We start from the raw sequence: 54,850 nt of genomic DNA, 5'->3' as shown, positions 1-54,850 counted from the left end.
GTCGCCGCCCACTCGTCGGCCGCCTCCCGCGCGGCCTGGGCCGCCTTACCGACCTCGTCGGCCGTTGCGATGGGTGCCGAGGTGACCGGTTCCCCGTCCGCCGGATCGTGCACGACCAGCTCGCCGCCGGCCCCGCCCGCGCCCCACACCCCGCCCACCAGCTGCGCAACCGTGTACATGCGGCGCTGGATGCCCGAGCGCCGGCGAGACAAACGCGTTTCGCCCGGTTCCGCGCCGGGTAGGCGGATCGGGTGACTACCACCGGCGCGCAGAGCGCGGACGCCGTCGTCGTCGGCGCCGGACACAACGGCCTGGTCGCGGCGAACCTCCTGGCCGACGCCGGGTGGGACGTGGTCGTGTTGGAGGCGACCGCCGTGCCCGGCGGCGCGGTCCAGTCGGCCGAGGTGACCGCGCCGGGCTATCTGAGCGACCTCTACAGCTCGTTCTACCCCCTCGGGTACGCCTCGCCGGTGCTCGACGGTCTCGACCTGGGCCGCTACGGACTGTCCTGGCGGCACGCGCCGGACGTGCTGGCACACCTGTTGCCCGACGGCCGGGCCGCGGTGATCAACCGGGACCCGGACGCCACGGCCGCCTCGTTGGAGCAGTTCGCCCCCGGCGACGGGAAGCGCTGGCTGAACGCGTACACCGACTGGCTCGACGTGGCCGAGCCGATGCTGACCACGATCACCACTCCGTTCCCGCCGGTACGCGGCGGGCTGGGCCTGCTACGCCGGCTGCGGGTCGCCGGAGCGCTGCGGCTCGCCCGCCGACTCGTGGTGCCCGTACGCAAGCTGGGCGACGAGCTGTTCGACGGCGCGGGTGGGCCGGCGCTGCTCGCCGGGTGCGCCCTGCACACCGACCTGTCCCCCGAGGAGGCCGGCTCCGGCGTGTACGGCTGGCTGCTGGCCATGCTCGGCCAACAGGTCGGCTGGCCGGTGCCCGACGGCGGCGCACGGCGGATCACCGACGCGCTGGTGGACCGTCTCGCCGAACGCGGTGGTCGCATCCTGTACGGCGCGCGGGTCGACCGGGTGCTCACCGCGCGCGGCCGGGCGGTGGGCGTACGCACCGAGGGCGGCACGCTGTGGCGGGCCCGGCGGGCCGTCCTCGCCGACGTGCCGGCGCCGGCGCTCTACCTCGACCTCGTCGGTGCGGCGGCCCTGCCGTCGCGGCTGGTCGAGGACCTGGCGCACTTCCGGTGGGACGGCTCGACGCTGAAGGTCGACTGGGCGCTCTCCGCTCCGGTCCCGTGGACCAACCGGGCCGTCGCCGGTGCGGGGACGGTGCATCTCGGCGCGGACCTCGACGGGCTGACCCGCTACGCCGGCGAGCTGGCCCGCAGCGAACTGCCCCGCGACCCGTTCCTGCTGGTCGGGCAGATGTCCGTGGCAGACCCCAGCCACTCGCCGCCGGGCACCGAGTCGCTCTGGTCGTACACCCACCTGCCGTTCCGGCAGAACTGGCGAACCGAGGACATCGCCGGGCACGTGCAGCGCATGGAGGACGTGCTCGAAGCGGCGGCCCCGGGCTTCCGGCAGCTCATCGTGGGTCGGCACGTGGCCGGGCCCGCCGACCTGGAGAAGGGTGACCCGAGCCTGGTCGGTGGCGCGTTGGGTGGAGGCACCGCCGCCGCGTACCAACAGTTGTTCCTGCGCCCGATTCCCGGCCTGGGCCGGGCGGACACCCCGGTGGACCGGCTCTTTCTGGCCAGTTCCTCAGCGCACCCGGGCGGTGGGGTGCACGGTGCACCGGGCGCGAACGCGGCCCGCGCGGCCCTGGCCCGCGACCGCGCCCTGACCGGGCGCGCCTACGCGGCGGCGATCTCCACCGCCCATCGAGCGGTCTACCCCCCGACCTGACGCGGTGATCAAGAGGTTCGCGTCACCGGCGAGCCGGAATCTGGCGCGAACCTCTTGATCAATGGTGGGAAGAGCCGTCAGGACGTGATGTTGCGGTGCTTGCTGCGCAGGCGGAACGGCATCAGCGCGCTCTCGACCTTGGTCGCGGTGGTCATCTTGGAGACGCCGTCACGCCGCTCCTCGAAGCGGATCGGGACCTCCAGGATCGTGTGCCCGAGCTTGGTGGCCAGATAGTGCATCTCCACCTGGAAGCTGTAGCCGTTGGACTGCACCCGGTCCAGGCCGATGTCCCTCAGCGCGTCGGCCCGCCAGATCTTGAAGCCGGCGGTCAGGTCACGGATGCGCACCCGCAGCAGCGTGTGCACGTAGAGGTTCGCCCAGCCGCTGAGCGCCCGGCGGTACAGCGGCCAGTTCTCGTCCAGCTCGCCACCCGGCACGTACCGGGAACCGATCACCACGCCGGCCTGGGTGGAGAGCAGCGCGCCCAGCATCCCCGGCAGCGCCTCCGGCGGGTGCGACAGGTCGGCGTCCATCTGGGCCACGAACTCGGCCCCGCCCTCGATCGCCCGGGTCATGCCGTCGACGTACGCCCGGCCCAGGCCCTCCTTGCCGGCCCGGTGCATCACCTCGATCCGCTCCGGGTACTCGATGGCCAGCTTGTCGGCCACCTCCCCGGTGCCGTCGGGGGAGTTGTCGTCGGCGACGAGGATGCGCAGTCCCGGCAGCGGCAGCGCGAGCAGCCGCTCGACCAGCGCCGGCAGGTTGCCCGCCTCGTTGTAGGTGGGTACGACGACTGTCAGGTGTGCGTCTCGCCACGGCGACGGCAGCTGGACGGGCTCGATCATGTCGGACATCCTCGGTTTGCGGACACGGCTACCCCAGAGGGTAGCCAGTTGCCCGACCCGGATTGAAAAGGCTCCCCGTCCGTCGGGCCGACCGCTGGTGGCGACACCCTCAGCGCAGCGCGCCGGTCACCACCACCGTCCGCGTCACCGGGAGATCTTCCGTCGGACGGCGATGTCGGAGAGTCGGTCCAGCGTCTCCCGGTTCCGCAGGTGCAGCACGAGGTCGTTGGCCTTGTTCTGGACCCAGCGCAGCGGGCCGGCCGCGAAGTCCTCACCGATACGGACGCGGGTAGCGCCCTCGTCGACGGGCTCCAGGGTGAACGCCACGATCGCCTCGCCGGCCGGCCACAGACCGGCGCGCAGCACCAGCCGGTGCGGCGGCTCGCAGACCAGCACGGTCGAGGCGTCCTGCAACGAGAACGGCCACGGCCCGGCCCGGTGGTGCAGCTGGCTGCCCACGCGCGGCCAGGCGTCGTCCACGTCGCGCACGTGCGCCGTCCCGACCACCCAGTCGCTGTACGTCCACCCGTCGGCCAGGACGTCGAACACCTGCTGCGGGGGAGCGTCGATCACTTTCTCCACTATCGCCACTGGACTCCCATACCCGCGCCCCGACGGCGGCTAACGGGCCGACGGGTTAGCTTCTCGGAGGCGGTGGGTAAGGCCGACCTGGGGCACCGCCGGCGGCGTGGCCCACGGCGCTGACGACGACGTTTACTCCTTCGGGCGCCGGGAACCCGCCGGCTGTGCGACAGGACCAGGAGGATCCGTATCAGCGCAGGTCAGCCCGGGTGTACGCCGGTGCTGGCCAGGTTGGTCGCGGATCCGACGCAGGCGTCCTGTACGACGCGGTCCTGCTCGACCGTGACGGCACCCTGATCGAGGACGTGCCGTACAACGCCGACCCGGAGAAGGTACGCCCGCTGCCGGGGGCGCGGGCGGCGCTGGACCGGTTGCGGGCTGCCGGCCTGCGCCTGGCGGTGGTGACCAACCAGTCGGGCCTGGCCCGGGGCTACTTCGACGAGGAGCAGATGCGGGCGGTGCACGCCCGCGTCGAGGAGCTGCTCGGTGGCTTCGACGCCTGGCTGGTCTGCCCGCACGACGACGCCGACGGCTGCGACTGCCGTAAGCCGGCGCCCGGTCTGGTGCACGCCGCCGCCCGGGAGCTGGGCACGAGTGCGTCGCGCTGCGTGCTGGTGGGTGACATCGGCCGTGACGTGGGCGCGGCGCTGGCCGCCGGCGCGGCCGGGGTGCTGGTGCCCACCCCCGTGACGCGGCCGGAGGAGATCGCCGCCGCCGGCTGGGTGGCGACCGACCTCCCGTCCGCGGTGGACGAGATCCTGCGCCGTCAGCGGGCCGTGCGACCCGCGCGGACCGCCGACAAGGTGGGTACGGCGCTGGTGGTGCGCTCCGACTCGGCCGGGGACGTGCTCGTCACCGGGCCCGCGATCCGCGCGGTCGCGGCCGGCGCGCAGCGGGTGGTGCTGCTCTGCGGCCCCCGTGGACGTGCCGCCGCCGAGCTGTTGCCCGGCATCGACGAGATCATCGAACACCCGCTGCCGTGGATCGATCCCGCACCCGCACCGGTCGACCCTGACGCCATGCGCCGCCTGACCGCCCGCCTCGGGGCCGTCGGCGCGGACGAGGCGGTGGTGTTCACCTCGTTCCACCAGTCCGCCCTGCCGCTGGCGCTGCTGCTGCGCATGGCCGGGATCACCCGGATCGCCGCGATCAGCGACGACTACCCGGGCGCGCTTGTGGACATCCGCCACCGGGTGCCGGTGGGCGTTCCCGAACCCGAGCGCGCGCTCTCCCTCGCCGCCGCGGCCGGCTACCGGTTGCCCGCCGGCGACGAACCCGTGCTGCGGCTCCGCGACGACGCCGTGGCGCCCCGCCCGGCCGCCGTCGGTGACCCCGGCTACGTGGTGCTGCATCCCGGCTCGGCCGCGTCGAGTCGGGCCTGTCCGACCGAGCTGGCGGCGCGGATCGCCGCCGCGCTGACGGCGGCCGGGCACCGGGTGCTGGTCACCGGCGGACCCGACGAGCGCACGGTCACCGCCCGGGTCGCGGCGGCGGGCGGCACCGACCTGGGCGGTACGACCGACCTGGCCGGACTGGCCGCGCTCGTCGCCGACGCCGCCGCCGTGGTGGTCGGGAACACCGGACCCGCGCACCTGGCCGCCGCGGCCGGTGTGCCGGTCGTGAGCTTGTTCGCGCCGACCGTCCCCTTCGGGCAGTGGGGGCCCTACCGGGTGCCCACGGTCCGGCTCGGCGACGCGAACGCGCCCTGCCGCGACACCCGGGCGGCGGCCTGTCCGGTCCCGGGGCACCCGTGCCTCAGCGGCGTCGACCCGGCCGAGGTGGTCGAGGCGGTACGGACGCTGACAGCCAGCGGCGGTGGCATCCGATGAACATCCTGCTCTGGCACGTGCACGGCTCCTGGACCACGTCCTTCGTGCACGGCAGTCACCGCTACCTGATTCCCACCACACCCGACCGGGGTCCGTACGGCCTCGGCCGCGCCCGCACCTATCCGTGGCCGGACAGCGCCGTCGAGGTGGCCCCCGACGACCTGCCCGGCACCGACGTCGATCTGGTCGTGCTGCAACGCCCGGAGGAGATCGACCTGGCCGAGCAGTGGCTGGGACGGCGTCCCGGGCGCGACGTGCCCGCCATCTACGTCGAGCACAACACCCCCAAGGGCGACGTCCCCAACACCCGACACCCGATGGCCGACCGCGGTGACCTGCTCGTCGCCCACGTCACCGGGTTCAACCAGATCTTCTGGGACACCGGCGCGACCCGTACCAGGGTCATCGACCACGGCATCGTCGCGCCGGCCGTGTCGTACACGGGTGAACTGGACCGGCTCGCCGTCGTGATCAACGAGCCGGTGCGGCGGGGACGGGTCACCGGCACGGACCTGCTGCCCGAGTTCGCCGAGATCGCGCCCCTGGACGTGTTCGGCATGGGCGTCGCGGGCCTCGCCGACCACCTCGGACTGCCCGCCGACCGGCTCACCAGCCACGACGACGTGCCCCAGGACCGGATGCACGCCGAACTGGCCCGCCGGCGGGCGTACCTGCACCTGTGCCGCTGGACCAGCCTCGGGCTCAGCCTCATCGAGGCGATGGCGATCGGCATGCCGGTCGTCGCGCTCGCCACCACCGAGGCGGTCACCGCCGTGCCTCCGGAGGCGGGCGCCCTCGCCACCCGGATGGACGTCCTGCTCGACGCCGCCCGCCGGTTCATCGCCGAGCCGGCGGCCGCGCGTCAGGCCGGCGTGGCGGCCCAGGCCGCCGCGCGCGACAGATACGGCCTCGACCGTTTCCTCGCTGACTGGGACCGGCTGCTGGAGGAGGAAGTATGCGGATCGCGATGATCTCGGAGCACGCCAGCCCGCTCGCCATCCTCGGAGGCGAGGACGCCGGCGGCCAGAACACCCACGTGGCCGAGCTGTCCGCCGCGCTCGTCGCCGCCGGGCACGAGGTACGGGTGTACACCCGCCGGGACGCCCTCGACCTGCCGGTGACCGTTCGGGCCCCGGACGGGTACGACGTGGTGCACGTGCCGGCCGGACCGGCCGAGCCGGTGGCGAAGGACGCGCTGCTGCCGCACATGCGCGAGTTCAGTCGGTGGCTCGTCGAGCGGTGGCGGGGTGGGGACTGGACGCCCGAGGTGATCCACGCGCACTTCTGGATGAGCGGCCTGGCCGCGTTGACCGCCGGACGACAGACCGGCGTGCCGGTGGTCCAGACGTACCACGCGCTGGGTACGGTGAAACGCCGCTACCAGGGCGTGCAGGACACCAGCCCGGCCCGGCGCATCGCCTACGAACGGGAGCTGGGCCGCTCGGTGGACCGGGTGGTCGCCCAGTGCCGCGACGAGGTCGGCGAGCTGGTCCGGATGGGGGTGCCCCGGTCCCGGATGACTGTCGTGCCCTCCGGCGTCAACCTCTCCTCGTTCGCCCCGCTCGGGCCGGTCGCCGACCGGGAGCCGGGTCGCGCCCGCATCCTCACCGTGGGCCGGCTGGTCGAGCGCAAGGGCTTCCAGACGGTCGTCCGCGCGATGGCGCTGGTGCCCGACGCCGAGTGCGTCGTGGTGGGCGGGCCACCCGAAGGGCTGCTGGAGACCGACCCGTACGCCCGGCGGCTGCGGGCCCTCGCCGAGTCGTGCGGGGTCGCCGACCGGGTGCACCTGGTCGGCGCGGTACCCCGCGAGGAGATGGGCCGCTGGTACCGCTCGGCCGACCTGCTGGTCGCCGCCCCCTGGTACGAGCCGTTCGGGTTGACCCCGCTGGAGGCGATGGCGTGCGGCGTGCCGGTCGTCGGCACCGCCGTGGGCGGTATCCGCGACACCGTCGTCGACGGTACGACCGGTGACCTCGTGCCGGCCCGCGACCCCAACGCCCTCGCCGCCGCGATCCGAGGGCTGCTCGACGACCGCATCCGCCGCTTCCGGTACGCCACGGCGGCCCGCGAGCGGGCCCGGTCGCGCTACTCGTGGCAGGTCACCGCCGAACGCCTCACCGAGGTCTACAACGAGGTCGCCGCCGTACGCCGGCCGACCCGGGTGGTGGCCTGATGCCGGCGGTCAGCCCGCTCGAGGAGCACCTGACCAACCTCGCCGCGGCACTGGGCCCGTACCGCCGGTGTGAGCCGCAGTTGGCGCGCTGGGGCGCTCTCCTGGCGCACCGGCTGGCCGGCGGCGGACGGCTGCTCGTCGCCGGCAACGGCGGCAGCGCCGCCGAGGCCCAGCACCTCACGGCCGAGCTGGTGGGCAAGCTGCACGACGACCGCCAACCGCTGTCGGCGATCGCCCTGCACGCCGAGACCAGCGCCGTGACGGCCATCGCCAACGACTACGGCTACGCCGACGTCTACGCCCGTCAGGTGCGGGCCCACGGTCGACCCGGCGACGTGCTGCTGCTGCTCAGCACCAGCGGCGCCAGCGACAACCTGCTCACCGCCGCGCACGCCGCGCGCGACGCCGGCCTGACCACCTGGGCGCTCACCGGACCCGCACCCAACCCCCTCGCGGACGCCTGCGACGAGGCGCTCACCGTGTCGTCGGCCGACACGCAGGTCGTCCAGGAGCTGCATCTCGTCACCAGTCATCTGATCTGCGAGTACCTCGAGAAGGAACTGCCCGTGGCGCTGGCCGCCACCGAGCCCGCGACGGCCGGTCGGCTCGCGTCCGAGCCGGTACGCAGCGGGGTCGAGGTGGTGCTCGACGGCCCGGCCGCACAGCAGATCGACGCGTGAGGATGAGGAGGAAAGCGTGAGGGGACCCGTGGTGGTCGTCGGGGACACTCTGCTCGACCGGGACGTGGAGGGGCTGGTGAACCGCCTCTGCCCGGACTCCCCGGTGCCGGTGCTCGACGAGACCTCGGCCGTCGACCGGCCCGGTGGCGCCGGCCTGGCGGCGGTCTTCGCGGCGTCGCAGGGGGCCGACGTGGTGCTGGTCACCGCGCTCGCCGACGACGCCGGGGGCGCGCGGCTCAGCGCGCTGCTCGCCGCCGCCGGCGTGCGGGTGTACCCGCTGGCTCTCTCCGGCGCGACGCCGGAGAAGATCCGACTGCGGGCCCGGGGTCGGGTGCTGCTGCGCCACGACCGGGGCGGCGCCTCCGGTGAACCGGGCCAGCCCTCCGACGAGGTGCTGCGGGTGCTCGCCGCCGCGTCGGCGGTGCTGGTCAGCGACTACGGCCGGGGGGTGGCCCGGCAGCCCGCGCTGCGCGCCGCGCTGGCCGCCACCCGTGCGCCGGTCGTCTGGGATCCGCACCCGCGCGGGCCGGCGGCGGTGCCCGGCGTGCACCTCGTCACCCCGAACGAGTCCGAGGTACGCGAGCTGGTCCCGACGGTGCCCGGCGCGTCCCGCCTCGCCACCGCATCCCAGGGCGCGCAGGGGCTGCGTCGACGGTGGCGGGCGGGTGCGGTTGCGGTGACGCTGGGCGGGGACGGCGCGTTGCTCTGCCACGCCGGATCGACGCCGCTGGTGGTGCCCACCGCAGGCAGCGCCGAGGGCGACACCTGTGGGGCGGGTGACCGGTTCGCCGCGGCCGCCGGTCTCGCACTGGCACAGGGCGCGCTCGTCTCCGAGGCGGTGCAGGCGGCGGTCGCCGAGGCGTCCGCGTACGTGGCGGGCGGGGGAGTGGCCACGGCCCTGCCGGCCCCCGAACGGGCGGTCGGCGTGCGCGCCGAGGCGGGCCCGCGCGGCTCGCGCTGGGGCACGAGCCAGCCCGGCGGCGAGCGGGTGGGTGTGGCGGCGGTCGCCGCGCTCCTCGCCGAGGTACGGGGCGACGGCGGCACGGTGGTGGCCACCGGAGGTTGCTTCGACCTGCTGCACGCCGGGCACGTGGCGACGTTGCAGGCCGCCCGGCAGCTCGGCGACTGCCTGATCGTCTGCGTGAACTCCGACGACAGCGTCGCCGGGTTGAAGGGGCCGCAGCGGCCGGTGCTGCCCGAGGGCGACCGCGCCCGGCTGCTGGCGGCCCTGAGCTGCGTCGACGCCGTCGTCGTCTTCGACGAGCCGACGCCCGAGGCGGTGCTGTCCTGGGTACGCCCCGACGTCTGGGTCAAGGGCGGCGACTACGCGAGCGGTGTCGGCGACGCGGCCACGCTGCCCGAGGCGGAGGTGCTGCGCCGGTGGGGCGGGAACACGGTGGTGGTGCCGTACCTGGACGGTTGCTCCACCAGCGACCTCATCGCGCGTTCCGCCGCCGGGCAGGCCGTCGGCGCGGGCGGTGAGCCGCCGCCGGTCGGCGTCACCACCGAGGTCACGTCGATGCCGGAGCGGACCCGATGACCGCCACGCGACCCGACGCCGGACCAGCCGTCCTGGTCACCGGCGGCTCCAGCGGACTCGGCGCGGCGGTGGTCGCGGCGGTGGCCGCCTCCGGTGGCCGCCCGCTCGTGCTGGACCGGCAGCCGCCGGCCGACGGCGTGGACTGGACCGAGTGCGACCTCGCCGACACCCGCGCCGCCGAGGCGGCCACCCGGCACCTCGCCGAGCAGGCCGGTGGCCTGGACGCGGTGGTCACGGCCGCCGGCATGGACGTGCCGGGTCGCCTCGCCGACGTGCCGGGGGAGACCTGGGACCGGATCGTCACCGTGGACCTGCTGGCCACGGCCGCGGTGATCCGGGCCGCGTTGCCGTTCCTGCAGACCTCCGCAGGGCGCATCGTCACGGTCGCCTCCACTCTGGGCGTCAAGGCGGTCGGCGACGCCACCGCGTACTGCGCGGCGAAGTTCGGCGTCGTCGGGTTCACCCGTGCGCTGGCCGCCGAGCTCGCCGGTCAGGTCGGGGTCACCCTGCTCATCCCGGGCGGGATGCGCACCGCGTTCTTCGACGAACGCGACCCGCAGTACAAGCCGGGACCGGACGCCATCCTCAACGACCCCGTCGACACGGCCGCTGCGGTCATGTTCGCGCTCCAGCAGCCGCCCGGCTGCGCCGTACGCGAGATGGTCGTGTGCGCCGATCAGGAGACGTCGTACCCGTGATCCTCGTGCTGCGCGCCCTCGGCGTCGGCGACCTGGTCACCGCGGTGCCCGCGCTGCGGGCGCTGCGGGCGGCGTACCCCGGTCGGGAGCTGGCGCTCGCCGCGCCGGCCGGCCTGGCTCCGCTCGTCGACCTGGTCGGTGGGGTCGACCGGCTGGTGGACACCGCCGGGCTGGACGCGCCGGTCCGGCCGGGCCGCGCCCCGGAGGTCGCGGTGAACCTGCACGGGCGCGGGCCGGAGTCACACCGGCTGCTGACCGCCGCCCGTCCCGGGCGGCTCCTCGCCTTCGCCAACGCCGTCGCCGGGTTCGACGACGGCCCGCGCTGGGCCGACGACGAACACGAGGTGGACCGCTGGTGCCGGCTGCTGTCCTGGTACGACATCCCCACCGACCGCCGCGACCTGGGCCTGCGCCGGCCCGAGCCGGTCGGCCTGCCGGTCGGCGCGACCCTGCTGCATCCGGGTAGCAACGTTCCCGCCAAGCGGTGGCCCGCCGACCGGTTCGCGGCGCTGGCCCGGGCGCTGCGCGAGCGGGGGCACCGGGTGCTGGTCACCGGCTCGGCCGACGAACGCGCGCTGGCCGGACGGGTGGCCGAGGCGGCCGGTCTGCCGCCGGCAGCCGTGCTGGCGGGCCGGACCGACCTCGGCGCGTTGGCCGCGCTGGTCGCCGACGCCCGGCTGGTGGTCAGCGGTGACACCGGTGTGGCGCACCTGGCCACCGCGTACGGGACCGCGTCGGTGGTGCTCTTCGGGCCGGTGCCCCCGGCGGCGTGGGGTCCTCCACCGGACCGGCCCCGACACCGGGCCCTCTGGGTCGGCGAGGGGGATTGGCCCAGGTGGGACGGGGTAGGAAGCCACCCGACATTGACGGCTCTGCCTCTCGACGAGGTGCTGGCCGCCGTGGACGAGGTGGAGAGGGTGGTGCGGGTCTCCGGTGCGGTTGCGGCGTAGCGATCCGGGTCGGCCCGGTTACGGGCGACGCCGGCGCGGTAAGGGCTGGACCTTCGTCGACCCGAGTGGTGCCGTCGTGCGTGATCCGGCCACCCGGGCGCGGTTGAACGACCTCGTGATCCCTCCTGCCTGGCAGGACGTGTGGATCGCGCCGCATCCGAACGGCCACATCCAGGCGATCGGTATCGACGCGGCCGGGCGCAAGCAGTACCTGTACCACCCGGTGTGGCGGGAGAAGCAGGACGCGGCGAAGTTCGACCACATGCTGGAGGTGGCCCGACGGCTGCCGGTGCTGCGTGAGCGGGTGGGGCAGGACCTGGGCAGCCGGGGGCTGACTCGTGACCGGGTGCTGGCCACCGTGGCCCGCCTGCTCGACATGGGGATGTTCCGGGTCGGCAGCGACCAGTACGCGGCCGGCGACGACCCGACGTTCGGGGTGTCCACCCTGCGCCCGGAGCACGTGCGGACCCGGGGCGGCTGTGTGGTCTTCGAGTTCCCCGCGAAGGGCGGCATCGAGCAGGTACGCCGGATCGAGGACCCGCAGCTGTGTGAGGTGCTGGTCAACCTGCGCCGTCGTCGCCGCACGGCGGACCGGCTGTTCGGCTACTGGGACGGCCTCCAGTGGCGGGACGTGCGCAGCGACGAGGTCAACGGCTACCTGCGCGACGCCAGTGGCGGCGAGATGACCGCCAAGGACTTCCGCACCTGGCACGCCACCGTGCTCGCGGCGGCCGAGCTGGCCGCCGCCGACCCGGCCCGCTCGGTCACCGCTCGGCGCAGGGCGGTGGCGGGGGTGATGCGCGCGGTGGCGGAGCTGCTGGGCAACACACCGACGGTGGCGCGCACGTCCTACGTGGACCCGCGGGTCGTCGATCTCTACCAGGACGGGGTGGTGGTGCCGATCGACGCGGACGCCCCCCGCGAGGAGGTCGAGCGGGTCGTGTTGGAGCTGCTCGAGTAGGCCTGACCGGCCCCGCCGACGATCCTGGGGGGGAAGCGACGGGGCCGGAGCCTGGGCCGGGGGCGGCACCGGGCGGCCGCCCGCCGCGTGCTGCGGCGGGCGCCTCGCCACGGCCCCCGTTCGCGACCGAAGCGGGCCCGGGTGCGCGGGCGCCGCCTCTGCCGCGTCGATCGTCAGTCTGCCGAAGAGGAGTTGACTCTGGATGCCAGGCGGTTGACGTCCCGCGCCGCACCTGGCTCGCCGTCGCGAAACGCCTGCGGGCTCACCCCGTACGCGGCCTTGAACACCCGGCTGAAGTGGGCCTTGTCGCCGAACCCCCAACGTGCGGCGATGACCTGCACGGGCTGGGTGCGCAGTGTCGGATCGGTGAGGTCCCGCCGGCACCGGGCCAGCCGAAGGTCGCGGATGTACGTCGCGACCGTGCTGTTCTCGGCTTCGAACAGGCGGTGCAGCGTCCGCAGCGAGATGTGGTGGGCGTCCGCGACGATCTGCGGGCCGAGCGTGGCGTCGCCCAGGTGGCGGTGGACGTACGCGTGCACCTGGGTGACCAGCGCCCGGCGGCGGACCTCGGTCGGGACGTCGTCCTCGGCGACCAGGTTCCGGCCGAGCAGGGTGGTGGCCAGGTCGAGCCCCACGGCGCCGAGCCGGCCGGCGTCGGCGGTCTGGTACTGCTCGGGGTGCCCGGTCACCTGGATCAGGAACTGCGCCAGCAGCGCCCCGAGCCCTTCGCTGCCGGACATCCGGCCGCCGTAGAGCGCGGCCATCCGCTTCGGCGGCAACGGAAGCGCGGAGTGCGGGATCAGCGTGGTGATCGAGGTGGCCTGGGTTCGTCCCGGCTCGCTCGCGTGGTGACAGACGTCGTGCGGGCGCGACGCGTCGTAGAAGGTGAACTCGCCGGCCAGGATGTCGCTGCGCCGACCGTCCTGACTGGACGTGCCGACCCCGCTGGTGGTGAAGGCGAGTATGTACAGCTCCGGGTCCGACTGTCGGATCAGCTTGCGGGTGGCATCGAGTGAGGGGTACTGGTACTTGACCAGTTGGATCGCGCCGAGGTCGATGAATTCGGCCCGGGCGGCGAAGTCGTCGGCGTACGGGGACTCCATCCGCAACGGCACGGACGTGCGCGCCACCAGGTCCAGCCACATCCCGAACCGCTCAGCGGGCGGCAGGACGGTGGTGTCGATGGTGTTCGTGACCAGCATCCGCGCCCCCTCACGCCGTCCGGTGGGCGATCAGGGCCTCGACGCCGTCGAGGATCCGATCCAGGCCGAACGTGAACTCGTCGTCCGGGCCATCGTCCTGGTTGAGGACTCCGGCATCGAGCACTCGCGTCAGCGCCGGGAAGCGGCCCGGGTCGATCAGTCGCGCCACCATCGCGCCGTACGCCGGCATCAACTCGCCCGGCTCGACACCGGCGGCCCGGCTGCCCTCGGCGATCTGGTTGGTGAGCATCGCCTCGTTGCGGACGTACCCGGTGACGAGCAGCAGGATCGACATCTTCTCGCTCTCGGGCAGGGGAGTGCCGTCGAGACATCCGAGCCCGTCCTCCATCCAGCCGAGCTGCTGAGGTGTCATCGGCGGCCCGGTGATCGGTATGTGCAGCAGCCAAGGACGTCGCCGCAGCGCGTCGTGTTCGGCCCAGGCCCAGCGGGTCAGGTTGGCGCGCCAGTCGTCCTCCGGCGTCGCCGGGCCGGGTGAGGGGCCGTACCCGGCGTCCACCATGAGCGTCAGCAGGTCGTCCTTGGAGCCGACGTGCCGGTAGAGGGCCATGGTGGCCGCGCCGAGTTCCTTGGCCACCCGGCTCATCGACACGGCCGCCAGGCCGTCGGCGTCGGCGACCCGTACGGCGGCGTCGACGATGGCGGGCACGGTGAGGCCCGGCCGGGGGCCCTTGGGTGGCCGCTCCCGCAACCCCCAGGCGCTCTCAATGGCCGGCGGAAGCGCCGGGCCGCTGTCGTCTTTCGTCTTCGCCACATTTCCTCCTTGCCCCGCCATCCTAGTTCTGCGTATGGTCTACGCATTAAAGCGTACGACATACGCAGAAGGAGTCTCCATGACAGTGACGACCGCACCGGCACCCCGCGCGGGCCGGCGGGAATGGATCGGATTCGCGGTGCTGATGCTGCCGCTGCTCCTGGTGTCGATGGACGTGTCGGTGCTCTACTTCGCCGTCCCGTTCATCAGCGAGGAGCTGCGGCCCAGCGCCACCCAGCAACTCTGGATCTTCGACATCTACGGCTTCGTGCTGGCTGGACTGCTGATCACCATGGGCGCCCTGGGTGACCGGATCGGCCGCCGTCGGCTCCTGCTGCTCGGCGCGACCGCGTTTGGGGCTGCCTCCCTGCTCGCCGCGTACGCCGACAGCGCCGAGACCCTGATCGCCGCGCGTGCCGTGCTCGGCGTCGGCGGGGCCACCCTGATGCCGTCCACGCTCGCCCTGGTGCGCAACATGTTCCACGACGCCAAGCAGCGGGGCACCGCGATCGGCATCTGGACCGCCACGCTCACCGGCGGCATCGCCATCGGCCCGGTGCTCAGTGGCGTGCTGCTGGAGCACTTCTGGTGGGGCTCCATCTTCCTGATCAACGTCCCGGCGATGCTGCTGCTGCTCCTGCTCGCCCCCGTCCTGGTGCCCGAGTTCCGCAACCCGGCGCGCGGGCGGTTCGACCTGGTCAGCGCGGCGCTGTCGCTCGGCACCCTGCTGCCGGTGATCTACGGCATCAAGGAGATGGCCCGCGACGGCGTCAGCGCGACGCGGGTGCTGGCCGTCGTCGCCGGGCTGCTCGTCGGGGCGCTCTTCCTGCACCGGCAGCGGACCCGGGCGTACCCGATGATCGACCTGGCGCTGTTCCGCCGCCACGGCTTCGCGGGGTCGCTCGCGGTCAACCTGCTCGCGATGTTCGCCCTCGTCGGGTTCGCCATCTTCACCACCCAACACCTGCAGTTGGTCCTCGGGCTGAGCCCGCTGCGGGCGGCACTGTGGAGCCTCGTACCGTCGCTGGCCGTGGGCGGCGTCGCCCCGGCGGCCGCCGCGCTCGCCCAGCGCGTCGAGCGGGCGTACCTGATCGCCGCGGGCTTCGTGATCGCCGTGCTCGGCTTCGCGGTGCTGACCCGCGTCACGCCCGAGACGCCGCTCTGGCTGCTGCTGCTCGGCGCCAGCGTGTACGCGGGCGGCCTCGTGATGGTGATGTCTCTCGTCACCGAGCTGGTGCTCGGCGCGGCGCCGCCGGAGCAGGCCGGTGTCGCCTCCGCGTTGACCGAGTCCAGCAGCGAGCTGGGCGGCGCGCTGGGAATGGCCATCCTGGGCAGCGTGGGCGCCGCGATCTACCGCCGCGGGGTCCTCGACGAACTGCCGGCCGGGCTGCCGAGCGATGCCCGCGACGCGGCCGGCGAGACGCTGGGCGGCGCGCTCGCCATGACGCGGGGACTGCCGGAACAGGCGGGCGACGCCGTACTGCACGCGGCCCGGTTCGCCTTCACCGACGGGCTGCACCTCGCCGCGGTCGCCGCCATGGTGGCGATGGTCCTGGGCGCGGCGACCGCGCTGCTGACGCTGCGCGGCGTCCGACCGGCCGACCCCGCGGCACTCGCCGCCGAGCCGACCGGCACGCCGTCGCCGGACGTCGCTTCCGTCAGTCGTTGAGCACGTGGGCGAGCCGGTCGCGGAACCGCCGTTCGGAGTCGCTGATCGACTCGCCGCCGATGCCCAGCAGACCGCCGCTGGACGCCGCGCCGACCACCTGGTCCGCGATCTTCACGAGCCAGTGCTTGTACGCCCCGGCCTCGCCCTCGTCGACGCGGGCGGCCAGCAACGCGGACGCCTCACCGGCCCGCACCAGCACGTCGTCGATGTACGCCTGCGGGTCGGCGGGCGCGATGACCGGCAGCTCCTCGCCGGCCTCGGGGTCGCCGACCTGGGTCACGATCTCGCCGGCCACGGCGGCGACCAGCGGGCTGGCCGACTCCCGGCCCGCGCCGATGGTCTCCAACCCGGCCGCGTTCTCCGCCATGGTCCGGCGGGTGCCGTCGGACTCGGCGGCGCTCGCCGCGGTCAGCACCGACTGCGGCAGGCCGACCAGCAGCCCCCACTCCCCGTCGGAGAAACCGAAACCGGTGTACGCCGGCTGCTCGATCACGGCAACGCCCCTTCCGCCCTGCTCTGTGTGGTCAATCGATGCTCTGTCTGGTCGATCCACCAGGCCCCGTGCCGGTGCCCGGGTCAGGCTAGTCCAGGGTCAGCAGGCCCTGCTCGGACACCACGCGCACCGACAGCGTCTTGTAGCCGACCTCGTCGAAGAGGACCGTCATCTTGTCGTCCTCGTAGCTGAGCACGAGGCCCCGCCCCCACTCGCCGTGCCGCACCTGGCTGTGCACGGGGAACGGCCCGACGGCGCCCTGGTCGGCGACGCTGGTGCCCCGGTGGCAGTTGTCGCAGTGGGCGCAGACCTCGGTCATCTGCTCGCCGAAGTAGGCCAGCAGGGTCTGCCCCCGACAGGCGGTGGTCTCGGCGAAGGCGCGCATCATGTCGGTACGCGAACGGGTCACCGTCTGCTGGCGCTCCGCCTCCGCCAGGGCCGCCGCTGCCGCGTCGACCGGTGCGGGGGAGTAGCGGGAAGCGCCGATACGCTGGCGGGCGCGGGGTTCGGCGGCGCCCACCTGCTCCAACAGCGACAGGTACTGGCCCAGCTTGCGCGGCCCCAGGCCGGTGACCTCCCGCAGCTCGGTTTTCGTGGCCGGCTTGCGGCGCAGCAGCGCGGCCAGCTCCCGCAGCTCGTTCTCGTCCGGCAGGCCACCGCTGAAGAACCGTTGCAGGCCCACGTCCTCGGCCCGCCAGAGCAGCAGCACCCGGGCCGGTTGCCCGTCCCGTCCGGCCCGGCCGATCTCCTGGAAGTAGCTGTCCGGCGAGTCGGGCAGCGCCGTGTGCACCACCCACGCGATGTTCGGCTTGTCGATGCCCATCCCGAACGCCGAGGTGGCCACCATGATGGGCACCTCGTCGGCGAGGAACGCCTCGTGCAGTTCGTTGCGCGCGCCGTTCGGCATCCCACCGTGGTAGTACTGCGCCGGGAAGCCCGCAGTGGTCAACCGCTCGGCCAGCTCCTCGGCCGAGCGCCGGGTCGGCACGTAGATGATTCCCGGTCGTTCGTCGTCGCGCAGCAGCGCGATCAGTCGCCGCCACCGGTAGTCCTCGGTGGGGCAGTGCGCCACCTCGAGGAAGAGGTTGGGCCGGTCCAGCCCGGAGACCACCACCTCGGGGTCGCGCAGTCGCAACCGGGCGATGATGTCGTCGCGGACCGGCGGGGAGGCGGTGGCGGTCAGCGCGACCACCGGAGGTCGACCGATGCCCTCGATGAGGTGGCCCAGCGCCAGGTAGTCGGGCCGGAAGTCGTGCCCCCAGGCGGAGATGCAGTGCGCCTCGTCGATCGCCACCAGCGCCGGCTTCAACGCGGCGACCTCGGCCATCCGGTCCGGGTTGCTCAACTGCTCCGGGGTGATGAAGAGGAACTCGGCCCGGCCGGCCTCGATCTCGGCGATCGCCTCGGCCTGCTGGGCTGCCGACTCGTTCGAGCTGATCCGTACGGCCCGCAGCTCGGGGCGTTGGCGCTCGTTGAGGGCCGCGATCTGGTCCTGCTGGAGAGCCAGCAGCGGGGAGATCACCACGGTCGGGCCGGGGATGAGGCTGGCCGGGATCTGGTAGATCGCCGACTTGCCGGCACCGGTGGGCAGGACCACCAGCGCGTCGTGTCGCTTCATCACCGCCCGCATGGCGGCGAGCTGGTTGGGCCGCAGAGCTTTCCAGCCGAAGAGGCTCTTCGCTGCGCGGCGCAACGTCATCGAGTGCGTGGACAGTTTCATCGAGGGCCGGAGGTACCCGGGCCCATGACCACCGAAACACATTCGCACGATCATGGGCGCCGGGTGCTCCGTTTCACTTCAGACGGGGCAGGACCTCGCGCTGGTACAGGTCGAAGAGGCCCTGGAAGTGCGGGCCGGTGTTGGCCACGTACACCTCGTCGAAGCCGGCCTTGGCGTACTGGTCGATCATGTCGAGGTGCGCGTCGGCGCTGTTGCCGCAGACGAACGCCTTCCGCACCATGTCCTGCGTGACCAGCTCGGAGGCCTGCTCGAAGTGGCGCGGCGAGGGCAGCACCTGGGACAGCTCGCCCGGTACCCCGGCATTGGGCCAGCGCTCGTACGCGAGCCGCGCGCCCTCGGACTCGCTGGCCGCGTACGCCGCCTTGAAGCCGCCTTGGCACGGCTTGTCGCCGCCGCCGTTCTCCCGGAAGCGGCGGACCATCTCGCCGTCGGGCATGGTGCTCACGTAGCCGTCGCCGATGCGGGCGGCCAGGTCGATGGCCTTGGGCCCGAAGCCGGAGACGTAGATCGACGGCGGCGTCTCGGGCAGCGTGTAGATCCGGGCGTGCTCCACGGTGTAGTGCTTGCCGTGGTGGTTGACGAAGTCACCCCGCCACAGCTCGCGCATGACCTCGACGGCCTCTTCGAGCATCTCCAGCCGGACGTCGGCGGACGGCCAGGCGTCGCCGAAGATGTGCTCGTTGAGCGCCTCGCCGGTGCCCACGCCGAGCACGAACCGACCGCCGTGCAGCACCGAACTGGTCGCCGCCGCCTGGGCGATCACGGCCGGGTGGATCCGGACGGTCGGGCAGGTCACCGCCGTGGTCACCGGGAGGGAGCAGACCTGGCTGAGCGCGCCGATCATCGACCAGACGAAGGGGCTCTGCCCCTGCGCGTCGACCCACGGGTGGTAGTGGTCGGAGATCCACAGGGCCTCGAAGCCGGCCGCCTCGGCGCCGCGGGCCTGCGCCAGCAACTCGGCCGGCGTGTACTCCTCACTGGACAGAAAGTATCCGATCTTCATCGCTTCCCCTTCGGCGCGCGGACCTGCTGATGGAGGAAGCCGTACCCTGGTCGCGGTCGGCCACACCGATCGGCCGGGGCCTGATCGGTCAGCGTCGGCGGAACATGGCCCGGATCGCGGCGAGCAGCAACAGGGCGCCCACCACCAGGCCGAGCAGGCGTACGCCGGGGATGTCGGCCGGGCTCGTGGCGTCGGCCAGCAGGGCGGTGTCCATCCCCGCACTCTCCCCGGGAACGGTGCCAGCGGGCAACTGTAAGGTTTATTGACTATTGAATCGCTCGGTGTGACCATGGCAGCACCGCCTGCCGATGGCGGTGCGCCGAGGGCGCGCGAGAGACGGGATACGGGGGCCGCATGAGCGAGCGCAACCAGCGGGACGGCGTCGACACGCCGGCGATCGACGTCGAGCGTTGCGAGGCGGCGGCGTGACCGCGCCCGCCGAGCACCTTCCGACGCTTGCCGCCGCCGTCCTGCAACCCGGGTTCGTCGGCACCACGCCGCCGCCCTGGGTCTGCCGCTGGCTCGGCGAGGGGCTCGGCTCGGTGGTGCTGTTCGCCCGCAACGTCGTGGACACCGCCCAGGTGGCGGCGCTGACCGCGACGCTGCGCGCCGAGCGGCCGGACGTCATCGTGGCGATCGACGAGGAGGCCGGTGACGTCACCCGGATCGAGTCGGCCCGGGGCAGCTCCCGGCCGGGCAACTTCGCCCTCGGGGCGGTCGACGACCCGGAGCTGACCGAGGCGGTCGCCCTCGACCTCGGCGTCGAGCTGGCGGCGGCCGGCGTGACCCTCGACTACGCGCCGGACGTCGACGTCAACTCCAACCCGGCCAACCCGGTGATCGGCGTCCGCTCGTTCGGGGTCGACCCGGCCCTGGTCGCGCGGCACACCGCCGCCTGGATCCGGGGCCTACAGGGCGCCGGCGTGGCCGCCTGCGCCAAGCACTTCCCCGGGCACGGCGACACCCGCGTCGACTCCCACCACGACCTGCCGCGCATCACCGCCGACCGGGCCCGCCTGGACGCCTGTGAGCTGGCCCCCTTCCGCGCCGCCGTGGCGGCCGGCGCGCAGGCGGTCATGACCGGCCACCTGCTGGTGCCCGCACTCGACGCGGACCTGCCGGCCACCCTGAGCCAGCGCATCCTCGGCGGGCTGCTCCGGGACGAGTTGGGCTTCTCCGGCGTGGTGGTGACCGACGCGGTGGAGATGCGCGCGGTCGCCGACCGGTACGGCTTCGCCGGGGCGGCCGTGCGAGCGCTCGCCGCCGGCGCCGACGCGATCTGCGTCGGTGGCGAGCGGGCCGACGAGGAGTCCGCCCGGGAGTTGCGCGACGCCATCGTGGCCGCCGTCGTCTCCGGTGAGCTGCCCGAGGAACGTCTCGCCGAGGCCGCCAAGCGGGTCGGCCAGCTCGCCGCCTGGACGGTTGCCGCCCGCGCCGCCCGCGCGAGCCGCACCCACCGGGGCACCGACGTCGGGCTGGTCGCCGCCCGCCGGGCCGTACGGGTCACCACCGGACCGGACGCGCCTGTCGCGCTGCCGCTGACCCGCGCCGCGTACGTCGTCGAGTTCGAGCCGCCCCGCAACATCGCCATCGGCGCGGAAACCCCGTGGGGCCTCGGGGAACCGCTGGACGGACTGCTGCCCGGCACGACGACCGTCCGCCACGCCGAGCCCGACGTGCCCGATCCGGGCGCCGCCGCCGGGGACCGCCCACTGGTGCTGGTGGTCCGTGACCTGCACCGGCACGACTGGATGCGCGCGGCGGTGCGGCGGGCGCTCGTCACCCGGCCGGACGCGGTCGTGGTCGAGATGGGCGTGCCCGAGCTGGTCGTCGGGGCGGTGCACCTGGCCACCCACGGTGCCACCCGGGCCAGCGGGCAGGCCGCCGCCGAGGTGCTGACCGGCCGGACCCGCTGACACCGACCTCCCGGGTTACGGCTGCTCGGCGACCAGGTCGGCGTACTCGGGGTGCTTGTCGATGAAGGCCGCCACGAACGGACACTGCGGCACCACCCGGGCGCCCCGGGCCCGCACCTGGTCGAGGGTGGCGCGGATCAGCGCGCCCCCGACGCCCTTGCCCTGGAAGCCCGGGTCCACCTGGGTGTGCGTGAAGACCAGCACGTCCTTCCCCCGCGGCACGTACGCGGTGAAGCCGGCGAACGCGTCGTCGACCAGGATCTCGAAACGGTTCTTGGCGGGATTGTCCTCGACGAGGGTGCTCACCGGGCCATTGTCCCTGGTCCGGCGGCCACCACGTCGAGTTCGGCGAGCAACCGGTCCACCTCGTCCGCCGTGTTGTAGTGGTAGATGCTGGCCCGCACCGCCCCGCCGCTGTCGCGCAGACCCATCGTCTGGAAGTACTCGTAGGCGTAGTAGTCGCCGGCCGAGAGACAGAACCCGGCGTCACCCAGCGCCTGCTGGACCACCAGCGGCGTCAGCCCGGCGACCCGGAACGAGACCGTCGGGCAGCGCCGGGCCGGCGAGCCGTAGACCGTGACGGCGGGACGCTCGGCGAGACCGGCGAGCAGCCGGTCCAGCAGCGCCTCCTCGTGCGCCTGCGCCGCGGCCAGTCCGGCCCGCAGCCGCGCCCGGCGGTCACCTGTCGCGTCCGGGTCCAGAGCGGCGAGGTGATCCACCGCGGCGGTCACTCCGGCCAGCAGCGGGAAGCTCGGAGTGCCGTACTCGAAACGGTCCGGCACCGCGTCGGACGACGGCACCAGCTTCGCCGGGCGCAGCGCCTCCCACCGGGACGGGTCGGCGACCATCGCGGCCAGATGCGGCCCGGACCACTTGTAGGCGCTGGTGACCAGCACGTCGGCGCCGAGGGACGCCAGGTCGGTCGGCCCGTGCGGCACCGAGTGCACCCCGTCGACGCAGACCAGCGCCCCGACCGAGTGCGCGATCTTGGCGATCGCCGGCACGTCCGGCACGGTGCCGACGGCGTTGCTGCCGGCGGTCACCGCGACCAGCCGGGTCCGCTCGCCGACCAGGTCGGCGTACTGGCCGCTGGGCAGGTCGGCGGTGTGCCTGTCGAACTCGGCCCAGCGCACCGTCGCGCCGGCCGCCTCGGCGGCCTGCACCCACGGGCGCACGTTGGCGTCGTGGTCGAGCCGGGACACCACCACCTCGTCGCCGGGCCGCCAGGTCGCGCCGAGGGTACGGGCCAGGGTGTACGTCAACGCGGTCGCGCTCGGGCCGAGCACCACACCGTCCGGCTCGGCCCCGAGCAGGTCGGCGACCGCCTGACGGGCCGCGGCGACCATCTCCAGCGAGCGACGGCCGGGCGTGAAGGCGGCGCTGCGGTTGCCGACAGCCGCGCGCATGGCGTCGGCGACCGCGTCGATCACGCCGGCCGCGGTCTGGGTGCCCCCGGCCCCGTCGAAGTGGACGAAGCCCTCGGTCAGGGCGGGATAGGCGGCCCGGGTACGGGCGATGTCGAAGGCCATGCCCGGACCCTAGCCCGGGTGCCCGCCGCGCTCGCCCCCGCCTCGGCGTCGCAAACGTCTCGTACCCTTGGCGGGGTGACGAACCGACCCGCCACCATCCCCCTGCCCCCCGTCCATCGCACCGCCGGCCTTGTCGCCGCCGTGGCGCTCGGCCTCGCCGTGCTCGCCGGTTGCAGCTCCCAGGGCGCCTCCACCGACTGCGGGCTGGACGCCTGCACGGTCACCTTCGAGCGGGGTGTCGAGGCGAGCGCCACCGTCCTGGGCGTCGAGGCCAAGCTGATCGGCGCCGAGGGCGACCAGGTGACCGTCGAGGTCGCCGGCGAGCAGCTCACCCTCACCACCGGCCAACAGGCCACCGAGGCCGGTGGCTTCGCGGTCACCGTCGACAGCGTCACCGACCAGCAGGTCAAGATCCGCGTCTCCCGCAACCCGGGCAACTGACCAGGCGGGCGGCGGTGGCCGACGTTTGGGAATCTTCGTAATCGGAGATTGTGACGCCATGTCACTCACCCGTAGCGCCGAAGCCACCGCCTCCCGAACGGCGGACAGCCGGTGGCTGGAACTTCTCGCCCGGGCCGGCTTCATCGGCTACGGCATCGTCCACCTCCTCTTCGCCTGGTTGGCGTTGCAGATCGCGTTCGGCACGTCGTCCGACGACGGCGACCAGTCCGGCGCGCTGCGTACCCTCTCCGCACAGCCCCTCGGTAAGTTCCTCGTCATCGCCGTCGCGGTCGGCCTGCTCGCCATGGCGATCTGGCAGGGCCTCGAAGCGGCGGGCGGGCACCGTGCCGAGCGCGGCAAGGAGCGCGTCATGGAGCGGCTGGCCTCGGCCGGCCGGACCATCGTCTACCTCTACTTCGCCTGGACCGCCTTCAAGGTGTTCAAGGACGCCGGGTCGAACAGCGCCGACAAGCAGGAGGCGCTGAGCGGCAAGCTGATGACCTCCACCGGTGGCCGCTGGCTGGTCGGCCTGGCCGGCCTGGTGGTCGCGGCGATCGGCATCGGCCTGGTCATCTACGGCATCCGCAAGACGTTCGAGAAGCACCTCAAGACCGGCGAGATGAGCCCGAAGACCCGCACGCTGGCCCGCCGCCTCGGCGTCGCCGGCTACGTCGCCAAGGGCGTCGCGTACGGCATCGCCGGCCTGCTGGTCATCGTGGCCGCGGTGAAGTACGACCCGGAGAAGGCACGCGGTCTGGACGCCGCCCTGCACACGCTGCGCGAGCAGTCGTACGGCTCGTTCCTGCTGACCCTGGTCGCCCTCGGCATCGCCGCCTTCGGCGTCTACTGCTTCCTCCAGTCCCGGTACCGCAAGGTCTGAGCTGGCCGATACCGAGAACGTCGGGCACTATTGGGCTTTTGCCCGAAGTACCCGCGTCTCGGCCGAAGGGAAGCGCCACACTCGTGCAGAGCTATCTCGAAACGACCGTCGCCGCGCTCGCCGCGGCGGCGGTCGCCCTCTTCCTGGTAGAGGTCATCCACCGGCTCACCCGACGGTTCGGCCGTCGGTCCCTGTTGATGACCGAGTTGACCGACCACGCCCACCGCCCGTTCCAGGTCGCCGCCACGGTCCTCGCGGTGCAGTTCGCCGCCCGCTTCACCACCGGGTACGCCGTCGGCCAGAGCTGGCGGCGGCTACTGCTGCACCTGTTGGTGCTCTGCGTCATCGCCAGCACGGCCTGGCTGGTGGCGGCGCTGCTGATCGTCGTCGAGGACACCGCGCTCGCCCGGTTCCGGGTCGACGTGCCCAACAACCGGCACGCCCGGCGGGTGCGTACCCAGGTGGTGATGCTGCGTCGGCTGACCATCGCGGTGATCGTCATCCTGACCGTCGGCGTGATGCTGATGACGTTCCCGAGCGTGCGGGGCATCGGCGCCGGCGTGCTGACCTCCGCCGGAGTCGTCGGCGTGGTGGCCGCGCTGGCCGCCCAGAGCCTGCTCGGCAACGTCTTCGCCGGCCTGCAACTCGCCTTCAGCGACGCGGTCCGCCTGGACGACGTGGTGGTCGTCGAGGGGGAGTGGGGTCGGATCGAGGAGCTGACCCTCAGCTACGTGGTGGTCCAGATCTGGGACGACCGGCGGCTCATCCTGCCCACCTCGTACTTCACCAGCAAGCCGTTCCAGAACTGGACCCGGACCGAGGCGGCCGTGCTCGGCACCGCCGAGTTCGACGTCGACTGGGCCGTGCCGGTGCAGACCATGCGGGAGGAGCTGCGCCGGCTGGTCGAGGGCACCGAGCTGTGGGACGGCCGGGTCTGCGTCCTGCAGGTCACCGACGCCACCGGCGGAATGGTGAAACTGCGGGCGCTGGTCAGCGCCGCCGACGCGGGCAGCCTGTGGGACCTGCGGTGCCTCGTCCGCGAGCACCTGGTGGCCTGGATCCGGGACAACCGGCCCACCGCGATGCCCCGTGTACGCACCGAACTGGGTGACGCCAACAGCAACCTGGCCTGGCAGTGGGTGCAGCCGAGGCGGCCCCAGACCCGACGCCTGTCGGACACGGAGGCGCCGGACGACGCCCGTGTCTTCGGCGGCAGCGACGACGGCGACGCCCGCAGCGAAGCCTTCGTAGGCCCCGAAGAATCCCGCCCCTAACCCACCCCACCCCACCCCCCCACCCCCACCCTCACCCTCACCCTCACCCCGTTGATCATGAAGTTATTGCCTCTCGCTCCGGCGTGTCCTGGCAATAACTTCATGATCGACGGGCAGAACGGGGAGAACGGGAGGGGGAGGGGTGGCGGTCTGGGAGGTTTGGTTGGGGTTGCGCGGGGGATGTGCTGCCGGACGTCTGTGACGTGATCGGCGCGGCATCCGGACAACGACGACGGTGCGCCGCACGTCGCGTTTTAGGATTGACCGGCGGCTACTCCGGGCATACAGCGCGGTGATGAGGAAAGGAGGACAGCATGGCTGACGTGGCGAATGCCCGCACATCCCGGAACGGGAGCGAGCCCTCCACCGCCGAGCTGGTGCAGCGGGCCACCGAACAGGTCTCCCGTCTGGTGCGCGACGAACTGGCGCTGGCCCGAGCGGAGTTGACCGAGAAGGGCAAGCACGCGGGCATCGGGATCGGCCTGTTCGGCGGCGGCGGAGCGATGGCCTTCTACGGCCTGGGTGCCCTCGTCGTCACGGCGATCCTGCTACTGGACCTGGTGCTGCCCGCCTGGGCCGCCGCGCTGATCGTGGCGGTGGCGCTCTTCCTGGTGGCCGGCATCCTCGCGCTGGTCGGCAAGAAGCAGGTCAGTCGTGCGGTCCCGCCGGTGCCGGCGGCGACGGTTCGCAGCCTCCGGGCTGACGTGGACACCGTGGCCGCTGCGGTCAAGGACAGGGGACGGGCATGACGGGCAACGGGACGGGCGACACCGAGGCCCTGCGTGAGGAGATCCGCCGTACCCGGGTGGAGCTGGGCGAGACCATGGAGGCGCTGGCCGCCAAGGCGGACGTCAAGGCCCGCCTGAAGGAGTCCGCCGAGCAGGCGCGGGAGCGGATGCGCGAGCAGGCGGCACAGACCGTGGCCCGGGTCCGTGGGCAGGCCGCGCGTGGCGCCGGGATGGCACGTGCCCAGGCGTACGAGACGGGCGGCCTGGTACGCGAGAAGGGCGAGTTGGTTCGACGCAACCCGGTGCCGTGGGCGGCGATCGCCGCCGGCGCGGTGGCCGCCGTGGTGGTGCTGATGATCGTGCGGGGGAGGCGTAGGTGAGCAGGAGTATCGGCAAGGTCGCGTACCGGCCGGTCGGCGTGTTGCTGGGTATCGCCGCGGGTACGGTGGCCGGCGCGATCTTCCGGCAGGTCTGGAAGGTCACGGCGGGCGACGGCGAGGCGCCGAACGCCACCGATGAGGACCGCCGGTGGGGCGAGATCCTGGCCGCCGCGGCGTTGCAGGGGGCCATCTTCGCGGTGGTCCGTGCGGCCGTGGACCGGGGCGGAGCGGTCGGCGTCCGGCGGATGACCGGCCACTGGCCGGACTGATCGGACTGACCGACGCATAGACGTCGGGCCCCCTTCCATATCAACGGGAAGGGGGCCTTTCGCACGACTCGGAACGCCGCCCAGCGACCTGAGGCATCCGTCAGGTCACATGTCGGAGAAATTCGTCGGACAGGTCGTGCAGAGTTTTTGCGTACGTGATTTGCTGTTCCACGCTGTTGCGAGATGGCGTGGGTTGAGAGAAGTCTCCTTCGCGGGGGCCGCCTCAGACGCCGCTGCTCGAAAACGGCCAATCGGCCGCACGGCGTGCACGGCCGCCAGTTTTAGAAGGAGATACACATGGCGCAGGGAACCGTGAAGTGGTTCAACGCTGACAAGGGCTTCGGCTTCATCACCGTCGACGGCGGGGGTGCTGACGTGTTCGTCCACTTCTCGGCCATCCAGTCCAGCGGCTACCGCACGCTGGAGGAGAACCAGCGGGTGGAGTTCGAGATCGCCCAGGGTCAGAAGGGTCCGCAGGCCGAGCAGGTCCGTCCCCTCTGACGCACCGGCCGGCCCCCGCCGGTCAGGGCTCGTTGAGGTGAAGCCCCGTATCCCCACCCGGGATGCGGGGCTTTCCACGTCCGGCGGTCAGAGTCGGCGGCGCGAGCGCAGTCCCAGCCAGAGCACCACGAGCCCGGCCAGGGCGACGATCGGGCCCAGCACCACCCAGAGCGTCTGGTCGGTCATCACGCTGCCGTCGACGTAGCCGAGCCCCTGCACCGTCCACACCGCACCGACCACAACGGCCAGCAGGCCGAGGGTGAGTGTCAACCAACCCCTCATCGCGCACCCCTCTCGCCGGGTCGGGCGGCACGCCGCCCCGAGTGTCCAGCATCGTCGGTCCGACGGCGCGACGCGAGCACCCGGGGTCGGCGGCTCACCACCGGTCGTGCACCTGCGGACGGATCAGCTCGTCGTAGACCTCCCGTACACCGGCCAGTTGGGCGGCCGTGAGCGGCGGCAGGTCTGCCGCGGCGGCGTTGCGCCGGGCCTGCTCGGCGTCGCGCGCGCCGGGGATGACGACGGTGACGCCGGCCTGGTCGAGCACCCACCGCAGCGCGAACTGCGCCATGCTGCGGTCGGCGTCGACGAGCGGCGCGAGCCGGCGTACGGCCGCGAGCCCCTGCGTGTAGTCCACGCCGGAGAACGTCTCGCCCACGTCGAACGCCTCGCCGTGTCGGTTGTAGTTGCGGTGGTCGTCGGCGGGGAACTCGGTGTGCTCGTCGTAGCGGCCGGAGAGCAGACCGCTGGCCAACGGCACCCGGGCGATGATGCCGACGCCGGCCTGCGCGGCCGCCGGCAGCACCTGCTCCAGCGGCTTGTGCCGGACGGCGTTGAGGATGATCTGGACGCTGGCCACGCCGGGCCGCGCGATGGCGGTGAGCGCCTGGTCGCAGGTCTCCACGCTGACGCCGTAGCCGGCGATGGCCTTCTCGGCGACGAGGGTGTCCAGAGCGTCGAACACCGCGTCGTCGGCGAAGACGGCGCTCGGCGGGCAGTGCAACTGGACCAGGTCCAGGGTGTCCATCCCGAGGTTGGTCCGGGACCGGTCGGTCCACTGCCGGAAGTTGGCCAGGGTGTACGCCTCGGGCCGCTGCTCGACGCGCCGGCCCATCTTGGTGGCGACGGTCAGCCCGGCGTCGGGGCGGGAGCGGAGGAAGCGGCCGACCAACTGCTCACTACGGCCGTCGCCGTACACGTCGGCGGTGTCCAGGAAGGTGACCCCGGCGTCCACGGCGGCGGTGAGCACGGCCATGGCGTCGGTCTCGCTGACGGTGCCCCAGTCGGCGCCGAGCTGCCAGGCGCCCAGGCCGACGACTCCGACGGTCCGGCCGAGCCGGTTGAAGCTGCGCTGTTCCATGGCCCGAGCCTAGTGATCGGGTTGCCGGGCTGCCACGCGAGTCGTACCGTCAACAAGACGGACGTACGGTTTGGAGGCGACGATGTGGGATCCGACGACGTACCTGCGCTACGCCGACGAGCGCTCCCGGCCCTTCCACGATCTGCTCACCCGGGTTCCCGCCGTCCGGCCCCGCACGGTGGTCGACCTCGGCTGCGGCCCCGGGCAGCTCACCGCCACCCTCGCCGAGCGCTGGCCGGACGCCCGGGTCCTCGGCCTCGACTCCGCGCCCGAGATGATCGACCGTGCGCGGGCCCTGCCGACCCCCGTCGAGTTCGCCGTCGCCGACCTGTGCGACTGGCGTCCGACCGGCGACGAGGACGTGGTGGTCACGAACGCGGCCCTGCAGTGGGTGCCCGGCCACCAGGACCTGCTGCGCCGCTGGGCCGGTGAGCTGCCCGCCGGCGCGTGGCTCGCCATGCAGGTCCCCGGCAACGTCGACGCCCCGTCGCACCGGGCGCTGCGCGAGGTCGCCGGACGCCCGGCCTGGCGCGCCGAGCTGGCCCCGCTCCAGCGCGCCGACCCCGTCGACGACCCGGCCGACTACGCGGAGCTGCTGACCGCCGCCGGCTGCGCCGTGGACGCCTGGGAGACTACCTACGTGCACCTGCTGCCGGCCGACTCCGCCGCCGACCACCCGGTGCTGACCTGGATGGAGGGCACCGCGCTGCGACCCGTCCGGGCCGCGCTGGACGCCGCCGGCTGGTCGGCCTTCCGGGCCGAACTGGGGGTACGCCTCGACGCCGCGTACCCGGTGCGGCACGGTCAGGTGTCCTTCCCGTTCCGCCGCGTCTTCGTCGTCGCCCGCACCGGCGGCGCCCCTGCACAGGAGAACCAGTGACTGATCTGACCACCTTCATCGCCGGTCTGCCCAAGGTGGAGCTGCACGTGCACCACGTCGGCTCCGCGTCGCCCCGGATCGTCTCCGAGCTGGCCGCCCGGCACGAGGGGCGCACCCCCGTACCCAGCGACCCGGACGCCCTCGCCAGCTACTTCGAGTTCCGCGACTTCGCGCACTTCATCGAGGTCTACCTGAGCGTGGTCGACCTCATCCGGGACCCGGAGGACGTCTGGCTCCTCACCCACGAGGTGGCCCGGGAACTGGCCCGCCAACAGGTCCGGTACGCCGAGCTGACCATCACCCCGTACTCGCACGTCCGACGGGGCATCCCCGCGCCGGCCTTCTGCGAGGCGATCGAGGACGCCCGCAAGCGCGCCGCCGTCGACTTCGGTCTCGACCTGCGCTGGTGCTTCGACATCCCCGGGGAGGCCGGCCTCCCGGCCGCCGAGGAGACGCTGCGCATCGCGCTCGACGAGCACCCCGACGGGCTCATCAGCTTCGGTCTCGGCGGCCCGGAGATCGGCGTACCCCGGCCGCAGTTCCGGCCCTTCTTCGACCAGGCCCGCGCCGCCGGGCTGCGCTCGGTGCCGCACGCCGGTGAGACCACCGGCCCGCAGACCGTCTGGGACGCCCTGCACGAGCTGGGCGCCGAGCGGATCGGGCACGGTATCTCCGCCGCACAGGACCCGGAGCTGCTCGCGTACCTCGCCGAGCGGCAGATCGGGATGGAGATCTGCCCGACGTCCAACGTGCGGACCCGTGCCGTGGCGTCCCTCGACGAGCACCCGCTGCCCCGGCTGGTCGAGGCCGGGCTGCTCGTGACCATCAACTCCGACGACCCGCCGATGTTCGGCACCACCCTCAACGACGAGTACGCGGTGGCGGCCCGACTGCTCGGGGCGGGTCCGGGTGAGCTGGCGGCGTTGGCCCGCAACGCCGTGACGGCGTCCTTCCTCGACGCGGCCGGCAAGCAGCGGATCAGCGACGAGATCGACGCGTACGTGGCCAGCGCCGGCTGAGGTACGGGGTGAGCGGGGCGCGCGGCGGGAGCGTGGGTGTGGGGGGACCTGAGACTCCCGCCGCGCGCACGGCTCCACCGGCCGGTGGGTGCGCGGTGCGCTGGCCGGTGGAACTGGTGGGTTCGTGCACTGATCCTGTCAGCCCGCAAGCGTCTGACCGCGCTCGTTAACCTCGATCTAAGGAAGACTTGTGCCGCCGCACAGCCCCGGCGCGCCAGCCGATCGGAGCGCTCCCATCAACCGATCGGCCCGGGGGTGCTCAGTCGTCGGTGGGGCGCTGGCGGGGCCAGCGACGGCCGCTGCTCTTCGGCTCCCGGGCGTCGCGTGCCATCCGGCCCACGAGACCGAACCGGCTGACCTGCCGGGGCGTCGCGTCGGGGTCGGCGAGCAGCATCACCACGCTGGCGCCGCCCAACCGGGCGCGGTCGATGCTGACCGAGCCGTTCGCCTGCAATGACACCCGCTTGGCGATGTCCAGGCCGAGCCCGGTCGAGCCCTGGTCGCTGGTGCCCCGTCGCAGCGCCCGATCCGGGTTGGCGATACCCGGGCCGGCGTCGTCGATCCGGATCGCCACGTACCCGTCGCGGCGGGACACGGCCACCTCGAACGCCGTTCCCTGCGGTGTGTAGCGGAAGACGTTGCCGATCACCGCGTCCAGCGCAGCGGCCAGCTCGGCGCGCGGCACCGGCGCGGGGATGCGCAGCTGGGCGCCGGTGACCCGGTGCGGCCGGTTCTGGTCACCGGCGAGCGCAGCCCAGAACACCATCCGGTCCCGGACCACCTCGCTGACGTCGCACATCGCCGGGCCGGCCTCGTGCGCCACCGCCTTGCGGGTGGTCTTGATCAGCACGTCGATCTCGCCCTCGAGGGTCACGATCGCCTGCCGGATGCGCCGGATGCCCCGCAGTCGGTCCAGCTCCGCCGGGCTGAACGAGCCCACGCTCGTGTCGTCGGACTCCAGGGCCTCCGCGTCCAACCGGAGCACGGTCAACGGCGTCCGCAGCCGGTGCGACAGGTCGGCCACCAGTTCGCGCTCGTCGGTGCGGGCCGCGTCCAGCCGGTCGGCCATCCGGTTGAAGGCGTACCCGGCCTCCGCCAGCTCCCGCGGGCCGGTCGGCTCCACGCGTACGCCCAGGTCGCCGTCACCGATCGACAGGGCGGCCTTGACCAGGCCCTGGGTGGCGTCCACCGCCCGGGCGGCCACCCGGTCGACCACCAGCACCGCCGCGCCGACCATCGCCGTGCCCACCGCGAACAGCAGCAGCCAGGTGCCACCGGCGCCCTCGCCCAGCGTCGCGTCCGGCACGAACACCTCGACCACGGCCGTCCGGTCACCGAGGACCACCGGGTCGAGCCGTACCACTCCGCCGTCCACGTCGGTGACCAGGGAGCGCCGATCGGCGCGCGCCCGGTCCAGGTCGGCGCCGCCGACGCGGCCCGCGGACTCGTCCAACCCCAACCCGTACACCACCGGCCGGACCGCGGCGTCGTCGCCGCTGGCCACGACGGCCCGTTCGATCACCGCCCGGTCCGTACTCACCGCCAACGCGCCGGTCACCAGCGCGCTGCGTCGGGCCGCGTCGGCGATCGCCTCCTCCCGCGTCTGCTCCCGCAGGCTCAACCCGAGCGGGATCAGGAACGCGAGTGCGACGAGGCTGCACATGCCGGCCGTGAGCAGGGCCAGCGCCGTCCTCAGTCCGGTGCCACCAGCCGGAACCCGACCCCCCGCACGGTGCGCAGGTAGCGCGGCTTCGCCGCGGACTCGCCCATCTTTCGGCGGAGCCAGTACAGGTGTACGTCGATGGTCTGATCCTCGCCGACCGATGGCTGCCGCCATACCTCCTCCAAGAGTTCCCGGCGGGACACTACCCGCCCGGGTCGTGCGGCGAGATACGCCAGCAGGTCGAATTCCTTACGGGTCAGCGCCAGTGGTTCCCCGTCGAGGTGGGCGCTGCGCTCGCCGACGTCCACGCGCAGACCGCCGACGGTGTGCACCGCCGGCTGTACCGTCCGGCTGGCCCGCCCAGCGCGCCGCAGAACCGTGGTGATGCGGGCGTCCAGGTGCGCGCCCGTGAACGGCTTGACCATGTAGTCGTCGGCGCCGGCCCGCAGCAGCTTGACCACCGACTGCTCGTCGTCCCGGGCAGTGGCGATGATGATCGGAATGTCGGTGATGCCGCGCAGCATCCGCAGCGCGTCCGAGCCGTCCAGATCGGGCAGGCCAAGGTCCAACACGACGAGGTCGGGCGTCTCCGCGGCGACGCGTCGCAGCGCGTCCAGGGCGGTGCCCACGGCGTGCACGGCGTGCCCCCGGTCAGCGAGGGACCGCAGCATCGCGCCGCGTACGACGTGATCGTCTTCGACCAGGAGCACGGAGGCCACGACAAGACGGTACTTGGCCTGGCAAGTTGATCGCGTTGCGACGTACCTGTGAACCATGCAAGCTGGTAAGACGATGTCCTTCACCCTGTTCGCCGACGCTCGCCTGGCGCTCGCCCGGGACAGCCTCGCCGGCCTCTCGACCGGGGACGCGTTGGGCGCGCGGTACGTCCTGCCGGAGCCCCCGCAGGATTTCACCGACGCCGCGCTGCCGCCCGCGCCCTGGGAGTGGACGGACGACACCGAGATGGCCTGCTCGGTCGTCGCGGAGCTGGCCGAGTCGGGCACGATCGACCGCGACCGGCTGGCCATGGCGTTCGCGCAGCGCTGCGGCGTCCAACGCGGGTACGGTCCCGGCGCGATGCTGATCCTGCGACTGATCCGCACCGGCACCCCGTGGCCGGTGGCCGCCGCGTCCGCCTTCGACGGCCAGGGCTCCTGCGGCAACGGGGCGGCCATGCGGGTCGGCCCGTTGGGCGCGTACTTCGCCGACTCCACCGCACGTGCCGCCGCGCAGGCCCGCGCTTCGGCCGAGGTGACGCACGCGCACCCCGAGGGGATCGCCGGAGCGGTCGCCGTGGCGGTGGCCGCCGCGCTCGCCGCCCGGGCCCGCCTGGACGGCCACCGACCGGCCCCGGCCCGGCTCCTCGCCGGTGTCGCCGCGGCGGTCGACGGCGGCACCGAGGTACACCGCGGTGTGCACGCCGCCATCGGACTGCTCGGGCGGCCACTGCCCCGCGTGGTGGCGACGCTCGGTAACGGCTCCCGCGTGACCGCCCAGGACACCGTCGCGTTCACGCTCTGGGTCGCCGCCACCCACCTCGACGACTATCCGGCGGCGATCCGTACGTGCCTGAGCGCCGGCGGCGACGTGGACACCACGGCGGCCATCGCGGGGGCGGTGGCGGCGGCGTACACCGGCGTCGGCACCCCGGGCGGGGTGCCCGAGGCGTGGCTGGCCGCCCGCGAGCCGCTACCCACCTGGCTGCCCTGACCGCGTGGCTGTCCTGACCGCATGGCTGCCTTGATCGCTTGGCTGTTCTGCCTCACCGCCTGCACGCAGAGCCCGGGAGGATGTGCCACGGCCCCTTTGCTCTGCTTCAACCCGCGCAACAGTTCGGGGGCATGAGTGTTGCGCGCGTTGAAGCAGAGCAAAGGACGCGTGGAGTGTCTGTCCATTGCCGGCCCGGCGATGGACTGACACCCCGCCAGCCGGTACCGGCGGTGCGGCCCCAGCCGGTACCGGCCGTGCTGCCTCAGTCGGTGCGGGCGGGAGCGGCTGCCGAGGCAAGCACCGCGACGGGCGCCTGCTCAGTGGGCGCGTCGGTGCCGTCCGGCTGCGGTGTTGGCGTCACCATGTCGGTCTCCGTCGCGCCGGTCACCTCTGCCAGCGCTGTCCGCTCCGCCGGGTCGCGTCGCCGCCACCGGCTGACCAGCCAACCGATGGCCGCACCGCCGCCCAGGCCGGCCAGCAGACCGGCGGCGAGCATCGCGTCGGCGCTGCCGGGCCCCTCGTCGGAGGTGCCCGCCGCGTCACCGCCGGAGGCGCCGTCGGCACCCTGCGCGCCGGCAGCCGGTGCGCCGTGGCCGCCGTGCGCGGCCGGTCCGGCGGCACCTGCGGCGCCCGGGGCGGCCGGCAGCAGCGTCAGCACCGGCGCGCGGTGCGCGGGGTCGGTGTCCGTCCACTGGACCACGATGCCGTCGGCGTACGTCTGGACGACCTCGAACCTGAGCCGCTCGGCCTGCGGCATCGGGCCCATGGACAGGGCCAGCTTGGCCGGGCCCGTCGAGCCTTCGCCGACGCGCACCCACGTCACCGCCGTGGTCACGGTGCTCACGCCGGACGAGTGGATGCCTGCCACCGGCTTGTCCAGGGTCCGGGAATCGATCTTGGGCGCCCAGCCGTCGACCGACATCGGATAGACCTCGGCCACCGGCGCGTCGGCCGGCAACCGGATCTCGACCTGCTTGGTCGTCGTGCCGGCCCGCTCCTCGGGCACGGTGAACTCCAGCCGTACGGCGTCACCCTGCCGTGCCTCGGTCGGGGTGGTCGTCACGTCCGCGGCCTGCGCCGCCGCGGCCGGCCAGAGCAGCAGCCCGGCCGCGGTCAGCGCGGTCACCGCCGCGATCCGCCGCCGGCGGCCACCGCCGTGCGTGCTCGCCATCGCGTGCCCCCATCCGTCTCGCGCGGCCGGCACCGGTTTCCGGCCACACCACCTAGTTCGGATTCGAGGCACGAAAGGTTCAACGCGAGCCGTCCGGAAGGTGCCGGCGGCGCGACCGATAGCATCGGCAGGAGCCGAGGATCGGCACCGTTTCGTACCGCTTGGAGGAGTCACCGTGTCCGCACCCCGTACCCCCGCCGTGGCCGACCCCGTCGTCGTCGCCGCCGGGACGACGGCGGCCGACGCGGTGGCCGCGGCCGGACTGCCCGCGAACGGCCCCAAGGCGATCGTCGTGGTCCGCGACCCGCAGGGTCAGCTCCGCGACCTGGACTGGACCCCAGCCGAGGAGACCGTCGTCGAGCCGGTCAGCCTGGACTCGCCGGACGGGCTCAACGTGTTGCGCCACTCCACCGCGCACGTGCTCGCCCAGGCCGTGCAGGACGTCTTCCCCGAGGCCAAGCTGGGCATCGGCCCGCCCATCGAGAACGGCTTCTACTACGACTTCGACGTCGCCAAGCCGTTCCAGCCCGATGACCTCGGCAAGCTCGAGAAGCGCATGCAGGAGATCATCAAGTCCGGGCAGCGGTTCCGTCGCCGTCGCTTCGGGAGCCTCGACGAGGCGCGCGCCGAGCTGGCCGACGAGCCGTTCAAGCTGGAGTTGATCGAGGTCAAGGGCGAGGGCCTGGACACCGACGAGGTGATGGAGGTCGGCGGCGGCGAGCTGACCATCTACGACAACCTCGACGCGAAGGAGGACAAGGTCTGCTGGTCGGACCTGTGCCGGGGCCCGCACCTGCCGACCACCCGCCTGATCGGCGCGTTCAAGCTGATGCGTTCGGCCGCCGCGTACTGGCGCGGGTCGGAGAAGAACCCCCAACTACAGCGGGTGTACGGCACCGCGTGGCCGACCCGGGACGAGCTGAAGGCGTACCTCAAGCTGTTGGAGGAGGCCGCCCGGCGCGACCACCGCAAGCTCGGTGCGGACCTGGACCTGTTCAGCTTCCCCGACGAGATCGGCTCGGGCCTCGCGGTCTTCCACCCCAAGGGCGGCATCATCCGCCGGGAGATGGAGCACTACTCGCGGCGGCGGCACGAGGAGGCGGGGTACGAGTTCGTCAACACCCCGCACATCACCAAGGCGCAGCTGTTCCAGACCTCCGGTCACCTGCCGTACTACGCGGACACCATGTTCCCGCCCATGCAGTTGGAGGGCGCGGACTACTACCTCAAGGCGATGAACTGCCCGATGCACAACCTGATCTTCAGGGCGCGCGGGCGGTCGTACCGGGAGCTGCCGCTGCGCATGTTCGAGTTCGGCACGGTCTACCGGTACGAGAAGTCCGGCGTCGTGCACGGCCTCACCCGGGTCCGTGGTCTGACCCAGGACGACTCGCACATCTACTGCACCCGTGAGCAGATGGCCGGCGAGCTGACCGCGCTGCTCAGCTTCGTGTTGGATCTGCTGCGGGACTACGGCCTGGACGACTTCTACCTGGAGTTGTCGACTCGGGACGACTCGCCGAAGTTCATCGGCGCCGACGAGGACTGGGCAGAGGCGACCGAGGCGCTGCGGACCGCCGCCGAGACGTCGGGTCTGGAGCTGGTGCCCGACCCGGGCGGCGCGGCGTTCTACGGGCCGAAGATCTCCGTGCAGGCGCGGGACGCGATCGGCCGGACCTGGCAGTTGTCCACCCTCCAGGTCGACTTCAACCAGCCGGAGCGGTTCGGGTTGGAGTACCAGGCCGCCGACGGCAGTCGCCAGCGTCCCGTGATGATCCACCGGGCGTTGTTCGGGTCGATCGAGCGGTTCTTCGGGGTGCTCACCGAGCACTACGCGGGCGCGTTCCCGGCCTGGCTGGCGCCGGTGCAGGTGGTGGGCATCCCGATCCGGGAGGACCACACCGACTACCTGCACGGCTTCGTCGCGGCGCTGCGCGCCGAGGGCATCCGGGCTCAGGTGGACGCGGGCGACGACCGGATGCAGAAGAAGATCCGCACCGCCCAGCAGCAGAAGATCCCGTTCATGGTGATCGCCGGCGACGACGACGTGGCCGCCGGCACGGTCTCCTTCCGCTACCGCGACGGCTCGCAGCGCAACGGGGTGCCGATCGCCGAGGCGGTCACCCACGTCCTCGACGTGGTGACCTCCCGGACGAACGTCGGCCCGTCGGCCGCCGCAGAGTAGGCGCCGCCGCCTCCGCCTGGCGCAGCATGATCGCGCTCGATCCAGGATGTAGTGGCCTCCCCGCATCAGGGAGGCCACTACATCCATGTTCGAGCACGATCATGAGCGGCGCGGACGCTCGATGCCTCGCCCGCAGGGCGACCTGCGGCATTGGCCGTCAGGCAGAACCGTGGCGCGGTGGCTGTCAGATGCCGCAGTTCGGCGCTGACCAGCCGCCGACCGCCGCCACGTGGGTGTGGTCGTTGTGGTCGGGGTAGCCGGGGCCGAGGATCTGGGCGAAGCCGTGGTAGCGGGCCTGCTGGGCGAGTCGGCAGAACGAGGGTGAGCCGACCAGGTCCACGGCGTCGCCGTACAGGTGCCGGCTGTTCGACGCCCCGCCGACCGCGCTGTTGCAGGTGTAGCTGCGGAAGCTACTGCTGATCGTGATGGGCACGTCGCCGAGGGCGTGCCGCAGGGCCTGGAGTTTCCACATGGAGACGAGCGCGTTGGCGCGGGCGGTGCTGGCCGAGACCGCGCCGCCGGCCCAGGTGCTGTTGCAGTTGTTCAGCTCGGCGTAGCTGAAGTTGGCAGGTGTGCAGTCGTCGTCCTGGAGCGCGTAGAGCCGGTTGAACGTCTGCGGGCCGGCGATGCCGTCCGCGCCCAGCCCGTACGCCTGCTGGAAGCGGATCACCGCGGACCGGGTGGCGGGGCCGAAGGCGCCGTCGATGGTGAGCACGGCGCCGTAGCCGGGGTAGCCGGCGACGCGGATCTGGAGTTGCCGGACGTCCTCGCCGGACATCCCCTGGGACAGGCTGCGACCCCAGGTGTAACAGCCGTCCGCGTGCGCGGCGCTGGCGGTGAGCGTGACCCCGGTCACCGTGGTGACGGCGGCCAGCGCGAGCGCCGCGAGGATTCTGCCGAGCTGACGGATCATGTAACTCTCCATCCATCGATCTAATGAAATGAATGAATGGAAGTTTCACGGCTGAGTCTCGACTCCGTCAAGAAGTTGCAGCAGCGAGTTTCCGGTCACGGGTGTCGCGGCCCTCCGACCTGGCTCCGTAGGATCGGCTCGTGACAGGGGCGGAGCGACACACGGACAGCGGCGGCATGGCGGACGGCCTGGAGCGGCTCTGGACGCCGCACCGGATGACCTACATCTCGGGTGAGGACCGCCCCGCCGAGGGTTACGAGAAGCCGACCGGCTGCCCGTTCTGTCTCGCCCCCGGGCTGCCCAGCGAGGAGAGCCTCGTGGTGGCCCGCGGCGAGCGCGTCTTCGTCGTGCTCAACCTCTACCCGTACAACCCGGGGCACCTGCTGGTCTGCCCGTACCGGCACGTCGCCGACTACACCGACCTCGACGAGCCGGAGACCGTCGAGCTTGCCGCGTACACCCAGACGGCGATGCGGGTGATCCGCAAGGTGAGCAACGCGCACGGCTTCAACCTGGGCATGAACCAGGGCGGGGTGGCCGGGGCCGGCATCGCCGCCCACCTGCACCAGCACGTGGTGCCCCGCTGGGGTGGCGACGCGAACTTCATGCCGGTGATCGGCCGTACCAAGGTGTTGCCGCAGCTACTCGGTGACACCCGCGACCTGTTCGCCCGCGCCTGGCCGTCCTGACCCGCCGGGCCCGCCCCGGATCGGCGCGGCGTCCGCGCCGGTCCGGTCAGTCGGCGCGCAGCAGGGTCGTCAGCTCCGGCCAGCTCTCCACCCGGTGTACGAGCGGCAGCAGTGCGGCGTACGCGGTGACCTGCGCAGGCCGAGGTCGGAACAGGAAGCGGTGCGGCACCGAGTCCAGGTAGCCGAGCACCTCCAACTTGTCGTCCACGAAGTGGCTCAGGCCGAGCCGCCGGGCGATCGGCGCCTTGGCGGGACGGGTCCGGCAGAAGTGCACCCGCTCGACGGGGATTCCGGTGCGGGCGGTGAAGTCGTGGTGGGCGAGCCACTCCCAGGTCCGCCGCTCGGTGGACTCGCCACACTTCGAGACCAGGTGCACCTCGTCGAACGCCGGCCCGAGCGCCGCGAGCGCGTCGAACGCGCCGTCGACCATGGGCGTGCGCAGGTAGTGCGCGCCGAAGAAGGAGGTGTCGGCGTCGTCGTCGGCCGGTTCGATGAGCACCCCGCCGATGTCCACGCCCAGCCGTCGCATGGCGACGATCATGCCGTACCCCGCCGGCGTTCCCGCACCGAGTTTTCCGCCTCGGTGGTTGTTACGTCCCGCCGCCGCGAAGGTGGCACGATCGGCCGATGGCAGTCACGACACGGATGTTGGGGCGCAGCGGCATCGAGGTCAGCGCCCTCGGCATGGGGTGCTGGGCGATCGCCGGTCCCTGGGCGCAGGGCAGTCAGCCGCTGGGCTGGGGAGCGGTCGACGACGACGAGTCGGTGCGAGCCGTGCGCCGGGCGCTCGAGGAGGGCGTGACCCTGTTCGACACCGCCGACACGTACGGCGCGGGGCACGGTGAGCGGGTGCTGGGCCGTGCGCTCGCCGGCCGGCGGGACGAGGCCGTGATCGCCACCAAGTGGGGTTACACGTTCGACGAGGCGGCCCGGCAGGCGACCGGGGAGGACGCGTCACCGGCGCACCTGCGGCGGGCCGTCACCGGGTCGCTGCGTCGGCTGGGCACCGACCGGATCGACCTCTACCAGCTGCACCTGGCCGACCTGCCGGTGCACCGTGCGGAGGCGCTGTTCGCCGTCTGCGAGGAGCTGGTCGCCGAGGGCCTGATCCGCGCGTACGGGTGGAGCACCGACCGTCCCGACCGCGCCGCCGCGCTCGGGCACGCCGCTCCGGGGGCCGCCACCGTGCAGCACGCCCTGTCGGTGCTGCGCGACGCCCCCGAGATGCTCGCCGTCTGCGACAAGTACGACCTGGCCAGCATCAACCGGGGGCCCCTCGGGATGGGGCTGCTCACCGGCAAGTACACGGCCGCGTCCACCCTGCCCCGCGACGACGTACGCGGGTTGGCGCCGGGCTGGCTGGAGTGGTTCCGGGGCGGCCGACCCGCGCCGGAGTGGCTGCGCAGGGTCGGCGCTGTCCGTGCAGCGCTGACCGCCGACGGCCGTACCCTCGCCCAGGGTGCCCTGGGCTGGATCTGGGCTCGTAGCGGGCACGCCGTCCCGATTCCCGGTTGCCGCACGGTCGCCCAGGTCGAGGAGAACGCCGCGGCGCTGCATCGGGGCCCGCTGCCGGCGGACCAGTTCGTCGAGGTGGAACGCCAACTCGCCGCCCTGCGCGCCGCGGCCCTGCGCGACGCCGACCGCCCCCACTGGCCCCGCCCCACCCATCCCACGGTCCACCCGTGACCTCCGGCTGGCTGCCCTGTCGATGTCGTCTAGGGCGTCTCCCAGGGCGCGATCAGCAGCGGGTCATCCTCGGCCGAGATGGTGGCACCGGTCTCCGCGCTCGGTGACGTGGTGATCGCGCAGATGTCACCGGCCACGCAGTGCGGCACCGTGCGCAGGGTCGCTCCCAGCGGCGTGTGGATCTGCCCGACCCGCTCGTCGGCGGTGTGGTCGGGATGCCCCCGCTCGGCCGTGCCGTGCCCGCGGACGTGCACTGTCGCGTCGGGGCGCAGCGTGCCGGTGAAGACCCGGACCAGCGAGACCCGGCCGACGTGCTGGTCGACGGTGGTCTTGACGACCTCGGCGACGAGCGGGCCGTCCGGGTCGCAGCTCAGCGGCGGGCGGGGGGAGCCGTCCACGCCGGTGACCGCCGGCAGATCGCGCTCCAGCGGTGACGGGAACGCGGCGGTCAGCACCTCCAGCAGCGCGTCCAGGCCGACCCCGGTCTCGGCGCAGACGGGCACCACCGGATGGAAGTGGGCCCGGGCCACGGCCTTCTCCAGGTCGTCGACGAGCACCTTGTCGCTGATCTCCTCGCCGTCGAGGTAGCGGTCCATGAGGGTGTCGTCCTCGCTCTCGGCGATGATCCCCTCGATCAGCTCGTCCCGGGACTCGTCGATGGCCCGCTGGTGCTCCGGGTCGGGGGCGCGCACGTCGGCGGGCAGCCCGGCCGTGTAGTCGAAGACCCGGCGGGTGATCAGCCCGAGCAGCCCCTCGGTGGAGACGCCGTCGTCGCCGAGCATCGGCAGGTAGAGGGCCATCACGTTGTCGCCGAAGAGCCGCTGGCAGAGCGCCACCGTCTCGTCGACGTCGGCGCGGGGCGCATCGAGACGGGCCACCGCGACAGCGCGCGGCATGTCGAGCGCTGCGCACTCCTCCCACAGGGCGACGGTGGCCGCGTCCATGCCGCCGGAGGCCGAGACCACGAACAGCGCGGCGTCGGCGGCCCGCAGGCCAGCGCGCAACTCACCGACGAATCCGGCGTCACCGGGGGTGTCCAGCAGGTTGACCTTGATGCCGTCGTGCAGCAGGGACGCGCAGGACAGACTCACCGAGGGCTGCTGGCGTACGGCGGCGGGGTCGTGGTCGCCCACGGTCGTGCCGGTCGCGGCGAGCAGCGCCTCGACGAGCGTCGACTTGCCCGCGCCGGAGTGCCCGACGAGCACCACGTTGCGTATCCGCGCGGGGTCGGTCACCACTGGCGTGCCGCCGGTGGTGACGTTGTCCCGATGTTCCTGCGCCATGGTGGCGCACCTCCCTCAGCCGGTGGTGGCGACCGCCGCGCGAGATGGAAGCGGCCCGGGGCGAGTGCGCGGCAACATCCTCCGGCGGTCTGCCCCGAGGCGGGAAACCAACGGGCGGGCGGGTGAGCTGGGTCACCTTCCGGCTCGATCTCACACCCGTTGCCGGACACGCACAAGCTTGCCCCGGGGGGGTCGCCGGGACCGGCGTTATGGCCGGAGCTGGGCGGACCGTTATCGTGGGGACCGCCATGGCGAAGATCTTCCAAGTGTCGGCCCGCGCGGGGATGACCCGCGTCGTCGAGCCGATTGCCCGTGCCCTGCTGCGCGCGGGCGTCACCCCCAACGTCGTCACCGTCGCGGGCACCGTTGGTGTGCTCGTCGGCGCGCTCGGCTTCGGTGCCCGCGGCCACCTGGTCGCGGGCGCGTTGATCGTCACCCTGTTCGCGCTCACCGACCTGCTCGACGGGACGATGGCCCGGATGAGCGGTGGCTCCACCCGGTTCGGCGCGTTCCTCGATTCGAGCATGGACCGGGTCGCCGACAGCGCCGTCTTCGGCGCGGTGGCGTACTGGCTGGCCACCCAGAATGATCACTCCGGGGTTGCCGCCGCGCTGCTCTGTCTGGCCGCCGGAGGGCTCGTCTCCTACGTGAAGGCGCGCGCCGAAGGGCTGGGCATGACCTGCAACGTGGGCATCGCCGAGCGTACCGAGCGACTGCTGATCGTCGGCGTCGGCGGAATCCTCACCGGCGTGGGCGTGAAGCCGGCGCTGGAGATCGCGCTCTGGCTGCTGGCCGCCATCTCGATCTTCACGGTAGGGCAGCGGATGGCGCACGTCTATCGCCAGGCCCAGCAGCTCCAGCCGGACGGCCAGGCGTGAGCGCGGCCGGCGCGCGGCCCACGCACCGCCCGACGACCGGCGGCCGGGCCACGTGAACCTCACCGAGCTGGGCTACGTCGCGGGCTGGCGCCTGGTCCGCGCGCTGCCCCGGCCGTTGGTGGCGGCGGCGTTCCAGGCGGGCGCGGACCGCGCGCACCGCCGTGACGGCGGGGGTACGGCCCGACTGCGCGCCAACCTGCGCCGCGTGGTCGGCCCGGAGATGCCCGATGCCGAACTGGACGACCTCGTGCGGCGTGGCCTGCGGTCGTACGCCCGGTACTGGATGGAGGCGTTCCGCCTGCCGGCGTTGAGTCGGGCGCAGATCCTGTCCGGGTTCCGCCTCGGCGGGGCGGAGCTGCTGGCGGCCGACGTCGCCGCCGGACGGGGCGCGGTGGTGGCGCTGCCGCACGCCGGCAACTGGGACGCCGCGGGCGCCTGGGTGGCGGCCACCGGTTGGCCGATCAGCACCGTCATGGAGCGGCTCAAGCCGGAGGGCGTGTACGAGCGGTTCCTGGCCTTCCGGGATCAGCTGGGGATGGAGATCCTGCCCACCCACGGCGGGCCGCGTCCCGCCTTCGACGTGCTGCTGGACCGTGTACGCGCCGGCGCGGTGGTGCCGTTGCTGGCCGACCGGGACCTCTCCGCCCGTGGGGTGGAGGTGGACTTCTTCGGCGGGAGGACCCGGATGCCCGCCGGGCCGGCACTGCTCGCACTGCACACGGGAGCGCCGCTGTACGTGGCGTCGATGTGGTACGAACCGGACGCGGCGTGCGCGTCGCTCAGCGGTCCGCTGCCGGTGCCGGGGCCCGAGGTGGGGCCCCTGGACCAGCGCGTCCGGTCGCTGACCCAGCTGATCGCCGACGGTCTGGCGGCGGGTATCGCCCGGCATCCGCAAGACTGGCACATGTTGCAGCGGATGTGGCTGGACCAGCGCGGCGCGGGAGGCGCGGAGCTGTCCGCACCGACCTCGGGTCGGTCCTGAAGGGGGTGGCTGACGCATGCGGATCGGTATCGTCTGCCCGTACTCCTTCGACGTGCCCGGCGGCGTGCAGAACCACGTCGTCGACCTCGCGGAGACGCTGATCACCCTCGGGCACGAGGTCAGCGTGCTCGCGCCGGCCGACGAGGACGCCGACCTGCCGGCGTACGTGGTGTCCGCCGGTCGGGCGGTGCCGCTGCCGTACAACGGGTCGGTGGCCCGGATCGCGTTCGGCCCGGTCTCCACGGCCCGGGTCCGGCGCTGGCTCACCAACGGTGAATTCGACGTGCTGCACGTGCACGAGCCTCTGACGTTGAGCCTGTCCCTGCTGGCGGTTCTGTCGGCGCGCGGGCCGGTGGTGGCCACCTTCCACACGGCGATGACCCGCTCGCGGGTGCTGGCCGCGGCGCAGGGCGTCCTGCAGATCGTGCTGGAACGGATCACCGCCCGGATCGCGGTGAGTGCGCTGGCCCGCAAGGTGCAGGTCGAGCACATGGACGGCGGCGCGGTGGAGATCCCCAACGGGGTGGCGGTGGCGAAGTTCGCCGACGCCGAGCCGCTGCCGGACTGGCCGGGGGAGTGCGGGCCGGGCACCGGCGGCACGCTGGGTTTCCTGGGCCGGTTCACGGAGGCGCGCAAGGGCTTCCCGGTGCTGCGGGACGCCTTCGTGGCGCTGGCGGCGACACGTCCCGGCCTGCGGCTGCTGGTCGCCGGCCCGGGTGACCCGGACGACCTGTACGACCAGTTCCCGGCCGAGATTCGGGATCAGGTGACGTTCCTCGGTTTGGTCTCCGAGGCGGACAAGGCGCGGATGCTGCGCAGCGTGCACCTCTACGTGGCGCCGAACACCGGGGGTGAGTCGTTCGGGATGATCCTCACCGAGGCGCTGGCCGCCGGCACCACGGTGGTGGCGAGCGACCTGGACGCGTTCCGCCGGGTGCTCGACGGTGGGCGGGCGGGCCGGCTGTTCCCGACCGGCGACGCGGTGGGGCTGCGCCACGCCCTGTCCGAGCTGCTCGACGACCCGATGGCGCGGGCGACGCTGACCGCCTGCGGCGATCAGGTGGTGGCGAATTTCGACTGGCCCATGGTTGCCCGCCGTGTTCTGGAGGTATACGCAGCGGCGATCGAGGCGACCGACGGGCGGGTCATCGACCAGGAATGGGTGGGGCTGGGCTGACCCGGAGTGGCCGATGGTGCTCCTGTGACGCCGGTGACCGGCGTCGACGCGCGCGATGGAGGAGAAACGGAGCAGCACTACGATGCCGCACATGTGGTGGGTGGTGGCCGCGAGTCTGCTCGTGGGAGTGCTTGCGGCGTACCTCATCTGGACCGCCGGCCGGGTCGAGCGGCTGCAGGGCCGCGCGGAGCTGGCGGCGCGGGCCCTCGACGCCCACCTGTTGCGCCGTGCGGCGGCGGCCGCCGTGCTGGCGGAGCGACGCTTCGGCGTCGAGCTGTACGCGGCGGCACGGATCGCACTCGACGCCGTGCCGGACGAGCGGGAGGCGGCGGAGAACGACCTGACCCGGCAGCTACGCATGGTGCGGTTGGACCCGACCGACCCGGACTGCACGGCGGTCATCGCGGCGAGCCGCCGGCTCGCGCTGTCCCGGCAGGTACACACCGATCTGGTACGCGACGCCCGGTCGGCGCGCAGCCGTCCGCTGGTGCGGTTGTTGCGGATGGGGCGGGGTCGCCAGTGGCCGCGCTACTTCGACATCGACGACCCGACGCTCGTCGTGCCGGCGGACGTGCCGGCCGGTTGACCGGGTTCTGCTGGTGGAGCTGACGCTGCCGGCGGCCGGTGAGCGGGGCCACAGTGCAGGCCACCGGCCCTCTGATTGGCTGTCGGCGCGGCGTTGAGCGGTGCGTAGCATTTTCGCTGCCACCTCCCACCGCAGGTCCAAGGAGTGCTGACCCGTGTCCGACACCACCGCCCCGACCACCGCTACCGCCCCCGTCGTCGGCACGGCCCGCGTGAAGCGGGGCATGGCCGAGATGCTCAAGGGCGGCGTGATCATGGACGTCGTCAACGCCGAGCAGGCCAAGATCGCCGAGGACGCCGGCGCGGTCGCGGTGATGGCCCTGGAGCGGGTGCCCGCCGACATCCGCGCGCAGGGCGGGGTGTCCCGGATGAGCGACCCCGACATGATCGACGGGATCATCGAGGCGGTCTCGATCCCGGTGATGGCCAAGGCCCGCATCGGCCACTTCGTCGAGGCGCAGATCCTCCAGTCGCTGGGCGTGGACTACGTCGACGAGTCCGAGGTGCTGACGCCGGCCGACTACGCCAACCACATCGACAAGTGGGCGTTCACCGTGCCCTTCGTCTGTGGCGCGACCAACCTGGGCGAGGCGCTGCGCCGGATCACCGAGGGCGCGGCCATGATCCGCTCCAAGGGCGAGGCGGGCACCGGTGACGTCTCGAACGCCACCACCCACATGCGCAGGATCCGCCAGGAGATCCGCCGGCTCTCCTCGCTGCCGGCCGACGAGCTGTACGTCGCGGCCAAGGAGTTGCAGGCCCCGTACGAGTTGGTCAAGGAGGTCGCCGAGAGCGGCAAGCTGCCCGTGGTGCTGTTCACCGCCGGCGGGATCGCGACCCCGGCCGACGCGGCGATGATGATGCAGCTCGGCGCGGAGGGCGTCTTCGTCGGCTCCGGCATCTTCAAGGCGGGCAACCCCGCGCAGCGGGCCGCCGCGATCGTCAAGGCCACCACGTTCCACGACGACCCGGACGTCCTCGCGAAGGTGTCCCGCGGTCTCGGTGAGGCGATGGTCGGCATCAACGTCGACGAGATCCCCCAGCCGCACCGCCTGGCCGAGCGCGGCTGGTGACGATGAGCCGGCCCACCATCGGTGTGCTCGCGTTGCAGGGTGACGTGCGCGAGCATGTGGCGGCGCTGACCGCGGCGGGCGCGGACGCCCGTCCGGTCCGCCGCCCGGGCGAGCTGGACGCGGTCGACGGCCTGGTGATCCCCGGCGGCGAGTCCACCACCATCAGCAAGCTCGTCGACATCTTCGAGCTGCGCGAGCCGATCGACAAGCGGATCGCCGACGGGATGCCGGTCTACGGCTCGTGCGCCGGCATGATCATGCTCGCCACCGAGGTGCTGGACGGCCGCGCCGACCAGCGCGGTTTCGCCGGCATCGACATGACGGTACGGCGCAACGCGTTCGGCCGGCAGGTCGACTCGTTCGAGGCGCCCGTGGAGATCACCGGCGTGGAGGGCGACCCGTTCCACGCCGTGTTCATCCGTGCGCCGTGGGTCGAGCGGGTCGGCGCGGGCGTCGAGGTGATCGGGAAGGTGACCGGTGGCCCGGCCGCCGAGCGGATCGTGGCGGTCCGGCAGGGCAATCTGCTGGCCACCTCGTTCCACCCCGAGCTGACGGGCGACCTGCGCGTGCACGCGTACTTCGTGGAGTTGGTGCGGACCGCCTGAGCGGCCGACGCCGGCGCGCGGGCATGGATCGGGCCCCCGGACCGTTGGTTCGGGCGGGCCCCGACGCCGCACCGCCGCCCCGGGCAGGTCCCGGGTGTGACATGGCGGGGTGTGACCTCGGTAAGATTGCCGCGGTTCGGCAGGGCCGTCGCCCGGCGCGGCACTTCCCGCGGGGCCGACCGGCCGCCGGATCGCCGGATCGCCGGATGCGGCGCGGAATCGGTGCGGCAGTCGACGCAGGCGTGCAATGACAGACGGAGGTAGAAGATGTCCGGCCACTCAAAGTGGGCGACGACCAAGCACAAGAAGGCCGTCATCGACGCCAAGCGCGGCAAGATGTTCGCCAAGCTGATCAAGAACGTCGAGGTGGCCGCGCGCACCGGCGGTGGCGACCCCTCCGGCAACCCGACACTCTTCGACGCCATCCAGAAGGCGAAGAAGAGCTCGGTGCCGAACGACAACATCGACCGCGCCGTCAAGCGCGGCTCCGGCCTGGAAGCCGGCGGCGCCGACTGGCAGACGATCATGTACGAGGGGTACGGCCCGAACGGTGTGGCCATGCTCATCGAGTGCCTCACCGACAACCGCAACCGGGCGGCCACCGAGGTGCGCACCGCGCTGACCCGCAACGGCGGCTCGCTCGCCGACGCCGGCTCGGTGTCGTACATGTTCTCCCGCAAGGGCGTGGTGATCGTGCCCAAGGAGGGCGCCAGCGAGGACGACGTGATGATGGCCGTCCTCGACGCCGGCGCCGAGGAGGTCAACGACCTCGGTGAGGCGTTCGAGGTGGTCTCCGAGCCGACCGACCTGATCCCGGTGCGGACGGCGTTGCAGGACGCCGGCATCGAGTACGAGTCGGCGGAGTCCTCCCTGATCCCCAGCATGAACGTGCCGCTGGACGAAGAGGGCGCTCGCAAGATCTTCAAGCTGATCGACGTCCTGGAGGACTGCGACGACGTGCAGAACGTCTACGCGAACTTCGACGTCTCCGACGACGTGATGGCCGCAGTCGACGCCTGAGGTCCGGCGCGCCCGGCGCGCCCGGCCGGTCCAGCGTGATCCACACCAGGTCGCCGATGTGGGGGTGTCCGCGCGAGCGGTTGGCCCCACATCGGCGACCTGGCCTGTGTCAGCGCGTTCTCGACCGCGTCGGACCGACGGGTGTCACCGGCCGCAGCCCGGCGGGCCGCACGAAGATCGATCGTCGGGCGATCGCGTCCAGGCTCGGCCCCACCTCGTAGCCGTCGAGCCAGACCCACCCGTCGTAGGTAGGCCAGTCGAGAACGCGGATGACGCGGAAGAGGATCGGCCGGCTGAACTGGATACTCGCCGCGCGGGTGACCTGAAGCAGGTCACCCGCCCGCACGGCCGTCTGGTTTACGGTCGCGCCACGCCCTGAGATGATCACTCGCCTCGACCAGCCGGGGGCACGAACCGTCCGGCGTGCACCTGGTGCAGACGTTGCGATGATGAAAGTCGATCACGTAGGTCGCCATCGTCACGAGAAACGGCGGTTCCGGCCGGGGCTGCTCACCCATCATGACGATCACCCCGCTGTGGCGACGACGCGCCGTTCTCTGTCCTCGACGCGGGCGGCGTGGTGAGCCGGTAGGCCCCTGTGCGGTCCGGGAACCGGGTCCGCTCCACCACGTCGAAGGGCTCGTCCGGTCGGTGAAACCACTTCCAACGGCACACGGCCTGCCTCCCGAGATCACTGCAAGTAGGGCATCTACCAGGCACGATCCTGCGTTCAACCATCAACCTGCAACGTCTCACGCCGAAAACCACGCTTCGAGATTGACGCCGTCTCGTTTGGCCGGCCATTCTGTTACAGATGAGACAGACAGGCCACGTGAGGTGAGACCGGAGGCCGGATGAGCGAGGTCGGTTCGTCAGTTCCACGGCGGCAACTCGGCCGGCTTCTGCGCCAGGCACGTGAGGAAGCCGGGATCAACCTTGAGGCCGCCGCCAATGACCTCGAATGGTCCCGGGCCAAGATGTACCGGCTGGAGAGTGGCCAGACTGCGCTGCGTACCCATGACGTGGTCTTGATGTGCCAGCTCTACGGCACGTCTGCCGAGCTGACCGAAGTGTTGGTCAGTCTCGCGCGGGAGAGCAAGTCCCGGGGGTGGTGGCACGCGTATGACGAGGTGATCCCGGGTTGGTTCGAGTTGTATGTGGGGCTGGAGGCGGCCTCCTCCGCCATCCGCCAGTACGAGCCGACCCTCATTCCCGGACTTCTGCAGACCCCGGAGTACATGGCCGCGGTGTTCGAGACCAAACCCGGGCGCACCCCGCAGGAGGTGGCGCAGAAGGTCGCCTTACGGATGCAGCGGCAGAAGCTGTTGACCAGGCGTAGTCCTGCGGCCCCGCGTCTTGACGTCGTGGTCGACGAGGCCGTGGTCCGCCGACCCGTCGATGACATCGAGGCTTGGCGGATGCAGCTCGCTTACCTGGTAAACGCCGCCCAAGCGCCGAACATCGCGGTCCGGGTGCTGCCGCTGGGGGTCGGACCGCACCGGGCATCCGTGGCCGGGGCCTTTGTCCTGCTCGATTTTCCGGCAATCGGTACTCGGCCGGCAGAGCCCAGCACGGTCTACAGCGAGTCGTTGACCGGTGGTCTCTACCTCGATCGTCCGGCCGAGGTCCAGACGTACTCTGAGGTCTGGCAGGCGCTTTGGGATCTTGCCCTGCCCGAGCGCGCGTCGGAGGATCTGGTGAGCACAGTGATCAAGGAGACCTACGATGAGTGATCTGACCGGTGCCCGCTGGCGCACGAGCACGCGTAGTGGCAATGAGGGCAACTGCGTGGAGGTCGCCGACAACCTTCCTCATCTCGTGGCCGTCCGGGACAGCAAGGACGTCGAGGGGCCGGCGCTCACCTTCTCCCCGGCGGCCTGGGCCGCGTTCGTCAGCCGCGCCAAGGCAGCGGTGGAGCACGCCGGCTTCTGATCGACTCGACTTCCTGGATATCGGGGTGTCCAGCGCGCGGGACACCCCGATATCGGTGAACCGGCGTTGATCAAGCGCCGGTTCAGGCCCGTCAGTCCTCCGGCACGGCGTCGACCAGGAACGCCTGATCGGGTTGGCCCGTGCACGGCTCGGCGGCGGCCTCGGCCGGCACCTCCGTGTCGTCGTCGCGGATGCCCACGCACAGGTCACTGCCAGCCGGTCGCAGGCGGTACGCGTCCGGCGTCGAACCGGTCGGCTCGAAGCGGAACAGTTGGTCCCAGGAGTCGGTGCGGCACTGGTGCTGGGGCTCGATGAGGTTCCGCCCGGGATCCTCGCGCCGCACCGTGAGGCAGCCGACCCCGTTGATCGGGTGCTCCCACTTGACGAAGTACATGCCATCGGTCACCGGCACCAGATAGGTCTCCGGCGGTGTGGCGCCCGCGCAGGGGCGCTGGACCGCCACCTCGCTCTCGTATCGACCGCTGCGATCGCGCCCCTCGCTGATACAGAGCTGCGGGTCACGGGCGAGATGGATCCGGCTCCGACCGCCGGCCGGCGATCGCTGGCCAGCGCCGGACGTCGTTTCGCCGGCCGGGGCGCTGCCGGTCGGCGACTGGCCGACGGCGGGGTTCTCCGACGTCCGACGCTCGTTGTCGTCGGGCCACCAGAAGAAGGCGCCGACGCCGACCAGCAGGGTGGCCACGACGAGCAGCGCCAGCGGCACGGGCCGGGCGAACCAGCGCGGTCGTGCCTCGTCCGGGCCGCCGGTCAGCACATCGCCCGTGCTCGCTCCGACCGACGCTTGCACAGTCGGATCGGCGAAGGCGTACGCGCCCGCCGCCAACCTGTCCCGCGCGCGCAACCACTCGTCGACCTGGTCACCCGCGCCACACGCACGCACGAACGCCGCCAGCACCTCGGGTCGCGGCAATGTGGACCGGCGCAGGACGTCGGCGGCGGTGCTGCGGGCCAGCACGTCGCCGGCCGCGACGGCGTGCTGTTCCAGTTGCCGGAACGTCAGCCGGGACCGGTCCTTGAGCTGGCGCAGCAGGTCGACGAACTCGGCCGGGTCGGCCGCCTCGCCCGGTCGAAGCTCCCCCGTGGTCATCGCCTGATTCTGCTTACCGCACAAGCCTTGGAGCAAGTCGTCACGGCGTCTGTCCGAGGTGGTCGGACAAGACCCGGACAGGCGGCCCTGAGCTGTGCGGACACCGCAGCGCCCGGAGCAGGGCATTGTTCGCGGCGACCCGGTTATCTAGCGTTTTACTCGACGGTCGCGACGCTTCGCGCCGTAGGGGCCGTCGGGTTCGGACCGGGGACCGGTCCGAACCCGACCACAGCAACGACACGGGGGAGATCCGATGATTGACGCTGTCCGGGATCCGGTGCCGCGGGCTGCCACCGCGGGGGAGTACGTGGCGTCGCTTCGGGACGTGCGACGACGTTCCGGCCTGACGTACCGGGAGATCTCCCGCCGGGCCTCGGCGGCCGGGCACTGGCTGCCACCGAGCACCCTCGCCACCATGCTGGGGCGCAACACCCTGCCCCGCGAGCGGACCGTCGTGGCGTTGCTCGCCGCCTGCGGCACGTCCGCACCCGAGATCGAACGGTGGCTCGACCTCCGCCGCGACATCGAGGCCCACCTCAGCGAGCCGATGCGCCCCACCGGCCTACCAGCGCCGGGTGAGCCGACGCATCCCGCGCCGCCGGTCTCCACTCCGGTGTCCGTCGAGTCGACCGGTCCGCGCCGGTCCACAAACCGACCGCGGGCGGCGACCCGGTCAGCGCGTCGCCGGATGTCACTGGGGGCGCTGGCGTTGGTGGGAGCGCTGACGGTGGGCGCGCTGCTGCCCGTCGGCGACGTCATGACCCCCGCGTCCAGCGGCGCGGGTTCGAGCGGCCCGTGTCCCCTCGTCCTGCGCCAGGGCATGTACGGCCCCTGCGTGCTGGATCTCCAGGAGCGGCTGGCGGCGGGCGGGTTACGCGTGCCCGTCGATGGGTGGTTCGGGCCCGACACGACCAGCCGGGTGATCGCCTTCCAGGCGTTGGCCGCCCTGGAGGTCAGCGGCACGGTGGATCGGCAGGTGCTCGACGCTCTCCAGGACAACTCGGTGTCGCCCGTCGCGTGGACGGATGACCGGGTCAGCAAGTACCTCCGGGCACGTTTCCCGGAGGACCCGTCCGAGGCGGTGCGGCTGGCCCGGTGTCTGTCCGGACTGGATCCGCTGCGGGTGGAGGTGACCGCCGACGGGTCGCGGCGCTGGGGCCTGTTCCAGTTCAGCGACATGGAGCTGTCACGCCTCGGCGTCGACCGCCGGACCGCGCTCGATCCGGGTTGGAACATCGGGGCGGCACGCGACGTCTGGTCGCGTACCGGCGACTTCCGCCACTGGCGGTGCCCCCCGTCACCCTGAACGGACACCGCAGGGATCGCGCGGAGCGGCAGGCCGATCGGTGCGGTCATGCGGAGCCCTTCCGGTGCGGGATCGGCCACGACCAATCGTTGCCGTGCGGATCGGCTCACCGTAGGAGTGTTCACGGTGTTCGCAACCACCGAACAGGAGTTCGGGCCGGTGCCGTACGAGCAGGTCAGCGCGACGGGCGGCGGCCCGGAGCGGGTGTCCGCTCCGGGCCGCCGTCTCGGGTGCCGCTCAGGTCGTCTGGCGGCGGGTCTTCAGGGCGGTGTCGATCAGTTCCCACACCGCCACCACGGCGGCGCTCAGCGCGATGATGGCCGCGAGAATCTCGCGATTGTCCGCGACCGCCAGCCAGTCGAGCCGCTCGCCGAGGGCCGGGTTGAGCAGTCGGTCGGAGAGCGCCAGCCACACCACCGGCACCGTGAACGCCAGGTTGAGCAGCGCCTTCGTCGCGAACAGCCGCCAGGTCCAGCGCCCGATCCGGTACTTGACGATCTCGAACACCACGTCGAGGGCGAGGACGCCGATCAGCGCCGGCAGCCAGAACGACCAGAGGGCCGGGTCGAGGATCGGGATGTTGTCGCCGTCGGTGGTGCGCACCCACGACTGGTAGTGCTGCAACGGTAGGTAGCCGATGAACACCATCAGCATCACCACCGACGCGATGGTGTCGACGAGTGAGACGTCGCGGTGTGCGGGGACGTCGGGCAGCTCGTCGACGGTCCAGTCGGGCAGGTCGACGGTGGGCTGCGACCGCTCGATGAGGACGAACGTCAGGGTGAGCCAGAAGCAGATGTGCACCGCCACGTGCAGGGCGACGACGAGGCCCGGGCCGATCGCGCCGAAGCCCTTGCCCTCGACGACCGCGACGACCGCGACGACCGTCCCGGCGAGCGCCGGGATGAAGCTGAGCAGCAGCTTCAGCAGTCGCAGCCAGACCAGGTAGTAGGTGGGACCGAGGAGCTGGAGCCGGCGGTCGGCGTAGCGGGCGGCCAGCCGGTCGGGGTTGCCCAGTTCGGTGAGCACCTCCCGCTCGGCGGCTGCCGCGTCCGCGCCGCCCCCGGTCCGGTCCTCGATCATGTCCTCGATCGAGGCGCGTAGCTCGGTGGCGATCTCGTCGCGGCGCTGGGCGGGTACCGATCGCAGGGTGGCGGCCAGGTAGCGGTCAGTCAGTGTGTTCATCGGTCCACTCCTTGGATCAGCCCGGTGATGGAGGTCTGTACGGCGGCGAGGTCGTCCAGGAGTCGACTCAGCATCGACTCGCCCTCGTCACTGGTCCGGTAGAACTTGCGCGGCCGGCTCTCCTCGGTGTTCCACTCGCTGGTCAGCAGGCCCTGGTCTTCCAGGCGGCGCAGCAGCGGGTAGAGCGTGTTGGCGTCCACCGGAAAGCCGTGGTCGGTGAGCCGTTGCAGCAGTGCGTAGCCGTAGTCCGGTCGACGCAGCGCGACCAGGCTGGCCACCACGACGGTGCCTCGACGCAACTCCTGCAGGTGCGTCCGTAGAACATCCTCGCTAACCATGCGTCACACTATACTGTGTACCACACACTGTTGTCTAGCGCGACATCAATGTGTGCGTTGCAGGGGTGGGGGAGTCGGGAGGGCGCGCATCGACGCCGGGCGGCGGTCCCTCCGCTCGTCCTTTGCTCTGCTTCAACCGAAGCAACACGAAGGGTCCGTAGGTGTCGCCTCCGTTGAAGCAGAGCAAAGGGGGCGTTGGGCATACGTGACCCGTGGCGCGCGGCCGCTGGCGCGTCGCTGGTGGCGCGTGGCCGGTGGCGCGTGAGGCGTGGCCGGTGGGGCGTGGCCCTTGGCCCGTGGCGCTCCCGGCGCTTGGCCGGTGGCGGGTGCGGCCAGTGCCGCGCGCGGCATGCGACGGTTCGGGCCCCGCCACGCACGGCGTGCCAGGGCGGCGGGTGTGCCGGCGCGGGGGCGCTGCGCCGGCTACCTACTCGAACCGGGAGGCATCTCCGGCGCCCCGGCGCAGGATCTCCGGCTCGGGCCCGGACAGGTCGATCACCGTCGTCGGCTCCATGCCGCACTCGCCGGCGTCGAGCACCGCGTCGACCTGGTGGTCGAGCCGTTCCTTGATCTCCCACCCCTGGGTCATCGGCTCGTCGTCGCCGGGCAGGAGCAGCGTGCTGGACACCAGCGGCTCGCCCAGCTCGGCCAGCAGCGCCTGGGTCACCATGTGCCGGGGTACGCGGACACCGACGGTGCGCTTGCGCGGGTGCAGCATCCGGCGGGGCACCTCGCGGGTGGCCGGCAGGATGAACGTGTAGCTGCCCGGCGTGGACGCCTTCACCAGCCGGAACACCGCGTTGTTGATCTGGACGAACTGGCCGAGCTGCGCGAAGTCGCGGCAGACCAGGGTGAAGTGGTGCCGGTCGTCGAGGTGACGGATCTGCCGGATCCGGTCCAGCCCGTCCTGGTTGCCGAGCTGGATGCCGAGCGCGTAGCAGGAGTCCGTCGGGTAGGCGACCAGGCCGCCGCCGCGGACCAGGTCGGCTACCTGCCGGATCGCGCGGGGCTGCGGGTTCTCCGGGTGTACGTCGTAGTACCTCGCCATCCTGAAGAGCCTAGACGAGTAAGTCCTAACGACCCTGGGTTGTGGAGATAGACGAAGGGTGTTGAGGATCAGTTTTGTGACGACCGACCTCAACACCCTTCTGACGGCACTGTACGTGAAGATCGATGACTGGCTC

The 54,850-nt window shown here is 72.5% G+C and carries 57 protein-coding genes and 1 pseudogene (1 of these 58 cut by a window edge); 34 read left to right on the top strand and 24 right to left on the bottom strand.

The genetic code is table 11. The features are described 5' to 3' along the window. Positions 1-179: the start of an aldehyde dehydrogenase family protein gene (locus ACGFH9_RS24450; RefSeq protein ID WP_393223308.1), read on the bottom strand. It extends 1,255 nt beyond the left edge of the window; the window shows 179 of its 1,434 coding nt (coding positions 1-179); it begins with the start codon at positions 177-179; its stop codon lies off the left edge, out of view. A gap of 72 nt (positions 180-251) precedes the next feature. Here ACGFH9_RS24450 and ACGFH9_RS24445 point away from each other — a divergent pair, with 72 nt between their 5' ends. After that, positions 252-1,862, top strand: a complete 1,611-nt coding sequence (locus ACGFH9_RS24445; RefSeq protein ID WP_393223305.1) for a phytoene desaturase family protein — start codon at positions 252-254, stop codon at positions 1,860-1,862. A 77-nt stretch (positions 1,863-1,939) separates the two neighbouring features. Here ACGFH9_RS24445 and ACGFH9_RS24440 read toward each other — a convergent pair whose 3' ends face one another. Together ACGFH9_RS24440 and ACGFH9_RS24435 are read right to left on the bottom strand one after the other, a co-directional pair. Beyond that, positions 1,940-2,707: a polyprenol monophosphomannose synthase gene (locus ACGFH9_RS24440; RefSeq protein WP_393223302.1), complete on the bottom strand. Its 768-nt coding sequence runs from the start codon at positions 2,705-2,707 to the stop codon at positions 1,940-1,942. Positions 2,708-2,851: 144 nt separating this feature from the next. Next, positions 2,852-3,280, bottom strand: coding sequence for an SRPBCC family protein (locus ACGFH9_RS24435; RefSeq protein ID WP_393223299.1), 429 nt, complete (start codon positions 3,278-3,280; stop codon positions 2,852-2,854). Positions 3,281-3,453: 173 nt separating this feature from the next. Here ACGFH9_RS24435 and ACGFH9_RS24430 point away from each other — a divergent pair, with 173 nt between their 5' ends. From ACGFH9_RS24430 to ACGFH9_RS24395, 8 genes are read left to right on the top strand one after another with little or no spacing between them, the layout of a single operon-like run. After that, complete coding sequence (locus ACGFH9_RS24430) at positions 3,454-5,118, top strand: HAD-IIIA family hydrolase (RefSeq protein ID WP_393223297.1); 1,665 nt, start codon at positions 3,454-3,456, stop codon at positions 5,116-5,118. Beyond that, complete coding sequence (locus ACGFH9_RS24425) at positions 5,115-6,089, top strand: glycosyltransferase (protein ID WP_393223294.1); 975 nt, start codon at positions 5,115-5,117, stop codon at positions 6,087-6,089. The genes ACGFH9_RS24430 and ACGFH9_RS24425 overlap by 4 nt, the downstream gene beginning before the upstream one ends. Next, the gene (locus ACGFH9_RS24420) at positions 6,074-7,291 is read left to right on the top strand and encodes a glycosyltransferase (RefSeq protein ID WP_393223290.1); all 1,218 of its coding nucleotides are present in this window, start codon (positions 6,074-6,076) and stop codon (positions 7,289-7,291) included. The genes ACGFH9_RS24425 and ACGFH9_RS24420 overlap by 16 nt, the downstream gene beginning before the upstream one ends. Beyond that, on the top strand, positions 7,288-7,971 hold the full coding sequence (locus tag ACGFH9_RS24415; protein ID WP_393223371.1) for an SIS domain-containing protein: 684 nt from the start codon (positions 7,288-7,290) through the stop codon (positions 7,969-7,971). Before ACGFH9_RS24420 ends, ACGFH9_RS24415 begins: the two co-directional genes overlap by 4 nt. 16 nt (positions 7,972-7,987) lie before the next feature. Next, positions 7,988-9,511 (top strand): PfkB family carbohydrate kinase, encoded by a 1,524-nt coding sequence (locus tag ACGFH9_RS24410; RefSeq protein WP_393223287.1) that lies wholly within the window; start codon positions 7,988-7,990, stop codon positions 9,509-9,511. After that, on the top strand, positions 9,508-10,209 hold the full coding sequence (locus tag ACGFH9_RS24405; RefSeq protein WP_393223284.1) for an SDR family oxidoreductase: 702 nt from the start codon (positions 9,508-9,510) through the stop codon (positions 10,207-10,209). Before ACGFH9_RS24410 ends, ACGFH9_RS24405 begins: the two co-directional genes overlap by 4 nt. Then, the gene (locus ACGFH9_RS24400; protein ID WP_393223281.1) at positions 10,206-11,159 is read left to right on the top strand and encodes a glycosyltransferase family 9 protein; all 954 of its coding nucleotides are present in this window, start codon (positions 10,206-10,208) and stop codon (positions 11,157-11,159) included. The genes ACGFH9_RS24405 and ACGFH9_RS24400 overlap by 4 nt, the downstream gene beginning before the upstream one ends. Beyond that, complete coding sequence (locus ACGFH9_RS24395; protein WP_393223279.1) at positions 11,143-12,120, top strand: DNA topoisomerase IB; 978 nt, start codon at positions 11,143-11,145, stop codon at positions 12,118-12,120. Before ACGFH9_RS24400 ends, ACGFH9_RS24395 begins: the two co-directional genes overlap by 17 nt. A 173-nt stretch (positions 12,121-12,293) precedes the next feature. On the opposite strand, the gene ACGFH9_RS24390 is transcribed toward ACGFH9_RS24395, so the two are convergent. Together ACGFH9_RS24390 and ACGFH9_RS24385 are read right to left on the bottom strand one after the other, a co-directional pair. Further along, the gene (locus ACGFH9_RS24390) at positions 12,294-13,322 is read right to left on the bottom strand and encodes a helix-turn-helix domain-containing protein (RefSeq protein WP_393223276.1); all 1,029 of its coding nucleotides are present in this window, start codon (positions 13,320-13,322) and stop codon (positions 12,294-12,296) included. A gap of 10 nt (positions 13,323-13,332) precedes the next feature. Further along, on the bottom strand, positions 13,333-14,094 hold the full coding sequence (locus tag ACGFH9_RS24385) for a TetR/AcrR family transcriptional regulator (RefSeq protein ID WP_393223273.1): 762 nt from the start codon (positions 14,092-14,094) through the stop codon (positions 13,333-13,335). A gap of 79 nt (positions 14,095-14,173) precedes the next feature. Here ACGFH9_RS24385 and ACGFH9_RS24380 point away from each other — a divergent pair, with 79 nt between their 5' ends. Beyond that, positions 14,174-15,763: an MFS transporter gene (locus tag ACGFH9_RS24380; protein WP_393223270.1), complete on the top strand. Its 1,590-nt coding sequence runs from the start codon at positions 14,174-14,176 to the stop codon at positions 15,761-15,763. On the opposite strand, the gene ACGFH9_RS24375 is transcribed toward ACGFH9_RS24380, so the two are convergent. The 4 genes from ACGFH9_RS24375 to ACGFH9_RS24360 form a co-directional block, all read right to left on the bottom strand. Further along, positions 15,753-16,256, bottom strand: a complete 504-nt coding sequence (locus ACGFH9_RS24375) for a hypothetical protein (protein WP_355237693.1) — start codon at positions 16,254-16,256, stop codon at positions 15,753-15,755. The two genes, ACGFH9_RS24380 and ACGFH9_RS24375, sit on opposite strands and share 11 nt — an antisense overlap. An 88-nt stretch (positions 16,257-16,344) precedes the next feature. Beyond that, entirely contained in the window at positions 16,345-17,976 is a 1,632-nt protein-coding gene (locus ACGFH9_RS24370; RefSeq protein WP_393223267.1) for a RecQ family ATP-dependent DNA helicase, read from the bottom strand. A gap of 73 nt (positions 17,977-18,049) precedes the next feature. After that, positions 18,050-19,000: a TIGR03557 family F420-dependent LLM class oxidoreductase gene (locus ACGFH9_RS24365; RefSeq protein ID WP_393223265.1), complete on the bottom strand. Its 951-nt coding sequence runs from the start codon at positions 18,998-19,000 to the stop codon at positions 18,050-18,052. 88 nt (positions 19,001-19,088) lie between these two features. Further along, the gene (locus ACGFH9_RS24360) at positions 19,089-19,214 is read right to left on the bottom strand and encodes a hypothetical protein (RefSeq protein ID WP_393223262.1); all 126 of its coding nucleotides are present in this window, start codon (positions 19,212-19,214) and stop codon (positions 19,089-19,091) included. 211 nt (positions 19,215-19,425) lie between these two features. On the opposite strand from ACGFH9_RS24360, the gene ACGFH9_RS24355 reads away from it, so the two are divergent. Further along, the gene (locus tag ACGFH9_RS24355; RefSeq protein WP_393223259.1) at positions 19,426-20,916 is read left to right on the top strand and encodes a glycoside hydrolase family 3 protein; all 1,491 of its coding nucleotides are present in this window, start codon (positions 19,426-19,428) and stop codon (positions 20,914-20,916) included. Positions 20,917-20,931: 15 nt separating this feature from the next. Here ACGFH9_RS24355 and ACGFH9_RS24350 read toward each other — a convergent pair whose 3' ends face one another. Further along, positions 20,932-21,222 (bottom strand): GNAT family N-acetyltransferase, encoded by a 291-nt coding sequence (locus ACGFH9_RS24350; protein ID WP_393223256.1) that lies wholly within the window; start codon positions 21,220-21,222, stop codon positions 20,932-20,934. Continuing rightward, positions 21,219-22,445 carry a cysteine desulfurase-like protein gene (locus tag ACGFH9_RS24345; RefSeq protein ID WP_393223254.1) on the bottom strand — a complete coding sequence of 409 codons (1,227 nt, stop codon included), beginning with the start codon at positions 22,443-22,445 and terminating at the stop codon, positions 21,219-21,221. Before ACGFH9_RS24345 ends, ACGFH9_RS24350 begins: the two co-directional genes overlap by 4 nt. 75 nt (positions 22,446-22,520) lie before the next feature. On the opposite strand from ACGFH9_RS24345, the gene ACGFH9_RS24340 reads away from it, so the two are divergent. From ACGFH9_RS24340 to ACGFH9_RS24310, 7 genes are all read left to right on the top strand, one after another. After that, entirely contained in the window at positions 22,521-22,886 is a 366-nt protein-coding gene (locus tag ACGFH9_RS24340; RefSeq protein ID WP_393223251.1) for a hypothetical protein, read from the top strand. Between the two features lie 58 nt (positions 22,887-22,944). Next, the gene (locus ACGFH9_RS24335) at positions 22,945-23,766 is read left to right on the top strand and encodes a DUF1206 domain-containing protein (RefSeq protein WP_393223248.1); all 822 of its coding nucleotides are present in this window, start codon (positions 22,945-22,947) and stop codon (positions 23,764-23,766) included. Between the two features lie 83 nt (positions 23,767-23,849). Continuing rightward, on the top strand, positions 23,850-25,040 hold the full coding sequence (locus tag ACGFH9_RS24330; protein WP_393223246.1) for a mechanosensitive ion channel family protein: 1,191 nt from the start codon (positions 23,850-23,852) through the stop codon (positions 25,038-25,040). A 314-nt stretch (positions 25,041-25,354) separates the two neighbouring features. After that, positions 25,355-25,789 carry a phage holin family protein gene (locus ACGFH9_RS24325; protein WP_355248801.1) on the top strand — a complete coding sequence of 145 codons (435 nt, stop codon included), beginning with the start codon at positions 25,355-25,357 and terminating at the stop codon, positions 25,787-25,789. Continuing rightward, positions 25,786-26,148, top strand: coding sequence for a DUF3618 domain-containing protein (locus tag ACGFH9_RS24320; protein WP_393223242.1), 363 nt, complete (start codon positions 25,786-25,788; stop codon positions 26,146-26,148). The genes ACGFH9_RS24325 and ACGFH9_RS24320 overlap by 4 nt, the downstream gene beginning before the upstream one ends. Further along, a complete protein-coding gene (locus tag ACGFH9_RS24315; protein WP_355248798.1) occupies positions 26,145-26,417 on the top strand; it encodes a DUF4235 domain-containing protein in 273 nt (90 codons plus the stop codon). Before ACGFH9_RS24320 ends, ACGFH9_RS24315 begins: the two co-directional genes overlap by 4 nt. Positions 26,418-26,714: 297 nt before the next feature. Beyond that, a complete protein-coding gene (locus tag ACGFH9_RS24310) occupies positions 26,715-26,918 on the top strand; it encodes a cold-shock protein (RefSeq protein WP_013732668.1) in 204 nt (67 codons plus the stop codon). Positions 26,919-27,005: 87 nt separating this feature from the next. Here ACGFH9_RS24310 and ACGFH9_RS24305 read toward each other — a convergent pair whose 3' ends face one another. Together ACGFH9_RS24305 and ACGFH9_RS24300 are read right to left on the bottom strand one after the other, a co-directional pair. Beyond that, entirely contained in the window at positions 27,006-27,200 is a 195-nt protein-coding gene (locus ACGFH9_RS24305) for a hypothetical protein (protein WP_393223238.1), read from the bottom strand. Between the two features lie 94 nt (positions 27,201-27,294). Continuing rightward, complete coding sequence (locus ACGFH9_RS24300) at positions 27,295-28,278, bottom strand: aldo/keto reductase (protein ID WP_393223235.1); 984 nt, start codon at positions 28,276-28,278, stop codon at positions 27,295-27,297. Positions 28,279-28,360: 82 nt separating this feature from the next. Between ACGFH9_RS24300 and ACGFH9_RS24295 the strand changes: the two genes are divergently transcribed. Both ACGFH9_RS24295 and ACGFH9_RS24290 read left to right on the top strand, forming a co-directional pair. Further along, a complete protein-coding gene (locus tag ACGFH9_RS24295; protein ID WP_393223233.1) occupies positions 28,361-29,158 on the top strand; it encodes a trans-aconitate 2-methyltransferase in 798 nt (265 codons plus the stop codon). Then, entirely contained in the window at positions 29,155-30,177 is a 1,023-nt protein-coding gene (locus tag ACGFH9_RS24290) for an adenosine deaminase (protein WP_393223230.1), read from the top strand. The genes ACGFH9_RS24295 and ACGFH9_RS24290 overlap by 4 nt, the downstream gene beginning before the upstream one ends. 259 nt (positions 30,178-30,436) lie before the next feature. Here the strand turns inward: ACGFH9_RS24290 and ACGFH9_RS24285 are convergent, their stop codons facing one another. Further along, positions 30,437-31,840, bottom strand: a complete 1,404-nt coding sequence (locus ACGFH9_RS24285; RefSeq protein ID WP_393223227.1) for an ATP-binding protein — start codon at positions 31,838-31,840, stop codon at positions 30,437-30,439. A gap of 29 nt (positions 31,841-31,869) precedes the next feature. Then, positions 31,870-32,559, bottom strand: coding sequence for a response regulator transcription factor (locus ACGFH9_RS24280; RefSeq protein ID WP_074318485.1), 690 nt, complete (start codon positions 32,557-32,559; stop codon positions 31,870-31,872). Between the two features lie 73 nt (positions 32,560-32,632). On the opposite strand from ACGFH9_RS24280, the gene ACGFH9_RS24275 reads away from it, so the two are divergent. Beyond that, the gene (locus ACGFH9_RS24275; RefSeq protein WP_393223224.1) at positions 32,633-33,550 is read left to right on the top strand and encodes an ADP-ribosylglycohydrolase family protein; all 918 of its coding nucleotides are present in this window, start codon (positions 32,633-32,635) and stop codon (positions 33,548-33,550) included. Positions 33,551-33,812: 262 nt separating this feature from the next. Here the strand turns inward: ACGFH9_RS24275 and ACGFH9_RS24270 are convergent, their stop codons facing one another. Continuing rightward, the gene (locus tag ACGFH9_RS24270) at positions 33,813-34,721 is read right to left on the bottom strand and encodes a DUF1775 domain-containing protein (protein WP_393223221.1); all 909 of its coding nucleotides are present in this window, start codon (positions 34,719-34,721) and stop codon (positions 33,813-33,815) included. Positions 34,722-34,896: 175 nt separating this feature from the next. Between ACGFH9_RS24270 and thrS the strand changes: the two genes are divergently transcribed. Continuing rightward, a complete protein-coding gene (thrS, locus tag ACGFH9_RS24265) occupies positions 34,897-36,906 on the top strand; it encodes a threonine--tRNA ligase (RefSeq protein ID WP_393223219.1) in 2,010 nt (669 codons plus the stop codon). 184 nt (positions 36,907-37,090) lie between these two features. Here thrS and ACGFH9_RS24260 read toward each other — a convergent pair whose 3' ends face one another. Further along, positions 37,091-37,819 carry a D-Ala-D-Ala carboxypeptidase family metallohydrolase gene (locus ACGFH9_RS24260; RefSeq protein ID WP_393223216.1) on the bottom strand — a complete coding sequence of 243 codons (729 nt, stop codon included), beginning with the start codon at positions 37,817-37,819 and terminating at the stop codon, positions 37,091-37,093. Positions 37,820-37,995: 176 nt separating this feature from the next. Here ACGFH9_RS24260 and ACGFH9_RS24255 point away from each other — a divergent pair, with 176 nt between their 5' ends. Next, positions 37,996-38,508, top strand: a complete 513-nt coding sequence (locus ACGFH9_RS24255; RefSeq protein ID WP_355248808.1) for an HIT domain-containing protein — start codon at positions 37,996-37,998, stop codon at positions 38,506-38,508. Positions 38,509-38,554: 46 nt separating this feature from the next. Here the strand turns inward: ACGFH9_RS24255 and ACGFH9_RS24250 are convergent, their stop codons facing one another. Then, on the bottom strand, positions 38,555-39,037 hold the full coding sequence (locus ACGFH9_RS24250) for a hypothetical protein (protein ID WP_393223213.1): 483 nt from the start codon (positions 39,035-39,037) through the stop codon (positions 38,555-38,557). Between the two features lie 98 nt (positions 39,038-39,135). Here ACGFH9_RS24250 and ACGFH9_RS24245 point away from each other — a divergent pair, with 98 nt between their 5' ends. Next, the gene (locus ACGFH9_RS24245) at positions 39,136-40,194 is read left to right on the top strand and encodes an aldo/keto reductase (RefSeq protein WP_393223210.1); all 1,059 of its coding nucleotides are present in this window, start codon (positions 39,136-39,138) and stop codon (positions 40,192-40,194) included. 32 nt (positions 40,195-40,226) lie between these two features. Here the strand turns inward: ACGFH9_RS24245 and ACGFH9_RS24240 are convergent. Further along, a pseudogene (locus tag ACGFH9_RS24240) lies at positions 40,227-41,477 on the bottom strand (GTP-binding protein); the annotation flags it as partial. A 248-nt stretch (positions 41,478-41,725) separates the two neighbouring features. Between ACGFH9_RS24240 and pgsA the strand changes: the two are divergent. From pgsA to ACGFH9_RS24205, 7 genes are all read left to right on the top strand, one after another. Then, positions 41,726-42,355, top strand: a complete 630-nt coding sequence (pgsA, locus tag ACGFH9_RS24235) for a phosphatidylinositol phosphate synthase (protein ID WP_393223207.1) — start codon at positions 41,726-41,728, stop codon at positions 42,353-42,355. A 52-nt stretch (positions 42,356-42,407) separates the two neighbouring features. Continuing rightward, entirely contained in the window at positions 42,408-43,337 is a 930-nt protein-coding gene (locus ACGFH9_RS24230) for a phosphatidylinositol mannoside acyltransferase (protein WP_393223204.1), read from the top strand. A 16-nt stretch (positions 43,338-43,353) separates the two neighbouring features. Continuing rightward, on the top strand, positions 43,354-44,514 hold the full coding sequence (locus ACGFH9_RS24225; protein ID WP_393223201.1) for a glycosyltransferase family 4 protein: 1,161 nt from the start codon (positions 43,354-43,356) through the stop codon (positions 44,512-44,514). A gap of 82 nt (positions 44,515-44,596) precedes the next feature. Beyond that, on the top strand, positions 44,597-45,100 hold the full coding sequence (locus ACGFH9_RS24220) for a hypothetical protein (RefSeq protein ID WP_393223198.1): 504 nt from the start codon (positions 44,597-44,599) through the stop codon (positions 45,098-45,100). Positions 45,101-45,254: 154 nt separating this feature from the next. Beyond that, the gene (pdxS, locus tag ACGFH9_RS24215; protein WP_393223195.1) at positions 45,255-46,172 is read left to right on the top strand and encodes a pyridoxal 5'-phosphate synthase lyase subunit PdxS; all 918 of its coding nucleotides are present in this window, start codon (positions 45,255-45,257) and stop codon (positions 46,170-46,172) included. 2 nt (positions 46,173-46,174) lie between these two features. Beyond that, positions 46,175-46,777 (top strand): pyridoxal 5'-phosphate synthase glutaminase subunit PdxT, encoded by a 603-nt coding sequence (pdxT, locus tag ACGFH9_RS24210; RefSeq protein WP_393223192.1) that lies wholly within the window; start codon positions 46,175-46,177, stop codon positions 46,775-46,777. A 267-nt stretch (positions 46,778-47,044) separates the two neighbouring features. Continuing rightward, complete coding sequence (locus ACGFH9_RS24205) at positions 47,045-47,797, top strand: YebC/PmpR family DNA-binding transcriptional regulator (RefSeq protein ID WP_393223189.1); 753 nt, start codon at positions 47,045-47,047, stop codon at positions 47,795-47,797. Positions 47,798-47,906: 109 nt separating this feature from the next. On the opposite strand, the gene ACGFH9_RS24200 is transcribed toward ACGFH9_RS24205, so the two are convergent. After that, positions 47,907-48,143: a hypothetical protein gene (locus tag ACGFH9_RS24200; protein WP_393223187.1), complete on the bottom strand. Its 237-nt coding sequence runs from the start codon at positions 48,141-48,143 to the stop codon at positions 47,907-47,909. A gap of 508 nt (positions 48,144-48,651) precedes the next feature. Between ACGFH9_RS24200 and ACGFH9_RS24195 the strand changes: the two genes are divergently transcribed. Continuing rightward, positions 48,652-49,530, top strand: coding sequence for a helix-turn-helix domain-containing protein (locus tag ACGFH9_RS24195; protein ID WP_393223184.1), 879 nt, complete (start codon positions 48,652-48,654; stop codon positions 49,528-49,530). Further along, positions 49,523-49,729 carry a DUF397 domain-containing protein gene (locus tag ACGFH9_RS24190; RefSeq protein ID WP_393223181.1) on the top strand — a complete coding sequence of 69 codons (207 nt, stop codon included), beginning with the start codon at positions 49,523-49,525 and terminating at the stop codon, positions 49,727-49,729. The genes ACGFH9_RS24195 and ACGFH9_RS24190 overlap by 8 nt, the downstream gene beginning before the upstream one ends. A gap of 91 nt (positions 49,730-49,820) precedes the next feature. Here the strand turns inward: ACGFH9_RS24190 and ACGFH9_RS24185 are convergent, their stop codons facing one another. Next, complete coding sequence (locus ACGFH9_RS24185) at positions 49,821-50,837, bottom strand: RICIN domain-containing protein (protein ID WP_393223178.1); 1,017 nt, start codon at positions 50,835-50,837, stop codon at positions 49,821-49,823. 253 nt (positions 50,838-51,090) lie between these two features. On the opposite strand from ACGFH9_RS24185, the gene ACGFH9_RS24180 reads away from it, so the two are divergent. Next, positions 51,091-52,143, top strand: coding sequence for a peptidoglycan-binding protein (locus ACGFH9_RS24180; RefSeq protein WP_393223176.1), 1,053 nt, complete (start codon positions 51,091-51,093; stop codon positions 52,141-52,143). A 237-nt stretch (positions 52,144-52,380) separates the two neighbouring features. Here the strand turns inward: ACGFH9_RS24180 and ACGFH9_RS24175 are convergent, their stop codons facing one another. From ACGFH9_RS24175 to ACGFH9_RS24165, 3 genes are all read right to left on the bottom strand, one after another. Next, positions 52,381-53,328: a permease prefix domain 1-containing protein gene (locus ACGFH9_RS24175; RefSeq protein ID WP_393223173.1), complete on the bottom strand. Its 948-nt coding sequence runs from the start codon at positions 53,326-53,328 to the stop codon at positions 52,381-52,383. After that, positions 53,325-53,666: a PadR family transcriptional regulator gene (locus ACGFH9_RS24170; protein ID WP_110564981.1), complete on the bottom strand. Its 342-nt coding sequence runs from the start codon at positions 53,664-53,666 to the stop codon at positions 53,325-53,327. The genes ACGFH9_RS24175 and ACGFH9_RS24170 overlap by 4 nt, the downstream gene beginning before the upstream one ends. Positions 53,667-54,093: 427 nt before the next feature. After that, the gene (locus ACGFH9_RS24165) at positions 54,094-54,714 is read right to left on the bottom strand and encodes an L-threonylcarbamoyladenylate synthase (protein ID WP_393223169.1); all 621 of its coding nucleotides are present in this window, start codon (positions 54,712-54,714) and stop codon (positions 54,094-54,096) included. Between the last annotated feature and the right edge of the window lie 136 nt (positions 54,715-54,850).

This window comes from Micromonospora sp. NPDC049102 (assembly GCF_043197485.1).
Taxonomy (GTDB): Bacteria; Actinomycetota; Actinomycetes; order Mycobacteriales; family Micromonosporaceae; genus Micromonospora.
The sequence above is the reverse complement of the archived record's forward strand: the minus strand, read 5'-3'. Positions and strand labels throughout refer to the sequence as shown.

What these genes read in the sequence shown, in the direction of transcription:
- pdxT (WP_393223192.1), top strand. Translation starts at nt 46,175, where the DNA reads ATGAGCCGGCCCACCATCGGTGTGCTCGCGTTGCAGGGTGACGTGCGC.
- ACGFH9_RS24245 (WP_393223210.1), top strand. Translation starts at nt 39,136, where the DNA reads ATGGCAGTCACGACACGGATGTTGGGGCGCAGCGGCATCGAGGTCAGC.
- ACGFH9_RS24275 (WP_393223224.1), top strand. Translation starts at nt 32,633, where the DNA reads ATGTCCTTCACCCTGTTCGCCGACGCTCGCCTGGCGCTCGCCCGGGAC.
- pgsA (WP_393223207.1), top strand. Translation starts at nt 41,726, where the DNA reads ATGGCGAAGATCTTCCAAGTGTCGGCCCGCGCGGGGATGACCCGCGTC.
- ACGFH9_RS24260 (WP_393223216.1), bottom strand. Translation starts at nt 37,819, where the DNA reads ATGATCCGTCAGCTCGGCAGAATCCTCGCGGCGCTCGCGCTGGCCGCC.
- ACGFH9_RS24360 (WP_393223262.1), bottom strand. Translation starts at nt 19,214, where the DNA reads ATGGACACCGCCCTGCTGGCCGACGCCACGAGCCCGGCCGACATCCCC.
- ACGFH9_RS24420 (WP_393223290.1), top strand. Translation starts at nt 6,074, where the DNA reads ATGCGGATCGCGATGATCTCGGAGCACGCCAGCCCGCTCGCCATCCTC.
- ACGFH9_RS24300 (WP_393223235.1), bottom strand. Translation starts at nt 28,278, where the DNA reads ATGGAACAGCGCAGCTTCAACCGGCTCGGCCGGACCGTCGGAGTCGTC.
- ACGFH9_RS24225 (WP_393223201.1), top strand. Translation starts at nt 43,354, where the DNA reads ATGCGGATCGGTATCGTCTGCCCGTACTCCTTCGACGTGCCCGGCGGC.
- ACGFH9_RS24185 (WP_393223178.1), bottom strand. Translation starts at nt 50,837, where the DNA reads ATGACCACGGGGGAGCTTCGACCGGGCGAGGCGGCCGACCCGGCCGAG.
- ACGFH9_RS24325 (WP_355248801.1), top strand. Translation starts at nt 25,355, where the DNA reads ATGGCTGACGTGGCGAATGCCCGCACATCCCGGAACGGGAGCGAGCCC.
- ACGFH9_RS24295 (WP_393223233.1), top strand. Translation starts at nt 28,361, where the DNA reads ATGTGGGATCCGACGACGTACCTGCGCTACGCCGACGAGCGCTCCCGG.
- ACGFH9_RS24255 (WP_355248808.1), top strand. Translation starts at nt 37,996, where the DNA reads ATGGCGGACGGCCTGGAGCGGCTCTGGACGCCGCACCGGATGACCTAC.
- ACGFH9_RS24305 (WP_393223238.1), bottom strand. Translation starts at nt 27,200, where the DNA reads ATGAGGGGTTGGTTGACACTCACCCTCGGCCTGCTGGCCGTTGTGGTC.
- ACGFH9_RS24180 (WP_393223176.1), top strand. Translation starts at nt 51,091, where the DNA reads ATGATTGACGCTGTCCGGGATCCGGTGCCGCGGGCTGCCACCGCGGGG.
- ACGFH9_RS24390 (WP_393223276.1), bottom strand. Translation starts at nt 13,322, where the DNA reads ATGCTGGTCACGAACACCATCGACACCACCGTCCTGCCGCCCGCTGAG.
- ACGFH9_RS24335 (WP_393223248.1), top strand. Translation starts at nt 22,945, where the DNA reads ATGTCACTCACCCGTAGCGCCGAAGCCACCGCCTCCCGAACGGCGGAC.
- ACGFH9_RS24380 (WP_393223270.1), top strand. Translation starts at nt 14,174, where the DNA reads ATGACAGTGACGACCGCACCGGCACCCCGCGCGGGCCGGCGGGAATGG.
- ACGFH9_RS24170 (WP_110564981.1), bottom strand. Translation starts at nt 53,666, where the DNA reads ATGGTTAGCGAGGATGTTCTACGGACGCACCTGCAGGAGTTGCGTCGA.
- ACGFH9_RS24220 (WP_393223198.1), top strand. Translation starts at nt 44,597, where the DNA reads ATGCCGCACATGTGGTGGGTGGTGGCCGCGAGTCTGCTCGTGGGAGTG.
- ACGFH9_RS24165 (WP_393223169.1), bottom strand. Translation starts at nt 54,714, where the DNA reads ATGGCGAGGTACTACGACGTACACCCGGAGAACCCGCAGCCCCGCGCG.
- ACGFH9_RS24270 (WP_393223221.1), bottom strand. Translation starts at nt 34,721, where the DNA reads ATGGCGAGCACGCACGGCGGTGGCCGCCGGCGGCGGATCGCGGCGGTG.
- ACGFH9_RS24320 (WP_393223242.1), top strand. Translation starts at nt 25,786, where the DNA reads ATGACGGGCAACGGGACGGGCGACACCGAGGCCCTGCGTGAGGAGATC.
- ACGFH9_RS24440 (WP_393223302.1), bottom strand. Translation starts at nt 2,707, where the DNA reads ATGATCGAGCCCGTCCAGCTGCCGTCGCCGTGGCGAGACGCACACCTG.
- ACGFH9_RS24405 (WP_393223284.1), top strand. Translation starts at nt 9,508, where the DNA reads ATGACCGCCACGCGACCCGACGCCGGACCAGCCGTCCTGGTCACCGGC.
- ACGFH9_RS24285 (WP_393223227.1), bottom strand. Translation starts at nt 31,840, where the DNA reads ATGTGCAGCCTCGTCGCACTCGCGTTCCTGATCCCGCTCGGGTTGAGC.
- ACGFH9_RS24425 (WP_393223294.1), top strand. Translation starts at nt 5,115, where the DNA reads ATGAACATCCTGCTCTGGCACGTGCACGGCTCCTGGACCACGTCCTTC.
- ACGFH9_RS24365 (WP_393223265.1), bottom strand. Translation starts at nt 19,000, where the DNA reads ATGAAGATCGGATACTTTCTGTCCAGTGAGGAGTACACGCCGGCCGAG.
- ACGFH9_RS24205 (WP_393223189.1), top strand. Translation starts at nt 47,045, where the DNA reads ATGTCCGGCCACTCAAAGTGGGCGACGACCAAGCACAAGAAGGCCGTC.
- ACGFH9_RS24370 (WP_393223267.1), bottom strand. Translation starts at nt 17,976, where the DNA reads ATGAAACTGTCCACGCACTCGATGACGTTGCGCCGCGCAGCGAAGAGC.
- ACGFH9_RS24250 (WP_393223213.1), bottom strand. Translation starts at nt 39,037, where the DNA reads ATGCGACGGCTGGGCGTGGACATCGGCGGGGTGCTCATCGAACCGGCC.
- ACGFH9_RS24175 (WP_393223173.1), bottom strand. Translation starts at nt 53,328, where the DNA reads ATGAACACACTGACTGACCGCTACCTGGCCGCCACCCTGCGATCGGTA.
- ACGFH9_RS24345 (WP_393223254.1), bottom strand. Translation starts at nt 22,445, where the DNA reads ATGGCCTTCGACATCGCCCGTACCCGGGCCGCCTATCCCGCCCTGACC.
- ACGFH9_RS24310 (WP_013732668.1), top strand. Translation starts at nt 26,715, where the DNA reads ATGGCGCAGGGAACCGTGAAGTGGTTCAACGCTGACAAGGGCTTCGGC.
- ACGFH9_RS24190 (WP_393223181.1), top strand. Translation starts at nt 49,523, where the DNA reads ATGAGTGATCTGACCGGTGCCCGCTGGCGCACGAGCACGCGTAGTGGC.
- ACGFH9_RS24195 (WP_393223184.1), top strand. Translation starts at nt 48,652, where the DNA reads ATGAGCGAGGTCGGTTCGTCAGTTCCACGGCGGCAACTCGGCCGGCTT.